Genomic DNA, 55,247 nt, shown 5'->3' on the forward strand with positions numbered 1-55,247 from the left:
GGGGGAGGCGGCGGGTCGAACGAGGCCATCTCCCAGCGCTGATACGCTGAGCGATGGCGGTTCGCGGAGGTGCTATCAGACATAAGCGTCTTCTGCCTTGCCGCCTAGAACGATCTGGCCGCTCTCGGCGAGGTTGCGCACGATCTGCAGGATGCGGCGCTGCTGCGCCTCGACTTCCGACACGCGCACCGGACCGCGCGCGTCGAGGTCTTCGGCGAGCAGTTCGGCCGCGCGCTGCGACATGTTCGAGAGGAACTTGGTGCGCAGCGCGGGCGGCGCACCCTTGAGCGAAATGATGAGCGATTCCGACTCGACTTCCTTGAGCAGCAGCTGGATCGCGCGGTCTTCGAGGTCGAGCAGGTTCTCGAACACGAACATCTGGTCGATGATCTTCTGCGCGAGTTCCGCGTCGTAGGCGCGCACGTTCTCGATGACGCCTTCTTCGTGCTGGCTCGCCATGAAGTTGAGGATTTCGGCCGCCGTGCGCACGCCGCCCATCGGGCTGCGCTTGAGGTTGTCGCTGCCCGAAAGGAGGTTCGTGAGCACGTCGTCGAGCTCTCGCAGCGCCTGCGGCTGGATGCCGTCGAGCGTCGCGATACGCAGCAGCACGTCGTTGCGCAGGCGCTCGGTGAAGCACGAGGCGATTTCCGAGGCCTGGTCGCGGTCGAGGTGCACGAGAATCGTCGCGATGATCTGCGGGTGCTCGTTCTTGATGAGCTCGGCCACCGACCCCGAATCCATCCACTTGAGGCCTTCGATACCGCTCGTGTCGCCGCCTTGCAGAATGCGGTCGATGATCGCGCCGGCCTTGTCTTCTCCGAGCGCCTTGTTGAGCACGCTGCGGATGTAGTCGTTCGAGTCGAGCGAGAAGGCGGTGTGCTGCTCGGCTTCCTTGACGAAGTCCTGCAGCACGACTTCGATCTCTTCGCGCTTGACGTTCTTGAGCGCCGCCATGGCGGTGCCGATTTTCTGCACTTCGCGCGGACCGAGGAACTTGAAGACCTCGGAGGCCTCCTGTTCGCCGATCGACATGAGCAGCAGCGCGCTCTTGGTTGCGCCTTCAGCGTTCATCGTTCACCCAGCTTTTCACGACGGTTGCGACGATCTTCGGATCCTGGCGCGCGATGTTGCGCGCGTATTCCAGGTTGCGTTCGAACTTGTTCTTCTCGCTTTCGAAGGCGAGCAGGGCGGCTTCGCTGTCCGCGCCTTCTTCGACTGCGCCTCCCGTGCCGGGGATGCGCACCGCTTCGGGGATGCCGTCGAGCATCAGCGGCTCGCCATCGGCCATGCCGGGCAGCGAGGGCGCAACCGGCTCGGGCGGCGGGAACGCGCGGCGCAGCGCCGGCTTCACCATCACGAAATAGAGGAACAGAGCCACTGCGCCAATGCCGAGCCACGTCGCAATCTGCTTGGCAAGGGCGAGGATGTCGGGTTGACGCCACCACGGCAGGTTCGCGTTCGGGTCGACTTCGGTCTGGAACGCGGCGTTCACCACGTTCACCGAGTCGCCGCGCTTGGCGTCGTAGCCCATGGCGTCCTTCACGAGCTGTTCGACCTGCGCGAGCTTCTGCGCGTCGAGCGGCTGCATGGTGGCGTGGCCCTTGGCGTCGACCTTCTGCTGATAGTTCACGATCACGGCCACCGACAGGCGCTTCACGTCGCCGGGCGCCTGTTGATAGTGGCGCACGGTCTTGTCGAGCTCGTAGTTCGTGGTGGTGTCGTGATGATCGGAGACCGGCACCGGTGCCGACGCGCCGTTCGCACCCGCCGGCGCGCTGATGGGCGCCGAGGCCGGCTGCGGCGGCTGGTTCGTGAGCGCGCCGGGCACGCCGCCCGCGCCGCTTTGCTGCATCTCCGTGGAGACGTTCTGCTGCTGGCTGCGGATCGCGGCGGCCTGCGGGTTGCCGTTCGGACCGTAGGCTTCGGAGGTCTGCTCGAGCTTCGAGAAGTCGAGGTCGGCGCTCACCTGCGAGCGCGCGTTGCCGGCGCCGAAGAGCGGGGCGAGGATCGCGTCGATGCGCGACTGGGTGTCGTGCTCGACCTGGCGCACGTACTTGAGCTGCGAGGCGTCGAGGCCCACGCCCGTGGCGCTCTGGGTGAGGAGGTTGCCGTCCTGGTCGACCACCGTCACGTTGCGCACCGGCAGGTCCGGCACGGCCGAAGCCACCATGTGCGTGATCGCGGCGACCTGGCCGTCGTCGAGAATGCGGCCCGGATACAGATTCACGAGCACCGAGGCGGAGGGCGCTTCGCGCTCGCGCACGAACACCGAAGGCTTCGGAATGGCCAGATGCACGCGTGCCGACTTCACGCTCGCGATCGACTGAATCGTTTGCTCGAGCTCGCCTTCGAGCGCGCGCTGGTAGTTCACCTGCTCGGCGAACTGGCTGATGCCGAACTTCTGGTTGTCCATCAGCTCGAAGCCGACCGAACCGTTCTTGGGCAGGCCCTGGGAGGCGAGGCGCAGGCGCATTTCGTTGACCTGCTCGGCCGGCACGAGAATGGCGCCGCCGGCGTCCGAGAACTTGTAGGGAACGTTTGCGGCCTGAAGCGCAGTAATAATGGCACCGCCGTCGCGGTCCGACAGGTTGCTGTACAGCACCTTGTAGTCGGGCGCGCGCGACCACAGCACGAGACCGGCGACTACGGCCACGAGCACCGCCACGGCAAAAATGAGCGGCGCGCGCGGGTTGCCGCGCACGTTGCGCAGCGACGAGAGCGAGCCGAGGCGTTGCGCAAAGCCGCCGCCGAGGTCTTCCGCGCCGCCCAGGCCTGCGCCCGCGCCGGCGCCGGGCGCGGCGCCCGCGCCTGGGGTGGCGAGGCCCATGCGGGCGTCAGGGTTGATCAAAGAATTGGCAGTCGAATCCATGCGACGGGTATCTCCGGAGGCTTCCAGGTCTCGCCTTGCATGGCGGAGACTTTCACGAGACGCATTATCCGGGGCCGCTGGCAAGCCGATTGCGCGAATAGAGCCGGGTTTTCCCCCTAGTTTCGGGGCTGCCGAATCGGACCCGCTGCTATGCTCTCCCCCAGATTCGGCGTCCTGTCAAAACGCCGTGCCGGCCGGGCCCGCGGGATTGCCGCGGAATCGCTGAAATTCCGGTCCTGGGGCGCGTCCCCGGAACACCCCGCATGTCCCCTTTTCGTGGAGCAAACATGACCGTGCCAGTATCCCCGCTCACGTCCGCCTTGGCCCAAATGCAGTCCATGGCGACACAGGCGGCCGGGGGCCCCACCGCAGCCGACGAAAAATCGGGCGCGGCCACGGCCGGCGGGTTCGCGGCGGCGCTCAAGTCGTCGCTCGACCAGATCAGCGACGCCCAGCAAAAGGCCGTTGGCGAGTCGCAGGCGTTCGAGCTGGGCGCGAACAACGTGTCGCTCAACGACGTGATGGTCGACATGCAGAAAGCCAACATCGGCTTCCAGTTCGGATTGCAGGTGCGCAACAAGCTGGTGGCCGCCTACACCGACATCATGCAGATTCAGGTCTGAGAGCCTTGGCTTCGTCAGCGCGCTAAAGCTTCCTCCCCTACGTTCCGATAACACGGCTAGAAGAGTCCGTCGCCTGCGCCTCGCGCCGCGCGCCGGACGACCGCATTCAAGCCAAACGTATCAAGGAGAAGCGCCGATGTTTTCCCCTGCCCAATCTGGAGCTAACGCCTATGCACGCGTGGGCGTCGAAACAGGGGTCATGGGTGCGAGCCCGCACAAGCTGATCGTGCTCCTGTACCAGGGGGCACGCCAAGCCATCGCGCAGGCACGTATGCATATGCAGGTCGGCAACGTCGGCCCGCGTTGCGAGGCGATCGCCAAGGCGATCCGGATTGTTGAGAGCGGACTTCAGCTCGCGTTGAATGTGGAGGCGGGCGGCGAGATCGCTCAACGCCTCAACACGCTGTACAGCTACATGACGCAGCGCCTGCTGGAAGCCAATATTAAACAGAGCGAGACCATGCTGGTCGAGGTCGATGGACTGCTGGCTACGCTCGAAGAAGCCTGGTTGGGGATAGCGCCGGAAGTGGCGAGGATGGCCGAACAGTCATCCGCGTCAGGCCCCGGCTCGTTGACGAGATGAGTTCAAAAGCAGACTACTTCGCCCGCTACGAAGCGATAGCGGCCGTGTCGGGGCAGATGCTCCATGCGGCGCGCGATTCGCACTGGAACGATCTGATCGGCTTGCAAGAGGAGTACCGGATCCTCGTCGATGCCTTGAAGGACGTCGAAGGCGTCATACGGCTCACGGTTGCCGAACGCACGCGCAAATACGAGCTGATCCGCCAGATCCTCGCCGACGACGCCGCCATTCGGGATCTCGCAAGCCCTTGCATGGCGCGGCTTTCGGCGCTCTTTTACGGCACCGTGCAGCCCGCGCGGGTCTTGCAGGAAATCTACGGAGCCCGCTAGCGCGGCGCGTGGCGTCTCGCGTGGCAACGGCGCGCAGCGCCCCATGAACCGGCAGGTCGGCGCTATGCGCAGATCCGGAACACCATGAACGGAATCGACACCGGAGCCGCCGCGCTCCTCGCGAGCCGCATCGCGGCGCTCACGCCGGTCGGCCCGCAGGGCGCCTCGGGCGCAGCGCAGACGAGCGTTTCCGCGCTCGCGACGGGCACGGCCGCCCTCGCCGACACCGCTGCCAACACCACCACGACGCAGGACTCCACGCAGACCGTGCTTTCGGCGGTTGCGCTGGCGCTCGACGCCATCATCCGCTCGGGCGGCGAAGCGACGCCCGCCGTGGTGGGCCGCGCGCCGCTCTGGGCCAATCCCGCGGCCGACGCGGCGCCCGGCGGCGCGAGCACCTTGCCGCTGCCGGGACTCGCCGGCGAGCAGCCACAGGCCGCGCAAGCCGCGTTGCTCGCGGACGTGGCGCTCGCAGCCCAGGGTCTTGCAGGCGAGGCGCTGGCCGCAGCGGCCGACGCCGGAACCGGCGCCAGCGCGAGCGCGCAAACAGCGTCATCGCAAGACCCGCAAGCCGGGCAAGCGACTCTAACCGCACAAACCGCACAGACTTCCGCCGCCGCACAGGCCGGCCCGGTCGCTGCGCTCGCCGCGTCGCTCGCGCAGACGGTGAGCACGAGCGGACTCTTCTACGAAGCTCACCTCGCGCAATGGCTGCGCGGCCAGCTCTCGCCCGCCGAACTCGCCGACGAGCCGCAGAACCGCCTGCTCGGCGCCCACGCCCAACTGCCGCTCGACTGGAGCCTCGACGCAGACGACATCGACGACGTGCAGTGGACCGAAACGTTCTCCGCCTCGCCGGGCGGCGCGCGCGGTGAGGCGGGCAATGCAACGAACGCCGCGAACGCGGTCAATGCCGCGCTGGCGCGGGCGTTCCCGGCGCTGGCGGACCTGCACGGCGAAGCGGCCACGGCCCAGGCCCACGTGCGCACGGCGCTCGGCGACACCCTGCTGCCCGCCATGCACGAGGCCGCCGCACAGGCCGCCGGCCCGTCGGTTCATCCTGCGGTGATTCCGCTCGTGCGCCAGCAGCTCGATCTGCTCGCGACCGGCGAGTTTCGCTGGAACGGCGAGGCCTGGCCGGGCGTGCGGGTGGACTGGAGCATCCAGCAAGACGATTACGATGCCCGCGACCCGCACTCGGGCGCAGCCGCTGTGGACGCCGACGACATTCCCTGGCGCACGCGCTTGACGCTTGCGCTGCCGAGGCTCGGCACCGTCGACGCGGAACTCACGCTCACGGGCTCGACGCTTGCCGTGCGCGTGCAGGCGAGCGCGGGCGGCGCGGCTCGCCTCACCGCGCAAAGCGAGTCGCTGCGCGGGCGGCTCGAAGCGCTCGGGCTCACGCTCGCGGGGCTTTCGATCCGCGAGATCGGCAGCGGCGCGGCGGCAAGCCCGGCCGAGGCCGCAAGAGCCGCAAGCGCCGCGAGCGCCTACGCCGCGCAAACCACATCCGCCGCATCCGCCGCTCAAGCCGCACAGGCTGGCGCCGAGGCGGATGCCGCCGCCACGCAGCCGGGCGCCGACGCCAACGATCACCGGAACCAAGACTGGGAGTTGTGATGAGCCGCACGCACCGCAGGAGCGCCGCCGCGCTCGCCTACGACGCCCCCGAAGGCGACGGCGCGCCGCGCGTGGTCGCGAAGGGCTACGGCCTCGTCGCGGAGATGATCGTGCAGCGCGCGAAGGAAGCGGGCCTCTACGTGCACGAAGCGCCGGAGATGGTCTCGCTGCTCATGCGCGTGGACCTCGACGCAAAGATCCCGCCGCAGCTCTATCAGGCGGTGGCCGAACTGCTTGCGTGGCTGCACCGCCTCGAAGCCGAAAACGACGCGAAAGCCAAAGAGGCCGCGCAGGCGCAGAGCGGCCAGGCGACCGGCGCAGCCGGCAGTGCCCCGCGCGACATCAGCGACGTTCGCAGGATAAGCGGCGCCCGCCCCGCGCTGCCGTTCAACCCTTCAACATCAACTTGATCAGCAAGGCGAAGCGCTTGCCGTAGGGCGGCGCGATGAGCCCGCGCGCGTTCAGGCGCGCCTGGGTGAAGACGGGCTTCATCTTCGAGAACGTGACGAAGCCTTCATAGCCGTGATACGCGCCCATGCCGCTTGCGCCGACGCCCCCAAACGGCAGTCCCTCGGCGGCGATGTGCATGAGCGTCTCGTTCACCGACATCCCGCCCGCCACCGTTTCGCGCGTCACGCGCTCGACCGTGCGCGGGTCGTCGGCGTAGAGGTAGAGCGAGAGCGGGCGAGGGCGCGCGTTCACGTAGCGCAACGCTTCGTCGAGCGTGTCGTAGGGCACGAGCGGCAAGAGCGGGCCGAAGATTTCCTCGTGCATGAGCGCCGTATGCCCACCGGCGTTCGTCACGATGACGGGTGCGAAGCGCCGCGTGCCGGCGTCGTGCGTGCCGAGCGGGTGCAGCTGCGCGCCGCTCGCCTGCGCTTCGTCGGCGAGGCGTTGCAGGCGCTCGAAGTGGCGCGCCGAGATGATCGACGTGTAGTCGCGGTTATTCGCGAAGTCCGGGTAGAGCTGCGCGAAGCGCGTGCGCGCGCGAGCGATGAACGCCTCCTCCTGGCCGCGCGGCAGCAGCACGTAGTCGGGCGCGATGCAGGTTTGCCCCGCGTTCAGCGTCTTGCCGAGCAGCAGGCTGTCGACGGCGTAGTTCAGCCGCGCCGCTTCGCCGATGATCACCGGCGACTTGCCGCCCAGTTCGAGCGTGACCGGCGTGAGGTTCGCGGCCGCCGCGCGCATGATCTCGTGCCCCACGCGCGTCGAGCCCGTGAAGAGCAGATGGTCGAACGGCAGCGCGCTGAAGGCGGCGCCAACCGACGCGTCGCCGTTGACGACCGCCACGTGGTCGCGCGCGAAAGTCTTGCCGATCAGCGCCTCGAAGAGCGCCGACGTGCGCGGCGTGAGCTCCGACATCTTGATCATGGCGCGGTTGCCCGCCGCGAGCGCGCAGACGAGCGGGCTTGCGGCGAGCAGCAGCGGGTAGTTCCACGGCACGACGATGCCCGTCACGCCAAGCGGCTGCGGCACCACCTTCGCGCGGCCCGGCAACAGCCATTTGCCCACCGGTCGGCGGCGCGGCTTCATCCAGCGCGCGCCGTGTTTGAGCGCCGCGTCGATCTCCTGCTTGAGGACGACGAATTCCGCGAGCGCGACCTCCGCCTTCGAGCGCTGGCCGAAGTCGGCGTTCATTGCCTCGGCGAGCGCGTCGCGGTTCGAGAACAGCACGTTGCGCAGTGCCTTGAGATTGCGTGCGCGTGCGTCCCAGGACGGGAATGGGTCGCGCAGAAAGGCTTCGCGTTGCACGGCGAGCAGGGCATCTAGCTTGGCGCGCGGGTCTTCTGGCGCATCGTGTGCATTGCGGGCGAAGTCTTCAGGCAGGTCCTGCTTCATGGTCGGTCCTCATGGGGTTCGCTGGCGTTACGGCGCGCGGGCGAACGGGAAAATCGGTTCATACAATCGGGTCGCACTCAGTGCGACGCAAACGCCCGCTCGACGATCGCGGCGTGATCGAAGCGCGCGGGCAGCGTGCCGAATACGCGGTCGCAGTCGGCGTCGTGTTCGTCGAGACGCGTGGCGATGAACGCTTCGGCTATTTCCGGCGGGCCTTCAGTTGACCCCTCTTGCAATAGCATGGCCTGCGCGATCAGCACGATTTGCTGCGCGATGCGCCGCGCGCTCGCCTCGCGCGTGCCCGGTGCGCCGTTGAGCAGCACCGAGAGGCGGTCGAGCGCGGCGTTGAGCACGGGGTGAGTCTGCGCATCGCGCCGCCATGAGAGAAAGAGCGCCTGGGCGGCGTCGGCCTCGCGCTCGAGCGCGCGCAGCACGTCGAGGCACATCACGTTGCCCGAGCCTTCCCAGATCGAGTTGACGGGCGCTTCGCGGTAGAAGCGCGCCATCGGCCCTTCCTCGACGTAGCCGTTGCCGCCCCACACCTCCATCGCCTCGCCCGTGAACGCGAGCGCGCGCTTGCAGACCCAGAACTTCGCCGCCGGCGTGACGATGCGCCGCCACGCGCGCGCTTCAAGCAATTTTTCGTCCGTATCGCCGGGTTTTGCGTCGGCGCTGTCCTCGAACGCGCGCGCAAGGCGCATGAAGAGCGCCGTCGCCGCTTCCGATTCGAGCGCGAGATCGGCCAGCACGTTCTGCATGAGCGGCTGCTCCGCGAGCACGCGGCCGAACGCGCTGCGGTGGCGCGCGTGGTGAATCGCCTGCACGAGCGCGGCGCGCATGAGCGCCGCGCTGCCGATCACGCAGTCGAGCCGCGTGTAGTTCGCCATCTCGATGATGGTCGGCACGCCCCGGCCTTCGTCGCCGATCATGACGCCGTACGCGTCGAAGAATTCGACTTCGCTGCTCGCGTTCGAGCGGTTGCCGAGCTTGTTCTTCAGGCGCTGCACGTTGACCGCGTTTTTGGAGCCGTCCGGCCGGTAGCGCGGGACGAAGAAGCAGGAGAGTCCGTCGTGCTCCGTGGTGCGCGCGAGCACGAGATGCGCGTCGCACTGCGGCGCCGAGAAAAACCACTTGTGCCCGGTAAGCAGATACGCCGCGCCGCGTCCCGTTTCGATGCCCGCTGGGCGCGCCTCGGTGCGGTTGCTGCGCACGTCCGAGCCGCCTTGCTTTTCCGTCATGCCCATCCCGATCATCATCGAGCGCTTTTGCGCGATCGGCAGGTCGCGCGCGTCGTGCTCGCGCGTGTAGAGCGGCGCGCGCAGCGTTTCGAACAGCGCCGGTTCGCGCTGCAGCACGGCAATGCTCGCAAACGTCATGGTGAGCGGGCACAACGACCCCGATTCGACTTGCGCGTGCAGGAAGTAGCCCGCGCAGCGCGCGGCCATCGCGCCCGGACGCGGGTCCGAGTACGGCAACGCGTGCAGCCCTTGCTCGCGTAGCAGTGCGAGCAGCTCGTCCCAGGCGGGGTGGAATTCGATCGCGTCGATACGCTCGCCACGCGGGCTGTGCGTGTGCAGTTCGGGCTCGTGGCGGTTGGCGAGGTCGGCGAGCGCGAGCGTTTCGGCTTTGCCGAGCGTCTCGCCGTGGCGCGTGAGCGTTTCGCGGTGCCAGTCTGCGCCTGCCCGCGCGAGGGCCTCGCCGAGCGCGGCGTCGGTGGTGAAGAGGTTGTAGCCTTCGAGCGGCGGCGCCTGGTTCGTGACTTCGTGGGTCGTGCCGGGGCGATGCGTGACTTCCGTCGTGTTCATCTGCTTGTCTCCGATGCAAGGCGTCCGATGCAAGCCTGCTGCTGCGGGCGCGGCCTGCTCCACGCGCGGCCATTCGTGGCCCGGCCGTTCGTGTTGTCTTCGTTGTCGTGACGGGGAGGCGTGCGCAGCGGCCGCTTCCCATGAAGCGTCCGTGAGGTGAGTGATTCTTGTGCGCTCCAGCGCTCCCTGTGTTGCCTTTGCCGCTTGCTGGAATCTTTCGGGTTTCAGCTCTGGCGGCTGAACCGCCTTCCATCATAGGCGGCGATCCGCCGTCAGGTTTAGAGGGGATGCTCTGACATAAAAGCTGACCTCGGAATCAGACGCTTCCTACAATGCGCCATTGAAGCCGAAAACGAACGAGCGTGCAAATAGCGCGCCAGTGCCTCGCAAGGGGCAGGGAGATCGGAGACGATGCAATACGATTACATCATCGTAGGCGGGGGCTCGGGCGGCGCGTCGCTGGCGGGCCGGCTGGCCGACCGTTGCCCGCAGGCGAGCATCGCGCTCGTCGAAGCCGGGCCGCACACGGCGCGCAATCCATTCGTCAACATGCCGCTCGGCGTCGCCGCGCTCGTCCCGTTTCGCACGAAAAACAACTACGCCTTTGAGACCGTGCCGCAGCCGGGACTCGCCGGCCGGCGCGGTTATCAGCCACGCGGCCGCGGCTTCGGCGGCTCGAGCAATATCAACGCGATGATCTACACGCGCGGCCATCCGCTCGACTACGACGAATGGGCGCAACTTGGCTGTACGGGCTGGGCGTGGCGCGACGTGCTGCCGTACTTTCTGCGCGCCGAGGACAATGAGCGCGGCGCGAGCGCCTGGCATGGCGCGGGCGGCCCGCTAGGCGTGGCCGATCTGCGCGAGCGCAATCCGGTGGCCGCGCGCTTCGTCGAGGCCGCGCGCGAGGCGGGCTTTCGCCTGAACGACGACTTCAATGGCGAGGACCAGGAGGGTGTCGGCTTCTATCAGGTGACGCAGCGCGGCGGCGAACGCTGCACGGTGGCGCGCGCCTATCTATACGGGCGCGAGCGGCCGAACCTGCATCTGATTCCCAACGCGACGGTCCTGCGCGTGACCTTCGACGGCACGCGCGCAAGCGGCGTGGAACTGGCGCGCGGCGCGGCGATCGAGACGCTGCAGGCGCGCGCCGAGGTGATTCTCGCGGCGGGCGCGTTCAACTCGCCGCAAGTGCTCATGTGCTCGGGCATCGGCCCCGCCGACGAACTGCGCGCGCTCGGCATCGCGGTGCGCCACGACGCGCCCGAGGTCGGACGCAACCTGATCGACCATATCGATTTCACCTTCAACAAGCGCGTGCATTCGAGCGACACCGTGGGCTACTCGCTGCGCGGCGCGGCGCGTATGACGGCGGGCTTCGTGCGTTATCTGCATGGGCGGCGCGGCATGCTCACGACCAATGTGGCGGAGGCTGGCGGCTTTCTGAAGAGCCGCCCTGAACTCGACCGGCCCGACCTGCAGTTGCACTTCTGCACGGCGCTCGTCGACGATCACAGCCGACGCCTGCATTGGGGCCACGGCTATTCGCTGCACGTGTGCGTGCTGCGTCCGGCGAGCCGCGGCACGGTCACGCTCGCAAGCGCCGACGCGCGCGTGGCGCCCGTGATCGACCCGCGCTTTCTCTCCGATCCGCGCGATCTCGAGGCGCTCATGCAGGGCGCACGCCTCGCGCGTCGCATACTCGACGCGCCCGCGCTCGCGCAGTTGGGCGGCCGCGAACTCTACACGCATGGCGGCGAGAACGACGCGCAGTTGCGCGAGACGATTGCTCAGCACGCCGACACGATCTATCACCCCGTCGCGACGTGCCGCATGGGCGGCGACGCCCACTCCGTCGTCGACGCGCAATTGCGCGTGCGCGGCGTGACGGGGCTGCGCATTGCCGACGCCTCGATCATGCCGACGCTCATCGGCGGCAACACGAATGCGCCGAGCGTGATGATCGGCGAGCGTGCGGCCGACTTCATCGCGCAAACGCATTGCGCACGCGATACAGCGCTTCTGCACGTCGACGTCTGACGCACGACTTCGCTTTCTCCTACTCGATTTGCCCTGCTCATCGCAGGCTTGCGGACGAGACGTGTACCGTCGTCTCGTTGCATCCGTAACATCGCACAACATCGCGAATAGTCCGAGTTTTCGGGGCTTTTCGTCAAACAATGTGCGGTTTGCCGCTTGCCCGCTTTTTCGAGATTTCGCACTCCCTATAATCGCGCTCGCATTTGGGCGTGTCAGGTGGCGCGTCCGCGAACTGGAGGGTCCGCCTCGATGAGCATCAATGTCTTTCAACTGCTGGAAACCGTTCTGAGCGACAACGTCGTCAAGACGATGGCAACGCGTTACGGGCTCACGCCCGACTTCACGCGCAAGGTCGCCGGCGTCGCCGCGCCGGCCATCATGGCCGCGATCATGCATCGCGGCGCCACGCCCGAAGGCGCGCGAGGCCTCTTTTCCACCATCATGTCGCCCGACGCCAATCCGCTGATCGGCAAGCAACTGCCCGATTTGCTCATGAGCACGGCGGGCTTGGGTCAGCTCGAAGCCACCGGCCGCGAATTGCTCCAGAAGGCGACCGGCGCGAATGTCGGTGCGCTCTCCGATGCGGTCGCCGCGCAAACGGGTGCGCCGCAGTCCACGGCCTTCTCGCTCGCCGGCGTGGTTGGCGCGGCCGTCATGGGGATTCTCAAGCAGCACTTCACGGCTTCCCAGGGCTTCGTCGGACAACTGCCGACGCTGCTTGGCCATCAGCTCCCGTCGGTCAACGCGAGCCTGAGCGACCATCTCGCGAGCGCCCTTGGCCTTGGCAGCGCTGCCGCGTTCGCGGGCTCGATCATGAGCCGCCTGAAGGATGTCTCCGCGCATCTCGATCATCCGCAGCCCGTGGTGCGCCCGGTGCCGCACGCCATGCCGCCGCAGACCGTGGCTGAGTCGACGCCGCCCATCGCCGCGGAAAAGCGCGACCATCGCTGGCTCTGGTGGCTGCTCGCCGCGCTCGCGCTGATCGTCGCGTTCTTCGCGCTGCGTTCGTGCCAGCGCGACGAAGCGGCGAAGCAGGAGGCCGCGCAGCCTGCGACGGCCAGCGCGGTTGCGCCGGGCGCGGAAGCCGCATCGGATGCGGCATCGCAAGCGGATAGCGCTTCAGCGCCCGCCGCCGCTTCTGCCACGGTCGCTTCCGGCGCCGTCGTTGCCGCAGCCGCGAGCGATGCCGCTCCGGCGCCGACCCAGGACGCGCATCTGTCGTTCACCGTCGACAAGTCAGGTGTGCCGACGATCACGGCGACGGTGGGCACCGAAGCCGAGAAGACGCAACTCATCGACGCCCTCACGAAGCAGTTCGGCGCAGGCAAGTTCACGGCCAACGTGAACGTCGACGCGGCGACGAAGCCCGCCGAGTGGCTCGCGCACCTCGACGGCCTGCTCCCGCTCATGGCGCTGCCCGGCGCGGAAGTGAAGATCGACGGCACGCACGTCGAGCTGAGCGGTGCGGCCGCCGACGCGAAGGCCGGCTGGCTCGACAAGCTCAAGGCGCTGTTCGGCTCGGGCTACGACATCGGCGTGTTCAACGTGCAGAAGGCCGTCGCTGATGCAACGCAGTCGTTCCGCGACGCCGTGAAGGGCCTGTTCGCGACCGACAGTTCGTGCGCGGGCGCCGATGTGGCGAAGGTGCTCAACCTGCAGGTGGTGAACTTCAAGACGGGCAGCTCGATCGTGCCGGCGTCGGCCGCCGACGATCTGCGCCAGTCGGCGCGCGCGCTCATCGCGTGCTCGAAGCGCGGCCAGCCGGTGGCGCTCGAAGTGGCGGGCTATTCGGACAACCTGGGCGACAAGGCGGCGAATCTCGCGCTTTCGAAGCAGCGCGCGCTCGCGGTGCGCACCTACCTCGCTTCGCAAGGCGTGTCGCTGAGCCGCCTCACGGCGCAAGGTTACGGCGACGCGAATCCGCTGGATAGCAACGACACCGAAAGCGGCCGCTTCCATAACCGCCGCATCGAGTTCGTCGCGAAGCAGTAAGGGCGCGACGCATTCCGGCAGGGATGCAAAAAGCCGTCCGGCGCGAGCCGGGCGGCTTTTTTATTGCGCGCCGCTTCAGCCAGCCTTCCCTGGCCGCTTCTCCATCCCCGGCGGATGCACGAAGTCATCGAGAAACGTGAAGGGCTTGCCGTACTCCGAGCGCGCCACGTCGAGCCAGGCCCGCGCCGCGTGCGAGAGATAGCCGCTGCGCTTCCAGCCGATCGCCATGTCCCAGGTGATCTGCGGCTCGCTCACCGGCAGGCACGTGAAGCGCTCGGCGTCGAGGCGGCGCACGTACGGCGCGGGCAGCAGCGCAATGCCCACGCCCGCGAGCACGAGCGCGGCCATCAGGTCCCAGTGGCCGCTGCGCCCCACCACCTGCGGCACGAAGCCGGCCGTGCGGCACGCGTTCAGCACCACGTCGTTGAGCGCGAGGCTTTCGCCGTAGAACACGAACGGCTCGCCGGCCAGCTCCGCGAGCGGCACGGCGAGCTTGTTGTCCCAGCGCGAGCCGCGCCGTGCGACGAGCCACAGCAACTCGTGCGAGATCGGCAAGACGTCGATGAGCGCGGGATCGACGGGCAGCAGCACGCCGCCCAGCTCCAGCTCGCCCGAGATCAATGCGGCTTCGATCGCCCGCGAGCCCTGCTCGAAAAGCTTCAGCTCGATCTTCGGATAGCGCTGGCGGAACGTGGCGATGGCGGGCGTGAAGAGCGAGCCGCCCATCGGCGGAATGCCGATGGTGAGTTCGCCGCGCCCGAGCGTGCCGAGATCGGCGAGTTCGGCCTGCAACTGCGCCTGCGCGGCAAGCACGTCCTGGCCGCGCTGGTAGACGATGCGCCCGGCGTCGGTGAGCACCATCTGGCGCGCGTCGCGCAGCAAGAGCTGTGTGCCGGTTTCGTCTTCGAGCGCCTTCACCATCTTGCTGATGGTCGGCTGCGTGACGTGCAGTTTTTCTGCCGCGGCGGTGAAGCTCTGTTGCTTCACCACCTCGATGAAATAGCGAAGTGCGCGCAGTTCCACGATCGGGACTCCACAAATGTGCAGGAAGCACGCTCAGCCGAGTGCCGAGTTGGTGCATTCCAATATGGAATGTAGCAGATGATTCTAAGTCATTATGTTTATGCTGCACCGCACCCTATACTGACTTCCATTCCAGTGTCACTTAGGGTTTGCCATGACTACACCGATCACGACCGCGAAAGTCTCCGAAAGCGCCGCGCGCAGCGTGGGCGGCGTGGCGGGCCTCGGGCGCCGCATCGGCCGCATTACCGTGCAATCGGCGCTGCTCGCCGGCGTCTGGTATGCCGCCGACGCCCTCACGCGCTTCACGCACCTGCCGGTGCCGGGCGGCGTGGTCGGCCTCGTGCTGCTGCTCGCGCTGCTCTTTTGCGGCGGCGTCACGCCGCGCTGGGTGAAGGCGGGCGCCGACTGGCTGCTCTCCGACATGCTGCTGTTTTTCATTCCGGCCGCCGTCGCAGCCGTGAAATACGGCGGCCTCTTTCGCGCCGACGGCTGGCGCCTCGCGCTCGTCGTGGTCGGCGGCACGCTGATGGTGATGGTGGCCGTGGCGTTTGCAGTCGAACAGGCCGCGAAGCTCGAGCGACGTCTTGAACTGCGTCGGGTCCGTCATACGCGCCACCTTGCGCGAGCTTGAAGCTGCAACGTACTGAATAGAAAGAGGGTGATTCCGTCATGAACACGTTTTATGCATCCCTGTTCGCCGACGACGCGGCGCGGCTGATCGCCGCCGGCTGCTTCATCCTCACCGTCGCGCTCTATTTCGCCTCGAAGGCGCTCTATGCGCGCTTTCGCTCGCCGTGGCTCACGCCGCTCGTCGCGGTGCCCGCGGTGCTCGGCGTGTTCGTGCTGGTGCTCCATATTCCGTATCCGGTCTACTTCCAGGATACGCGCTGGCTCATGTGGCTGCTCGGCCCGGCCACGGTGGCCTTCGCGGTGCCGATCTACGAATACCGTGATCTGCTCAAGCGCCACTGGATCTCGCTCACCGTGGGCGTGACGGTCGGCATCGTCGTGGCGGTGGGCGGCTCGCTCGCGCTGGCCAAGCTCCTGCATCTCTCGCCCGATCTGCAGCGCAGCCTGATGACGCGCTCGATCTCCACGCCGTTCGCGCTCGCCGTTTCGGACAAGATCCACGCGCCGCGCGACCTCACCGCGCTCTTCGTGATCGCCACGGGGGTGTGCGGCATGCTGTTCGGCGAGCTGGTGCTCGGCCTCGTGCCGCTGCGCACCCGGCTTGCGCGCGGCGCGCTCTTTGGCGCGGCGGCGCACGGCGTGGGCACGGCGAAGGCGCGCGAACTGGGCAGCGAAGAGGGCGTGGTGGCGAGCCTCACGATGATGATCGCGGGCGTGGTGATGGTGCTGCTCGCGCCTGCGCTGGGATTCCTGCCGGTTTGAAGTCTCGCGGGCGCGCTCGTGCCCGCTTTATTCCCCGCTGCTCGCACGCGCGAGCGCCATCCCAATTTGATACAATCTCGGCTCGCTTTCGAGGAGCGTTGCGACGGATTCTCTGTAATCCGCCAGGCTCGAAGGCGCTCAATACGGTTGATTCGAGGGCTCGATGCCGCGAATTCACCGCACTGAAACGGCGCTCACGTCTTTAATTTCTAGTCACTTTTAGAAAGGAGGGCGTGATGAACGCCGCAGTTCCGCAAGATCAAGCCAAAGATTTCATCGTCGCCGACATGTCGCTCGCAGCCTGGGGCCGCAAGGAACTCGACATCGCCGAGACCGAAATGCCGGGCCTCGTGCAAACCCGCGAAGAATACAAGGCGCAGCAGCCGCTCAAGGGCGCGCGCATCGCAGGTTCGCTGCACATGACGATCCAGACGGGCGTGCTGATCGAAACGCTGACGGCACTCGGCGCCGACGTGCGCTGGGCCTCGTGCAACATCTTCTCGACGCAAGACCACGCTGCCGCCGCTATCGCCGCGGGCGGCACGCCGGTGTTCGCATTCAAGGGCGAATCGCTCGACGAATACTGGGAGTTCTCGCACCGCATTTTCGAATGGCCGAACGGCGAGTTCGCCAATATGATCCTCGACGACGGCGGCGACGCAACGCTGCTGCTGATCCTCGGCTCGAAGGCTGAAAAGGACCGCTCGGTCATCGCCAAGCCGACGAACGAAGAAGAAGTCGCGCTGTACAAGTCGATCGCCGCGCACCTCGACGTCGATCCGACGTGGTACTCGAAGCGCCTCGCGCACATCAAGGGCGTGACCGAAGAAACCACGACGGGCGTGCACCGCCTGTACCAGATGGAGAAGGAAGGCCGTCTGCCGTTCCCGGCCATCAACGTCAACGACTCGGTCACGAAGTCGAAGTTCGACAACCTGTACGGCTGCCGCGAATCGCTCGTCGACGGCATCAAGCGCGCGACCGACGTGATGATCGCGGGCAAGATCGCAGTCGTGGCCGGTTACGGCGACGTGGGCAAGGGCTGCGCGCAATCGCTGCGCGGCCTGGGCGCCACGGTGTGGGTCACGGAAATCGATCCGATCTGCGCGCTGCAAGCCGCGATGGAAGGCTACCGCGTCGTGACGATGGAATACGCCGCCGACAAGGCCGACATCTTCGTGACGGCCACGGGCAACTACCATGTGATCAACCACGACCACATGAAGGCGATGCGCCACAACGCGATCGTCTGCAACATCGGCCACTTCGACTCGGAAATCGACGTCGCTTCCACGCGCCAGTACCAGTGGGACAACATCAAGCCGCAAGTCGACCACATCATCTTCCCGGACGGCAAGCGCGTGATCCTGCTGGCCGAAGGCCGCCTCGTGAACCTGGGCTGCGCCACGGGCCACCCGTCGTTCGTGATGTCGAATTCGTTCACGAACCAGACGCTCGCACAGATCGAACTGTTCGTCGAAGGCCAGAAGTACGAGAACAAGGTGTACGTGCTGCCGAAGCATCTGGACGAGAAGGTGGCGCGCCTGCACCTCGCGCGCATCGGCGCGAACCTCTCCGTGCTGTCGGACGACCAGGCTTCGTACATCGGCGTCGACAAGAACGGTCCGTTCAAGCCGAACCACTATCGCTACTAAAGCGATACATCGCGATACAACTCGGCTTGACGTTTTAAGCCGCGTTTAAGCGGTCAAGCGGATGCTGACCCCAATCCCTGCACGCGCAACCACGCGCTACGTGCAGGGACCGCGGGCGGCATCCGCCGCCGGCACCTGGCGATACAAAAGCAACGACGCAAAAGGAGTCCTTATGACCGTGCTGCTGACCTGGCTGATCAACGCGCTCGCGCTCCTGATCATCACCTGGCTCGTTCCGTCGATCCATATTCGCAGTTTCGGCACCGCGCTCATCGTCGCGATCGTGCTCGGCCTCATCAACGCCGTGCTGCGTCCGCTGCTGATCGTGCTCACGCTGCCCGTGACCATCCTCACGCTCGGCCTCTTCATCCTCGTGGTGAACGCGCTGTGCTTCTGGCTGGCGGCATCGCTGCTCAAGGGCTTCGAGGTGTCGGGCTTCTGGTCGGCATTTTTCGGCTCGATCCTGTACAGCATCGTGTCGTGGCTGCTCTCGGCGCTGATTTTCGGCAACCGCAGCCTCGGCTGACGCGGGCTCGGGCCGCTCGCATGCGCGGCCCGGCCTCAATGGCCTCATCAACATGAAACCGATCGAACTCTCATTCGAATTTTTCCCGCCGAAGACGCCGGACGGTCTGGAAAAGCTGCGCGCCACGCGCGCCGAACTTGCCACGCTCAAGCCGAAGTTCTTCTCGGTGACGTTTGGCGCGGGCGGCTCGACGCAACAGGGCACGCTCGACACCGTCGTCGATATCGCGAAGGCAGGCATCGAGGCGGCGCCGCACCTCTCGTGCATCGGCTCCTCGAAAGAGAGCCTGCGCGCGATTCTCGGCGAGTACCGCTCGCACGGCATCCGCCATATCGTGGCGCTGCGCGGCGACCTGCCCTCGGGCATGGGCGCGGTGGGCGAGCTGCGCTATGCGTCGGAGCTCGTCGCCTTCATCCGCGAGGAAACCGGCGACGCGTTCCATATCGAAGTGGCCGCGTATCCCGAATATCACCCGCAGGCGCGCTCGCCGCGTCATGACCTCGAAGCGTTCGCGCAAAAGGTGAAAGCGGGCGCCAATTCGGCGATCACGCAGTACTTCTTCAACGCGGACGCCTATTTCCGTTTTGTGGAAGACGCGAAGAAGCTGGGCGTGGATATTCCCATCGTGCCGGGCATCATGCCGATCACGAACTACTCGCAGCTCATGCGCTTTTCGGAGATGTGCGGCGCCGAAGTGCCGCGCTGGGTCGCGAAGCGCCTGGAAAGCTTTGGCGACGATCGCGATTCCATTCGCGCGTTCGGACTCGACGTGGTGACGGACCTGTGCCGCCGTCTCGTCGATGCTGGCGTGCCGGGTATCCACTTCTATACGCTCAACGCGGCGACGGCGACCAGGACGATCTGCGAGCGGCTTGGGTTCTAACGCACCCACTCGCGACTCGCCAGACGGCGACAAACCGCGCGGTTCCCGGACTTCCGGGCCGCGCGGTTTTTTTTGGGGGGGAGCGATCCTGCTGACGTGCGTCAGGATGCGCTGGCACGCCCCGAAGCGGGCGTCGATTCGGCGCGCTATTGTCGTGTTCCGGCGCAATAAAAAGGGGCAAAGCTACGCTGCACCGCACCATGCGGCAACAAGTGATCCTGTCAACCCGGCGTTTTCCACAGGCGACGGGACATTTTGGCTGGCTTGTGACTGTGGCACGTGCCAAGTAAGATCGCGCTACGCTGGCGCAAGCCAGCATTGAACTGGAGGAAACATGAAAGAAAACAAACTGTTGCGCGCTGCCCGATTGACGTCTCTCGTGGCGCTCGCAGCGGCATCGATTGCCGGGGCCCCGCTCGCGCACGCCGCGCAAAGCATTCCGAACAAGACGCTCGTCTACTGCTCGGAAGGCAGCCCCGCAGGCTTCGACCCGGCCCAGTACACCACGGGCACCGACTTCACCGCGAACACGTTCACGGTCTACAACCGCCTCGTCGAATTCGAGCGCGGCGGCACCAAGGTCGAACCGGGTCTCGCAGAGTCGTGGGACGTTTCCCCTGACGGCAAGACCTACACGTTCCATCTGCGCCATGGCGTGAAGTTCCAGACCACGTCGTTCTTCAAGCCCTCGCGCGAATTCAACGCCGACGACGTCGTGTTCTCGTTCGATCGCATGCTCAATCCGAACAACGCGTTCCGCAAGGCGTACCCGGTGTCGTTCCCGTACTTCACCGACATGGGCCTCGACAAGCTGATCGCGAAGGTCGAAAAGGTCGATCCGTACACGGTCAAGTTCACGCTGAACGAGCCGAACGCGCCGTTCATCCAGAACATGGCGATGGAATTCGCCTCGATCCTCTCGGCTGAATACGCAGATCAGCTGATGAAGGCCGGCAAGGCCGCCGACATGAACCAGTACCCGGTCGGCACGGGTCCGTTCATCTTCAAGAGCTACACGAAGGACGCGACCATCCGTTTCGACGGCAATCCTGACTACTGGAAGCCGGGCGCGGTGAAGCTCTCCAAGCTGATCTTCTCGATCACGCCGGATGCGAGCGTGCGCGTGCAGAAGATCAAGCGCGACGAATGCCAGGTGATGAGCTATCCGCGTCCCGCCGACATCGCGCCGCTGAAGGCCGAGGCGAACATCGCGATGCCGTCGCAGCCGGGCTTCAACCTGGGCTATCTGTCGTACAACGTCACGCACAAGCCGCTCGACAACGTGGACGTGCGCCACGCGCTCGACATGGCGATCAACAAGAAGGCGATCATCGACTCCGTGTACCAGGGCGCGGGCCAGCTCGCCACCAACCCGATGCCGCCGACGCAATGGTCCTACGTCAAGAACCTGCCGGCCAATGCATACGACCCGGAGAAGGCCAAGGCGCTGCTCGCCAAGGCCGGCGTGTCGAACGGTTTCGAGATCACGCTGTGGGCCATGCCCGTTCAGCGCGCCTACAATCCGAACGCACGTCTGATGGCCGAAATGATCCAGGCCGACTGGGCCAAGATCGGCGTGAAGGCGAAGATCGTCACGTATGAATGGGGCGAGTACATCAAGCGCGCGCACGCAGGCGAGGACGACTCGATGCTGATCGGCTGGACGGGCGACAACGGCGACCCCGACAACTGGCTCGGCACGCTGCTCGGCTGCGAGGCCGTGAACGGCAACAACTTCGGCAAGTGGTGCTACAAGCCGTTCGACGACCTGGTCCAGAAGGGCCGCCAGACGTCGGATGTTGCGCAGCGCACCAAGTTCTACCAGGAAGCGCAGCAGATCTTCGCGAAGCAACTGCCGTTCTCGCCGATCGCTCACTCGACCGTCTATCAGCCGGTGAGCAAGAAGGTGACCGACATGCGCATCGAACCGCTCGGCTACGCGCGCTTCGACGGCGTGGGCATGCAGTAATGTTTATCGGGTAGTTTTCGCCCGGCTTTCACTTGATCGGAAAGCGGGCGAAATATGGTCCGGCGACCGGGGTCACGAGCCCCTGTCGCCGGTTGCGTTTCATTTCAAGCTTTTGGGGGAACACCACATGTTCCGCTTCGTATTGCGCCGCATCGGCATGGTCATACCCACGTTCATCGGTATCACCATCCTTGCGTTCGCACTCATCCACCTGATTCCGGGCGACCCTATCGAAGTGATGATGGGTGAGCGCGGCGTCGATCCGCAAATGCACGCCGAGGCGATGCACCGTCTGGGGCTCGACGAGCCTCTGCCGATGCAGTACTTCCACTACGTCTGGCACGCTGTGCACGGCAATCTCGGCACCTCGATCATCACCAACACGAGCGTGATGGGCGAGTTTCTCGCGCGCTTTCCCGCCACCGTCGAACTGTCGATCTGCGCGCTCATTTTCGCGCTCGCGATCGGCTTGCCCGCTGGCGTGTTCGCGGCACTGCGGCGCGGCACCGTCGTCGATCACGGCGTCATGGGCACCGCGCTCACCGGCTACTCCATGCCGATCTTCTGGTGGGGGCTCATCCTCATCATGGTGTTCTCGTCGAAACTCGGCTGGACGCCTGTGTCGGGCCGCATCGCGGTGGAATTCGACATTCCGCACGTGACCGGCTTCATGCTGATCGACTCGCTCATGCCCGGCACCGACGAAGGCGCGTTCAGGTCGGTTCTGAGCCACCTGATCCTGCCGGCCATCGTGCTCGGCACGATTCCGCTCGCCGTGGTCGCGCGCATGACGCGTTCTTCCATGCTCGAAGTGCTGCGCGAGGACTACATCCGCACCGCACGCGCCAAGGGTCTTTCGCCCCTGCGCGTGATCGTCGTGCATGCGCTGCGCAACGCGCTCATTCCCGTGGTGACCGTGATCGGCCTGCAGGTCGGCACGCTGCTCGCGGGCGCGGTGCTGACCGAAACGCTGTTCTCCTGGCCCGGCATCGGCAAATGGCTGATCGACGCGATCAGCCGGCGCGACTACCCGGTGGTGCAAGGCGGCATTCTCATGATCGCGACGCTCGTGATCGTCGTGAACCTGTTCGTCGATCTGCTGTACGGCGTGCTCAACCCGCGCATTCGACATACGAGGTAAGCGAGCCATGACAATGCACACCCCACAACACAATCGCCGACACCAGGAGGCATGATGGCTGACATTCAGAACACCGTGCCTCGCGCCGTCACGCCGCCTTCGGGCCGCGCGCTCGTGCTGCGCGAATTCTGGGCGAACTTCTCGCGCAACAAGGGCGCCGTGGGCGCCGGGATCATCGTGCTCGCGCTGATCGTCATCGCGATCTTCGCGCCGCTCATCGCGCCGCACAGCCCCATCGAGCAATACCGCGACAACGTGAAGATCCCGCCCGCCTGGCTCGACGGCGGCAACTGGAAGTTCATTCTCGGCACCGACGAAGCGGGCCGCGACATCCTCTCGCGTCTGATGTACGGCGCGCGGCTGTCGCTGTGGATCGGCTGCGTCTCGGTCGTGCTCGCGCTGATTCCGGGCATCGTGCTCGGGCTTGTGGCCGCGTTCTTCGAGAAGTGGGCCGACACGCCGATCATGCGTCTCATGGACGTGCTGCTCGCGCTGCCTTCGCTGCTGCTGGCCGTGGCCGTGGTCGCGATCATCGGCCCGGGGCTCACGAACACGATGCTCGCGATTGCGATCGTCGCGCTGCCCGGTTACGTGCGTCTCACGCGCGGTTCGGCTTTGGGCGAACTGCACAAGGAGTACGTGACCGCTTCGCGCGTGGCCGGTGCCGGCACGCTTCGCTTGATGTTCTCGCAGGTGCTGCCCAACTGCACGGCGCCGCTCATCGTGCAGGCAACGCTCGGCTTTTCCTCGGCGATTCTCGACGCCGCCGCGCTCGGCTTCCTCGGCCTCGGCGTGCAGCCGCCGCGTGCGGAGTGGGGCGCGATGCTCGCCTCGGCGCGCGACTATATCGACAGCGCATGGTGGATCGTCACGATGCCGGGTCTGTCCATCCTCATTTCGGTGCTCGCGATCAACCTGCTCGGCGACGGGCTGCGCGACGCACTCGATCCCAAGCTCAAGCGGATGGCCTGATCATGACTCAAGACCTTTTGACCATCCGCAATCTGGCGGTGAACTTCAACGGCCTGCCCGCCGTTGACCGCGTGAATCTGTCCGTCGCGCCGGGTGAAGTCCTCGGCATCGTCGGCGAATCGGGCTCGGGCAAGAGCGTGACGATGATGGCGCTCATGGGCCTGATCGACGCGCCGGGCAAGGTAAGCGCCGACTCGATCACGTTCGATGGCCGCGATCTCCTCAACGCCACCGGCAAAGAGCGTCGCCGCATCGTGGGCAAGGACATCGCCATGGTGTTCCAGGACGCGCTCACGAGCCTGAATCCGAGCTATACCGTCGGCTATCAGATCAAGGAAGTGCTCAAGCTGCACGAAGGCCTGCGCGGCTCGGCGCTCCATGCGCGCGCACTGGAACTGCTCGACCAGGTTGGCATTCCCGACGCGAAGAACCGTATCGACAACTTCCCGCACCAGATGTCGGGCGGCATGAACCAGCGCGTGATGATCGCGATGGCCGTGGCCTGCAACCCGAAGCTCCTGATCGCCGACGAGCCCACCACGGCGCTCGACGTGACGATCCAGGCGCAGATCATGGAACTGCTCGTGCGCCTGCAGAAAGACCGCGGCATGGCGCTCGTGCTGATTTCGCACGATCTGGCCGTGGTTTCGGAAGTCGCGCAGCGCGTGGCCGTGATGTACGCGGGCGAGATCATCGAGACCAACCGCGTGCCGGACATCTTTTCGCGTCCGCATCATCCGTACACGGAAGCGCTGCTCGCTGCGATCCCCGAGCACAACAAGGGAGCGATGCGTCTTGCCGCGCTGCCCGGCATGGTGCCCGGCCGCGACGACCGGCCGAGCGGCTGCCTCTTCGCGCCGCGCTGCAAGTACGTGGTGGACGACTGCATGAAGGCGCGGCCCGCGCTCGACGCGGTGACCGATGAAAGCGGCTATGCGCAAGTGCGCTGCATCAAGCCGCTGAACGCGATGGTGACTCAATCCAACGGAGGCGCGCGATGAACGCAGTCCAGCAACACGCGGCTCATGAGGACCACAAGGACGATAAGGTTCTGGTCGCGGAAGATCTCAAGAAGCATTACTCCGTCAAGCGCGGCATGTTCGGCACGGGCACCGTGAAGGCGCTCAACGGCGTGTCGTTCTCGCTCACGCGCGGGCGCACGCTCGCCGTGGTGGGCGAGTCCGGCTGCGGCAAATCGACGCTCGCGCGCCAGCTCACGATGATCGAGCCGCCCTCCGCGGGCAAGCTGACCATCGACGGCGAAGACGTTGCGCACGCAAACGCCGCGAAGATCGCCGCGCTGCGCCGGCGCGTGCAGATGGTGTTTCAGAACCCGTTCGCCTCGCTCAACCCGCGCAAGACCGTGGAGCAGACGCTCGGCGAGCCGCTCGCCATCAACACGCGGCTCACGGCGAGCGAGCGCGCGGACCGCATCGCGCACATGATGCGCATCGTCGGTTTGCGGCCCGAGCACGCCAAGCGCTATCCGCATATGTTCTCGGGCGGCCAGCGCCAGCGCGTGGCGATCGCGCGCGCCATGATCCTCGACCCGCAGATCGTCGTGGCCGACGAGCCGGTTTCCGCGCTCGACGTCTCGATCCAGGCGCAGATTCTCAATCTGTTCATGGACCTGCAGGAGCAGTTCCGCACGAGCTACGTGTTCATTTCGCACAACCTTGCCGTGGTCGAGCACATTGCCGACGACGTGATGGTGATGTATCTGGGCGGCGTGGCGGAGCTGGGCGACAAGGACACGGTGATCTCGCGGCCGCGCCATCCGTACACGCGCTCGCTGCTTTCGGCTACGCCCGCGATCTTCGAAGCGGACCGTCGCGTGAAGATCAAGCTCGAGGGCGAATTGCCTTCGCCGCTGAACCCGCCGTCTGGTTGCACGTTCCACCAACGTTGTCCATACGCGATCGACAGGTGTCGTAAGGAAGTTCCTGCACTTCGCGAAGTGGACGGCCGTCAGGTATCCTGCCATCGTGCAGAGGAGGTGGGGGAAGAGGATGGGCGGCCCATGCCGGCCTGAAGCGACGGCGGCGCGTCGTTTTATTGATGCGCGCCGCCAGTTACATGGCGGCCGTCGTGCCGCCTTTTTCACTGTTTTCCCCACCGTTTTCTCCGCCGCCCTTTCAATCATTCCGGCTGCCGCTTTTGCCGTGGTCGCCGGGCTGTGTACGGCTGGTCGTGTGACTTTCGGTGTGGTTTTTGGTGTGGCATTGGTTGTGGCGTTCCGTGCGGCGTTGAAGATGGCGTCGAGCGGGGCGTTGCGCGCGGCGCTCGTCCTGGCGCTCGCGTTCGGCGCGCTCGCGCTTGCGCTCGCGCCGGGCGTGGCGTTCGCGGGGGGCGTCGTTGCCAACACGCCCGGGGTGCACCCAGCGGTGCCCATGCCGCCGGGTTCCACTCGCGGTTCGAACGGCGGCATTCCCGGTTTTCACGCTGCGCCCGCCGTGCCGAGCTACGCCTCGGGCACGACGGCTGGCGGTCCGGTGCGCACGCAACCCGCGCGCATGCCGTTCTACGTCGCCTCGCGCGGCAATCTCACGATCTATCTGCTCGGCACGCTCCACGTGGGCGACCCCGCCGACTATCCGCCTGGCCAGCCGTTTCGCCCGCCGGTTCTCGCGGCGCTCGCCGCGTCGCCCATTCTCGCGCTCGAGCTTTCCCCCGACGATCTGCTCGTTTCCCAGGACGACGTCTCGAAATACGGCGTGTGCAAGCGGCCCTGTCTGCCGGGTCTCCTGCCCGACCCGCTCTGGCAGAAGCTGGAGGCGCGCATGCGCGGCAATCCGGAGGCGCTGGCCGAAATCCGCAAGATGCGGCCGTGGCTCGCGTCGCTGCTCGTGGAAACCTACGATTCGCTGAGCGCCGGCCTGCAGACCGAGTACGGCACCGAAGCGCAGTTGCAGAACGTGTTCCTGCGCTGGAAGGGCCGCCGTATCGTCGGGCTGGAGACGCTCTCCGAGCAGATGCGCGCCTTCACGAACCTGAGCCTCGCGCAGCAGCGCGAGATGCTCGCACAGGATCTCGCGCAAACGCCGGCGCAAAACGTGGCCGACGTGCAGACGCTGCTGCATCTGTGGCGCGTGGGCGACGCCGACGCGATCGCCGCATGGGAATCGGCGCGCACCGAAAAGCTCTCGCACGACGCGCGGGTGGCGGCGTCGGTCGACAACCGCATCGTCTACGAGCGCAACCGGCGCTTCGTTTCGCGCATGCAGCAGTACGTGGCGCCCAACAAACCGCTCTTCGTGGCCGTCGGCGCGCTGCACCTGGGCGGCCCGAAAGGCGTGCTCCAGTTGCTGCGCCAGCGTGGGTTCAACGTCGATCCGGCCTGAGCGCAGGTGTGAGCGCCTTTGCGCTCGATCAAGAGCGCGGCCATTTAGTCAATGTTCGATATCGGTGGTTGGCACGCACGCCTGGCATGCTGTTTTCTGCCGTTGAGGTTGCCGCCATGTTCCCTCCGTCCGCCGATCAGGCGAGCGCGCCCTGCGTGAGCGTCGTCACGCCCACCTGGAACCGTGAAATGTTTTTGCCGCTCGCGTATCGCGCATTCGCGTCGCAGCGCGCGCCTGGGTTCGGACTCGAATGGATCGTGATCGACGACAGCGACGCGCCCAGCGCCTTCATGGCGAGCCTGAACGACGAGCGCGTGGTGTATCGCCATTTGCGCACGCTTCATCACGGCCGCACTTTCGCGCGGTGAGCGCATCGCGCTTGTCACCGACGACGTGGGCGTGTGCCTGCACGTGCTGCACGCCCACAACACGTCGAAGTGCTTCCCGCAGTATTTGCTGCCCGAGGCGCTTGTCGAGCGGCAGTTTCCGCACTTTTGCGAGGCGCTCGACGCCGCTTCGCTGCGCGTTCGCTGAACAAAAAAAGCCGGCTTTTCGCCGGCTTTTTCTCCACTACGCGCGTTCGCTTCGTCAAAACCCGAACACATTCAGCAGCACGATATTGGCCGCGAGAATGCCGAGCGCCGTGGGCACCTGCACGCGTATCACCGCGTTCTTGTCGGGCAGTTCGAGCAGCGCAGCGGGCACCATGTTGAAGTTCGCGGCCATCGGCGTCATGAGCGTGCCGCAGTAGCCCGAGAACATGCCGATGGCGGCCATCATCGCCGGATTGACGTGGAACACGCCCACCAGCACCGGCACGCCCACGCCGCCCGTCATCACCGGAAATGCTGCGAAGCCGTTGCCCATGATGATCGTGAAGAGCGCCATGCCCACGCAGTAGACCACGACGGCGACGAAGCGCACATCCATGTTGATGTACGACGTCGTGACGTGCGCGACGGCCTTGCCCACGCCCGCGTCCGAGAACACGAGGCCGAGCATGCCGAGCATCTGCGGCAGGACGGCGGCCCACGAGAGCGCGTCGACGAGGCGGCGCGTTTCCTTCATTGACTGGCCGACGCTGTCGCGCGTAATGATGCAGGCAATGACGAGCGCGATCACGCAGCCAATGCCGAAGCCGATCAGCGTGACGTTCTTCGGGTCGATGAGCGGCGTGCCGCCAAATACGAGATGGCCGGCCGCGAGCGTGAGCACGACGGTGACGACAGGAATGGTGAGCGCAGGCACGAAAAGCTTGTTGCCCAGACGCTTCGCGCTGGCGATACGCGTTTCGAGCGCGAGCACCTTGGGTTTGGCAGCGGTCACGCCGCCCAGACCCGCGATCAGCGCCATGGCGAGCACGAGCACGCCGACGACTTCGGCGGGCAGGCGGTCGCCAACCAGGAAAATGAGTGCATAGAGCAGCCAGAAGCCGCCCGCCGTGAAGCGGCGCGGATGCTCGCGATCCATCACGATCATGCCGCCCACGACGAGCAGCACGATGCCGAGCAGCCAGAAGAGCCAGTTGAGGGAGAGCGTCATGCTTCGTCTCCCTGGCCTGCCTGCGCTTTCGCACTCACCGCTTTCGCGCCGCCCAGTTCGCGTTCGAGCTTGCGATCGAGCAGCCAGAGCCGCGTGCCGTGAATCAGGAAGGCGCAGATCGCCGTCGGAATGCCCCACAGCGCCACATGGATCGGCTCGACCGAAACGCCCGCTTCCTTGAGCAGCGTGACCATCAGCACGATCGCGCCGAACGCGACGAAAATGTCCTCGCCGAAGAAGAGGCCCACGTTGTCGGTCGCGGCGGAGTAGGCGCGCAGCTTGTAACGCACGGCGTCGGAGAGCTTGCCGAAGCGGTTTTCAGTGGCGCCCTCGGCCATCGGCGCGATGAGCGGACGCACCATCTGCGGATGGCCGCCGAGGCCCGTCAAGCCGACGGCGGCGGTCAGCTCGCGCACGAGCAGATAGACGATGAGCAGACGCCCGGCGGTGGCGGCCTTGATGCTGCCGATCCAGATCTGCGCGCGCTCGCGCAGGCCGTGGCGCTCCAGCAGCCCGATCACGGCGAGCGGCAGCAGGATGATGAGCGGGATGTTGCGGGTCTTGATGAAGCCGGTGCCGATGGCGGCGAGAATCTTCGCCACCGGAAAGCCCCCGGCGAAACCGGTGACGACGGCCGCCGCGGCGACGATCAGCATCGGATTGAACCGCAATAAGAAGCCGGCGATGATGACGGCCACGCCGATCAGCGGCCATAAGTTGACGGTGCTCTGCATGTGGATCTCCAAACGTATTGGCTTGTCGTTGATTGCCGCGCATAGCGGCGTTGACTTCGCGGCTCTGATGGCCGTTCGTACAACTACGAACCTGCTGGGTACAACTACGCTTGGCAAGCTTGCGCTGCCGGGGGATTGCCTTGCGAAAACCTTTGGTGATACAGAGCGCGCAGCCCTCGCCGCGCGCTTTGAAGCCTGGGGACGTCAGACTTCGCCGGCGCCCGCCGCGCGCACGCCGATACCCGCGTCGTCGAGCGCTGTGCGGATGCGCCGCGCGAACGCCAGCGCGTGCGGGCCGTCGCCGTGCAGGCAAATGGTCTGCGCGTTGAGCGGCACCCAGGCGCCGTCCACGGCCTGCACGCGCTGCTCGCGGATCATCGCGAGCGTGCGCGTGAGCACCGTGTCTTCGTCGTCGAGCAGCGCGCCTGGCTCGCTGCGCGGCACGAGCGAGCCGTCCGCGCGATAACCGCGGTCGGCGAACACTTCTTCGATGGCCACGAGTCCCGCCTCGCGCGCCGCGGTCACAAGGCCGCTGCCCGCGAGCGCGAACACCGTCACCGACGGATCGAAGTCGTGCACGGCGGAGACAATCGCCTCGGCGATCTGCGGGTCGCGCGCGGCCTGGTTGTAGAGCGCGCCGTGCGGCTTAACGTGGGCGATGCGGCCGCCTTCGGCCTGGGCGATCGCGGAGAGCGCACCGAGCTGGTAGAGCACGCCCGCGTAGATTTCCTCGGGCGGCAGGTTCATCTCCTTGCGGCCGAAGTTCTCAGGGTCGTTGAAGCTCGGATGCGCGCCGATCGACACGCCTTTTTCCACGGCCCAGCGCACGCATTCGCGCATGGCATTGGCGCCGCCCGCGTGCCAGCCGCACGCGATGTTGGCCGAACTCACGAGGTCGAGCAGCGCTTCGTCGGAGCCGCAGCCTTCGCCGAGATCGGCGTTCAGATCGATGGTGGTCATGATGTATTCCTCTTACTGCTCGTCTTACCGATAGTGCTTTGAATATCACGCGTTCGCGGCTGCGCTTGAAACCCCATTCGCGCGGCGGCTCGCATAGCGCTCGTCGTGCATGGCGATCGCGGCGTCGATCTGCCGCAAATACGCCCGTTCTTCTTCCAGCGCCGCGCGCGCGACAGCCGGCGTCGCTTCCACGAAACGCACGCCGCCCGTCAGCCGTACCTGGGCGAGCTTCCACAAGTCGGCGCGAATCACGGAGCCGATCTTCGGGTAGCCGCCCGTGGTCTGGGCGTCGGCCATCAACACGATGGGCTGGCCGCTCGGCGGCACCTGGATCGTGCCGGGCAGCACGGCGTGCGAGAGCAGGTCCGCGCTGTTCGTGCGCGCGAGCGGTGTGCCCGTGAGCCGAAAGCCCATGCGGTTGCTGTTGGGGGTGATCTGCCATTCGTCGGACCACAATGCGCGCTGCGCCTCGTCCGTGAAGCTGTCGTACTCGGGGCCGCGCAGCACGCGCACGGGCGCCGCCCACGCCACGCCGTCCGGATGGCGGCCGCGCCGGTGGTGCGGCTCGTCGGCCAGCGCGAAGCCGCACCACACCGGCGCCTTCACGCCGAAGGCCGGCGCGCCCGGATCGAGCGCGGCGCGCTCGCGGCCCGGCGCGAACGAGGCGCCCGTGGCGAGCCGGTCGCCGTCTTTGAGCGCGCGGCCAGCGAGGCCGCCGAAGCCCGCCGCAAGGTCGGTGCTGCGCGAGCCGAGCATGGGCAGCACGTCGATGCCGCCCGCCACGCACACATACGCGCGCATGCCGCGCTTCGCGCCGTTCAGCACGAGTTCTTCGCCCGCGGCCACGGGCAGGCTCCACCACGACCAGACCGGGCGGCCGCCGAGCGTGGCGCCGAAGTCGGTGCCGGTGATGGCGACGCGCGTAGCGCGCGCAAAGCGCAGCGCAACGGGCCCGAAGGTGATTTCGATGCCCGCCGCGTCGGGCCGGTTGCCGACGAGGCGGTTGCCCACTTCGAGCGCGAGCGTGTCGAGCGCGCCGCCGGTGGCGACGCCCAGATGCCGGTAGCCGGGGCGGCCGAGATCCTGGACCGTGGTGAGCAGGCCCGCGCGTAGGACTTCGATCATGCGTGGAGCTCCGCGATGGTGAAACGCACGCGGTCGCCTGGCATGAGCAGCGTGGGCGGATTGTGCGCGGGGTCGAAGAGCTTCGCGGCGGTGCGGCCGATCAGTTGCCAGCCGCCGGGCGACGCAGCCGGATAAATGCCCGTCTGCTCCCCGCCGATGCCTACCGACCCGGCGGGGACGGCGAGGCGCGGCTCGCGGCGGCGCGGCGTGTGTAGCAGGGGTTCGAGGCCGCCGAGATAGGCGAAGCCGGGTTGAAAGCCGAGAAAGAACACCGTGTAGACGCCCGCGGCGTGGCGCGCGGCGACGTCCGCGGCAGCGAGTGCGCAGTGCTGCGCGACTGCTTCGAGGTCGGGACCGTCGTCGCCGCCGTAGACCACCGGTATCTCGACCTCGCGGCCTGCCTCGCTTGCGTCTTCAGCGTCGCGCCATGCGTCCCGGAGCGCGCCGGCGAGCGCTGCGGCGTCGGCCGTGAGTGGATCGAAGGTGATCGTCAGGTTGTTCATGCCAGGCACCACTTCGCGCACCGGCGTCCAGCCGCGCGCGAGCGCGGCCACAGCCCAGACGCGGCGCTGGACCTCGAGCGTGGCGGGCGGCGGCGCTTCGCAGACAAGCGCTTCGTCACCGAGAGGAAAAATGCGAGGGTCAGAATTCGGCATATTGGATCGATCAGGGACGGGTTCGACCGGTCGTCATTTGGCGCACGAGGACGGCCGGTGCCGTTCCTTCCTAGCGTACATTGTCGATAAATTATCTACAAATTATCAATAAGCGTTTTCGCCAGGCGCACGGGAAACGCGCTGCAATTACACTCACGCCACGCCGCTTTGTCTCTTCGACCACCGACTACCGGGTTATCTGCCATGTCGCGCCAGCCGACCAAGATCGTTTCGTCCGAACATCTCGTCTCCGAGTCGAGCGCCGAGCTTTCCGAGTTCGAGTACGCGCTCATCATGGCGAGCAACGCGTTCAACCGCTGGATGGTGCGCTGCATGTCGGCGGCGGGCGTGAAGGACATGACGCCGATCGAGGTGTCGCTGCTCCATCACGTCGGCCATCGCGAGCGGCGCAAGAAACTCGCGGATATCTGCTTCGTGCTCAACATCGAGGACACGCACGTGGCCACGTATGCGTTGAAGAAGCTTGTCTCCAGAGGGTATGTAAAAAGCGAAAAGACCGGCAAGGAAGTCTTTTTTTCGGTCACGCCGGAAGGGCACGACCTGTGCCTGCGCTACCGCGACGTACGCGAAAGCTGCCTCATCGCGACGCTCAAGGAAAGCGGCCTCACCAACCAGCAGATCGGCGACGCCGCGCAACTCATGCGCAATGCGTCGGGGCTCTATGACACGGCCGCGCGCGCGGCGGCTTCGCTTTGAGCGACGCTGTGAATCACTAAGGCGCGTTCAGCGCTCGCGTGAACGTTGGCAAAGGTGCGTGGCGGCTTCGGTCACCACAGCGTCGAGCGGCAGATCGTGCGCCTCGCGCGCGAGCACGCCGTCGTCGATGCGGCACGCTTCATACGCAATGCCAACGGTAACGGGCAACGCCCCGCCCGGCCACGCGGCCAGCGTGCGGTCGTAGTAGCCGCCGCCGTAGCCGAGGCGATAGCCGTCGCGATCGAAACCCACGCAGGGCACGAGAAGGAGATCGGGCACGATCACTTCCTGCGACTGCGGCTCGAGGATTCCGTGATGGCCTTCGCGCATCGGTGCGTCCGGCGTCCAGGCGTGGAACACGAGCGGCGTATGGCGCTCGGGAATGGCGGGCAGGGCGGCGCGGCGTAATGTATCGGCGGCATCGGCTGCGAGCCAGGCGGTGATCCACGCGCGTGCATCGAACTCGCCGCGCAAGGGCCAATAGAACCCGATCGAACGCGGCGAAAATTGCGCGACGAGCGCATCGAGACGAGCCGTCAGCGCGAGACCGATTGCCACGTCGGAAGCCGCCTCAATTCGCCGAGGAAGCAGCCTTGCACGCCAGTCCTTTTTGGATTCCGTGTGAGGGTTGCGTGCTATGCTTGGGTTCACCTCGCGCTCCAGAAATAACGATGTCCAAACGCCTTGTCCGAGTATATCGCGTGGTCGGTCTCGCACTGACTGCAGCGGCACTCGTAGCATGCAGCACGGCGGACGCCGTGCGCCCCGTCGCACTGCCCGTAGGCGCAGTCCTTTCCAACGACGACCAGACTTTCATCCAGCTTCGCGAAGCCGCGCGCAACAACGATCCCGCGCGCGCCGCGCAACTCGCTGCGATGATTCCCGATTACCCGGCGCCGTCGTATCTCGAATACTTCCAGCTCAAGCCGCAGTTGTTCGATTCGCAAGGCCACGCGCGCATCGACGCGCCCGATGCGCCGGTGCTGTCGTTCCTGCAGCGCTATGACGGCCAGGCGATCGCCGACCGCATGCGCAACGACTATCTGACCGTGCTGGGCGCGCGCCACGACTGGGCGAATTTCGACCAGCAATACTCGCGCTTCGTGCTCAACGACGACACGCAGGTGAAGTGCTACGCGCTGGAGTCGCGTGCGTCGCGCGGCGAGAACGTCGCGAACGACGCGCGCGCGCTGCTCGTCGAGCCGCGCTATTACGGCGACGGCTGCGTCGATCTCATCACCGCGCTCGCCATCAAAGGCCAGTTCTCGAGCGACGACGTGTGGCAGCAGATCCGCCTCGCGTACGAGCAGAATCAGACATCGACCGGCGCGAAGCTGCTCGACGGCCTTTCGCAGCGCCCCGACCCGACCGCGTTCAGCCAGGCCGTGAGCACGCCGCCGCTCACGCTCGCGCAAGGTGTCACCGGCGATCCGCAATCGCACCAGCTCGCGCTGCTCGCCATCACCGTGATGGCGGCCAACGATCCGGCGATGGCCGCGGCCACCTTCGCCACCGTCGCGCCGCAGCTCACTTCGCCTGAGCGCGCGATCGGCTGGGGCACGATCGGCTATCAAGGCGCATTGAAGCGCCTGCCCGCCACGCTCGGCTGGTATCGCCTCTCGGTCAACGCGCCGCTCTCGACCCCGGCTTACGAATGGCGTACGCGCGCCGCGCTGCTGGGCGGCGACTGGACGATGGTGCGCTGGTCGATCGAGCAGATGCCAGCCGCGCTGCGTGCGCAACCGTCGTGGGTCTACTGGCACGCGCGCGCGCTCAAACAGGCGGGCGAAACGGGCGCGGCGAACCAGGAATTCGCGTCGATCTCGCAGGGCTACAACTTCTACGGCCAGCTCGCCACCGAAGAACTCGGCCAGAAGATCACCATCCCGCCGAAGACCGCCGTGAGCGACGCCGAAATCGCGCAGGCCGCGCAAACGCCGGGCTTCGCACTCGCGCAGCGCTTCTATGCGCTGAACCTGCGGCTCGAAGGCAATCGTGAGTGGAACTGGCCGCTGCGCGGTATGAGCGACCGGCAGTTGCTCGCCGTCGCCGAGTACGCGAAACGCATCCAGCTGCTCGACCGCACCGTCAACACGGCCGACCGCACGCAGACCGAGCACGACTTCTCGCTGCGTTATCTCGCGCCGTTCCGCGACGTAGTGGAGCGCGACGCGCAGACCAACGGCCTCGACGTCGAATGGGCCTACGGCCTTATCCGCCAGGAATCGCGTTTCATTCTCAACGCGAAGTCGGGCGTGGGCGCGAGCGGCCTCATGCAGATCATGCCGGCCACGGCGCAGATGGTCGCGAAGAAGATCGGCCTCGGCCCGCTCTCGCGCGATCAACTCAACGATCTCAACACGAATATCCTGCTCGGAACGAACTATTTGTCGATGATCTACAATCAGTTCGACGGCTCCGCCGTGCTCGCCACCGCGGGCTACAACGCCGGGCCGGGCCGCCCGCGCGCGTGGCGCCAGACTTTGCAGGGCGGCGTCGAAGGCGCCATCTTCGCGGAAACCATTCCGTTCCAGGAAACCCGCGATTACGTGAAAAACGTGTTGTCGAACACGGTCTACTATGCGGCGCTGTTCGAGGGCCGTCCGCAATCGCTGAAGGCGCGTCTCGGCTATATCTCGCCGTAAGCGCCGGACTGTCACGCCGCGCCGCTTCCCTTCATACGGAAACGCGCGGCATGACGGCACGCTGCGTGCTCCACCTTTGGGTTGGCGCGCTGCGGGACGAACCGGACCTCGTACGCGGCGGCGCCGTCTGCCCGAGGAGGTCGAAGATGAGACATCAAGCCATTGCGGTCATCGGCGGTTCGGGATTCATCGGCAGCCATCTCGTCAACGCGCTCGTCGAGGCGGGCAAGGACGTGCGCGTCGCCACCCGCCGCCGCTACAACGCCCGCCATCTCACCCTGCTGCCCGTCGACGTGATCGAGGCCGATGTGTCCGATCCGGTCGCGCTCGCGGCGTTCGTCGAAAACGCGGATGCCGTCATCAATCTCGTCGGCACACTCAATGGCGGGCGCGGCGATCCCTACGGGCCGGGCTTCGCGAAGCTGCATGTCGATTTACCCACGAAGATCGTCGCCGCCTGTGAAGGCAAGGGCGTGCATCGCCTCATTCATATGAGTTCGCTCGGCGCCGATCCGCGCGGGCCAAGCATGTATCTGCGCTCGAAGGGCGACGGCGAGAAAGCCGTGCACGCGGCCACGGCGCTCGCCACGACGATTTTCCGGCCTTCGGTCGTGTTCGGTCCCGAAGACACGTTCCTCAACCGCTTCGCGCTGCTGCAGCGGCTCTTTCCGATGATTCCGCTCGCCATGCCCGACGCGAAGTTCCAGCCGGTGTTCGTGGGCGATGTGTCGAAGGCGATCGTCAACGTGCTCGATCTCGACGCCGCGAGCGGGCACACTTACGAACTCGGCGGCCCGACGGTCTACACGCTCGAACAGTTGCTGCAGTATTGCGGCGAAGCGGTGGGCCGCCACGCGCGAATCGTGCGGCTGCCCGACGCGTTCGGGCGCCTGCAGGCGTTGTCGTTCGAGATGGCGCCCGGCGTGCCGGTGCTCACGCGCGATAATCTCGATTCGATGAAGGTGGACAGCGTGCTCACGGGACCGCTCGCGCCCGAGCTCGATATCGAGCCCGCGAGCATCGAGACGATCGCGCCGCTCTATCTCGCCGACGCCTCGCTGCGCTCGCGGCTGAACATCTTTCGCGCCAGTGCCGGTCGCTAGCCGAAAGGCGGACTACCAGCAGGCGCTTTTTCAACTCACTACGGTCATGTGAACAATGAAGCTCGTAATCGGAGACAAGAACTATTCGTCGTGGTCGATGCGTCCGTGGGTGCTGCTCAAGCACTTCGGCATTGCATTCGAGGAAGTGCTGATCGAGCTCGACGAGCCGGGCACCAAGTCCTCGATCCTTGCGTTTTCGGCCTCGGGCAAGGTGCCGTGCCTCGTCTCCGACGACGGCTTTTCCGTATGGGATTCGCTCGCGATTGCCGAGACGCTCGCCGAGCGCTTCCCACAGCATGCGCTGTGGCCGCGCGACGCGAACGCACGCGCCCGCGCGCGCAGCGTGAGCGCCGAGATGCATTCGGGGTTCGGCGAAGTGCGCAACCACATGCCGATGAATATCCGCAAAGTGAAGCCTGGCGCCGGGGCCACGCCCGGCGCGCTCGCCGACGTCGCGCGCATCGACGCGCTCTGGCGCGAGTGCCTGGCCGCGAGCGGCGGCCCGTTCCTGTTCGGCGAATTCACCATTGCCGACGCAATGTATGCGCCGGTCGTCATGCGCTTCAATAGCTACCAGCCGAAGCTCTCGCCCGAAGCGGCGGCGTACGCGCAGCGCGTGAGCGCACTGCCCGCGGTGGCCGAGTGGGTGGAAGCCGCGCGCCGCGAAACACACATCGTCGCCGACGACGAACGCGACGACGAATGAAGATCTATGTCGTAGGCGGGGCGATCCGCGACGAGATGCTCGGGTTGCCCGTGCGCGACCGCGACTATGTCGTGGTGGGCGCGACGCCCGAGCAGATGGCCGCGCAGGGTTATCGTCCGGTGGGCAAGGACTTTCCGGTCTTTCTGCATCCCGAGACACATGAGGAATACGCGCTTGCGCGCACCGAGCGCAAGACGGCGGCGGGCTATCACGGCTTCCAGTTCTTCTACGCGCCCGACGTGACGCTCGAAGAAGACCTCGCGCGGCGCGATCTCACGATCAACGCAATGGCGCGCGAAGTGCAGCCCGGCGGCGTGCTCACGGGCGAGGTCGTCGATCCGTTCGGCGGCGCGCGCGATCTCGAAGCGCGCGTGTTTCGCCACGTGAGTGAGGCGTTTCTCGAAGACCCCGTGCGCATTCTTCGCATCGCACGTTTCGCCGCGCGTTTCGCCGATTTCACCGTCGCGCCCGAAACGCTCGAACTCATGCGCGAGATGGTCGCATCGGGCGAAGTCGATGCGCTCGTGCCCGAACGCGTGTGGCAGGAAATCGCTCGCGGTCTCATGGAAGCGAAGCCTTCGCGCATGTTCGAGGTGCTGCGCGATTGCGGCGCGCTCGCGCGCGTGCTGCCCGAAGTCGACGTGCTGTGGGGCGTGCCGCAGCGCGCCGACTATCACCCGGAAATTGACACGGGCGTGCACGTGATGATGGTGATCGACCATGCGGCTGCGCAGGGCTACACGCTGCCTGTGCGGTTCGCCGCGCTCACGCACGATCTCGGCAAGGGCACGACGCCTGAGGACGTGCTGCCGCGTCACATTGGCCACGAAGGGCGCAGCGTCGATCTGCTCAAACCGCTGTGCGACCGGCTGCGCGTGCCCAACGACTGCCGCGAGCTGGCGGTGCTGGTTGCGCGCGAGCACGGCAACGTGCATCGCGTGATGGAGATGGGGGCGGCTGCGCTCGTGCGCATGCTCGAGCGTTGCGACGCGTTGCGCAAGCCGGCGCGATTCGCCGAGGCGCTGCAGTCCTGCGAGGCGGATTTGCGCGGGCGGCTGAACTGGGAGAACGCGCCTTATCCGCAGGCCGAGCGTCTGCGCGTGGCGCTCGTGGCCGCGCGCGGCGTGGATGCGGGGGCGATTGCGCGCTCGATCGAACGCGGCGGCGCCGAGAAAATCAAGGAAGCGGTGCACCAGGCGCGCGTGGCGGCGGTGGAAGGCGCGCTCGCGACGGCTTAAGCGGCTCGGGCGCGCTCGCTCAAAGCACGCGCACGAGAAACGAGAGCGCCATCGAAAGCACGAGCGTCGACATGAACGGCAGCGGATACTCGCGGCCGAAAATGCGCAGCGTGATGTCACCCGGCAGCCGGCCGATGCCGAGCTTCTTGAGCCACGGCTGCGCGCTGGAGAGAATCGCGACAGCGATGAAGGTGGTGAGAAACCAGCGGATCATGGTCGCGTGGGCGTGAGTGTCAAATGAGCGTCAGAGAGTGTGGCTGCGGTCGCCGCGCGCGAATGCCGCGATGGTCTCGTCGATGCCGCGCGAAAACGCGATCACCTTGAACAGCTCGCCCATCTCCGCTTCGGAAACGAGCTTCTGCACCGCATTCGCGGCGGGCAGGAAGCGCTGCGCGTCGCGCGGATCGATCTCGCTGAGCACTTCGGTAATGCCCGCGTTCATCAGAAAGCGCGCCTGCGTGGTGTAGCCGAGCAGGTCCGCACCCGCTTCGACGCCCGCTTCGGCGATGCCTGTGAATTCCACGTGGGCGGTGATGTCCTGCAAACCGGGATAGAGGAACGGGTCGCCATGCGCGCGGTGCCGGTAGTGGCACATCAGCGTGCCTTGCTCGCGCTGCGCATGGTAGTACTCGTGGCGCGGAAATCCGTAGTCGATGAAGAACGCCGCGCCGCGCTGGAGCATCGCGCAAATCGTGCGCGTGAACGCGAGCGCGGCTTCGTGCGTTTCGGTCACGTAGTCTTCGCTGCCTTCCACGCCCGCGAGCGCGCTCTCGGGCCAGTTCGCATCGCGTCCCGAGTTCGCGGGCTGATCGGCGAAGACGAGGGCGCCGTCGCCGTTCACGCTTACGCCGCGCTCGTGCCATACGGCGTCCTTGCGCGCGAAGAGGCGCACCGGCATGGCGTCGAGCACCTCGTTGCCGATCACGACGCCTTCGAACTGCGCGGGCAGCGCATCGAGCCACGTCACGCGATCGATGAGTGCGGGCGCGAATTCAGCAATCGTCTCGCGCTGGCGCTCGCGCAATTCGCCCGAAAGATCGACGATTGCGTAGGAATCGAATGGAACGCCTGCGGCGTCGAGTGCGAGCATCACGCCTGCCGCGAGGCGGCCGGTGCCCGCGCCGAATTCCATCAGGCGGCGCGTGCCGCTGGCGGCGAGCGCTTCGCCCACCGCACGCGCGAGCGTCGCGGCAAAAAGCGGCGAAAGCTCGGGCGCGGTCACGAAGTCGCTTCCGTCTGCGGCCAGGAGGCCGAACTTGCGCGCGCCGCCACTGTAGTAACCGAGTCCCGGCGCGTAGAGCGCGCGCTCCATGTAGCGGTCGAACGGGAGCCAACCGCCCGCCGATGCGATCTCGGCGCGCAGCGTGGCCGCGAGCGCCTCGGACTGCGCGAGCGCGATCGGCTCGGGAACAGGTAAACTATCGGGTTCGTGAGCTTTCGGATTCATCCCGGCATTGTAAATGAGCGCAACTCCCGGCATCCGCCCGGCTGACGCCGACATGAGCGCATCTGGCGAACGATCGCGCCCCGATTCTGGCGCCCACGCGCCCGTCGTGCTGGTGACGGGCGGGGCGCGCCGCATTGGCCGCGAGCTGTCGCTCGGCTTTGCGGCGCGCGGCTGGGACGTCGCGGTGCACTATGGCGAGTCGCGCGAGGCCGCCGACGAAGTCGTCGCGCAAATCGCGGCGCTGGGCCGCAGGGCCGTGGCGCTGCACGCCGACCTCGGCAACGAAGCCCAGGTGGCGCGGCTCGTGCCGGATTGCACGGCGGCGCTCGGCCGGCCTGCGTGCGTGCTCAACAATGCCTCGCGTTTCGACGAGGACACCGCGCAGGATGTGGGCTACACGAAGCTGCTGCAGCTCATGGCGATCAACGTGGGTGCGCCGCTCGTGCTCGCGCGCATGCTGTACGAGGCGACGCCCGAGGCAGCCGTGGACGACGAGACGCTGCGCACCTGCGTGATCAACGTGCTCGACCAGAAGCTGTACAACATGAACCCCGACTATCTGTCGTACACGCTGACGAAGGCCGCGCTGCAGAACGCCACTGTCGCGCTCGCCCAGGCGCTCGCGCCAAAGGTGCGCGTGGTGGGGCTCGCGCCTGGCCTCACGCTGCAGTCGGGCGACCAGACGCCGGAAAGCTTCGCCGCCGCGCATCAGGTCACGCCGCTCAAGCGCGCGTCGCGGCCCGCGGATCTCGTGGAAGCCGCGCTGTATCTGGCGAAGGCAGCAGGCGTGACCGGCACGACGCTCGTCGTGGACGGCGGCCAGCACCTCGTGCCGCTGCCGCGCGATGTGATGTTTTTGACGGGCGGCTGAAGCCTCGATCACGCACGTAGGTTGCAACAAAATTTGCAACTAAATGCACAAACCGCCGCGCGCAAAACTGCGAACCCGCGGTGCTGACGAAGACAAAGGAACGCAAGCCGCCGCGCACGAGCGGTTTTGCAGACCGGCTGAACGACCCGCCGGGCGCGCCGCGCCGGCATACGTGCGAAAGAACGCACGCTTTTATCGACTGGAACCTACATGTCCACCGTTTTGCTTCACCCCCGGCTCGCCGATTGCCGCCGGCTTTTCCTGCGCGACTATGAAGTGCACATCAACATCGGCGTGCATGACTTCGAGAAGCGCGGCGAGCAGCGCGTCGTCATCAACGTCGATCTGTTCGTGCCGCTCGCAACGACCACGCCGCACGAAGACAAGCTGCGCGAAGTCGTCGACTACGACTTCATGCGCTCGACCGTGGCCGAACGCGTGGGTAAGGGCCATATCCATCTGCAGGAGACGCTCTGCGACGATCTCGCCGCGGCGCTCCTTTCGCACGAACTCGTGCGCGCGGTGCGTGTCTCGACCGAGAAGCCCGACGTTTATCCGGACTGCGACGCGGTGGGCGTCGAAGTCTTTCGCATCAAAGAGGACTGATTCATGAACGCCCCCGAAACGCTACCCGTCGGCGAGGAAGCCGCGACCGAAGAGACGGGCCGCCAGGCGCTCACGCGCCGCGAGCAGAAGGAAGCCTACGAGAACAACAAGCTGTTCAAGCGCATCGTGCGTCAGGTCGGCCAGGCGATCGGCGACTACAACATGATCGAGAACGGCGACAAGGTCATGGTCTGCCTGTCGGGCGGCAAGGACAGCTACGCGATGCTCGACGTGCTGCTGCGCCTGCGCGAGCGCGCGCCGATCCACTTCGACATCGTGGCCGTGAACCTCGACCAGAAGCAGCCGGGTTTTCCGGAGCACGTGCTGCCCGAGTATCTCGACAAGGTTGGCGTGCCGTACCACATCGAGAATCAGGACACGTACAGCATCGTCAAGCGCCTCGTGCCCGAGGGCAAGACGACGTGCTCGCTGTGCTCGCGCCTGCGCCGCGGCATTCTGTACCGAGTGGCGGGCGAACTGGGCGCGACCAAGATCGCGCTCGGCCATCATCGCGACGACATCCTTCAAACGCTGCTGCTGAACCTGTTCTATGGCGGCAAGCTCAAGGGCATGCCGCCCAAGCTGCAATCGGACGACGGCAAGAACGTCGTGATCCGGCCGCTTGCCTACGTGAAGGAAACCGATCTCGAGAAGTACGCGGTGCTGCGCGAATTCCCGATCATCCCGTGCAACCTGTGTGGCAGCCAGCCGAACCTGAAGCGCGCGGAGATGAAGGCGCTGATCCGCGAATGGGACAAGCGCTTCCCGGGCCGCGTGGAGAACATGTTCAACGCGCTCGGCAACGTCGTGCCTTCGCACCTCATGGACGCGAACCTGTTCAACTTCGCGGGCCTGCGCGCGACGGGCGTGGCAGATCCGGCCGGCGACATCGCATTCGACGAAGAGCCGTGCTCGACCGAGCCGGCGCCCGCGGAAGGCACGGCGATCAAGTTCACGCCGTTCGACGATCTCTAAGCCGGCTCTGCGATTTTCTCAAACGCTCCGACCCCGCATCGGAGCGTTTTTGTTATCTGAGCAAGACGGCCCGAAAAGACGTTGTAAAAGAGTGTTTATCGGGGCACGAGAGCCCGGCCGGCCGGCGTGTCCGGGATACCCCGCATGCTAAAATCGGCCGCTTCATTCCTCTTCCAGTCACCGATGCAATGAACATCGTGATCCTCGCGGCAGGCATGGGCAAACGCATGCACTCCGCGCTGCCGAAAGTGCTCCATCCGCTCGCCGGCAAGCCGCTTCTCTCGCACGTCATCGATACTGCCCGCACGCTTTCGCCCACCCGGCTCGTCGTCGTGGTCGGCCATGGTGGCGAGGCCGTGCGCGAGGCCGTTGGCGCGCCCGACGTCCAGTTCGCCGTCCAGGCGCAGCAGCTCGGCACGGGCCACGCGCTCGCGCAGGCGCTGCCGCTGCTCGACGCGAACGTGCCCACGCTCGTGCTCTACGGCGACGTGCCGCTCACGCGCGCTTCGACGCTCAAGCGTCTCATCGAGACCGCTGGCCCGAACGGCTACGGCATCCTCACCGTTACGCTCGACGACCCGACCGGTTACGGCCGCATCGTGCGCGACGCGGCGGGGAAGGTCGAGCGCATCGTCGAGCAGAAGGACGCCAACGAAGCACAGCGCAAGATCGCCGAGATCAACACCGGCATCGTCGTGACGCCCACCGCGCCGCTGGCGGGCTGGCTCGCCGCGTTGAAGAACGACAACGCGCAGGGCGAGTATTACCTCACCGACGTCGTGGAAGCCGCGATCGCCTCCGGTCATCCGGCCGTGACCGCGCAGCCCGACGACGAATGGGAAACGCTCGGCGTGAACAGCAAGCAGCAGCTCGCCGAACTCGAACGCGTGCATCAGCGCAATGTGGCCGAGGCGCTGCTCGTGGCGGGCGTGACGCTCGCGGACCCGGCGCGCATCGACGTGCGCGGCTCGCTTAACTGCGGGCGCGACGTGTTCATCGACGTGAACTGCGTATTCGAAGGCGAGGTGACGCTGGCGGACAACGTGAGCGTGGGCCCGAACTGCGTGATTCGCAGTGCGTCGATCGGCGCGGGCACGCGCGTGGACGCCTACACGCACATCGAAAACGCGGCGGTCGGCGCGAACGCGGTGCTCGGACCGTATGCGCGACTGCGCCCAGGCGCCAGGCTCGCCGACGACGTGCACGTGGGCAACTTCGTCGAAGTGAAGAACGCGAACATCGGCGTGGGCTCGAAAGCGAACCACCTGAGCTACGTGGGCGACGCGGATGTCGGCGCGGGCGTGAACATCGGCGCGGGCACCATCACCTGCAATTACGATGGCGCGAACAAGCATCGCACGATCATCGAAGACAACGTGTTCGTGGGTTCGGATACGCAGCTCGTCGCTCCCGTGCGCGTGGGCCGCGGCGTGACCATCGCGGCGGGCACGACGGTGTGGAAGGACGTGCCCGAAGCGACGCTCGTGCTCAACGAGAAAACGCAGATCGCGAAAACCGGCTACGTTCGGCCGGTGAAGAACAAGAAGTGAACGGTTGAAACACAGGTCGCCGCGCGGCAAACATCGCGCGGCGACCACGCCTCTCATTGCAAAGGATCGAATCCATGTGCGGCATCGTCGGCGCGGTTGCGCAACGTAACATCGTTCCCGTCCTGATCGAAGGACTGCGGCGCCTCGAATATCGCGGCTACGACTCGTGCGGCGTCGCCGTCGTGACGGCCGACGGCCCGCAGCGCGTGCGCAGCGTCGCGCGCGTGGCCGAACTCGACGAGCAGGTGCGCGAGACGCACTTCGAAGGCGTGACCGGCATTGCGCATACGCGCTGGGCCACCCACGGCGCGCCCACGGTGAACAACGCGCACCCGATCTTCTCGCGCGACACGCTCGCGATCGTGCACAACGGCATCATCGAGAACTACGAATCGCTGCGCGAAATGCTGCGCGCGAAGGGCTACGAATTCGTTTCGCAGACCGACACCGAAGTCATCGCCCACCTGATCCACAGCCTGTATCAAGGCGACCTGTTCGCCGCCGTGCGTGAGGCCGTGCAGCAACTCGCGGGCGCTTACGCGATCGGCGTGGTGCACAAGAGCCAGCCGCATACGGTGGTCGGCGCGCGCGCCGGTTCGCCGCTCGTGGTGGGCTATGGCAAGGGTGAGAACTTCATCGCGTCGGACGGCCTCGCCATTGCGGGCAGCGCCGAGCACATCAGCTATCTGGAAGAAGGCGATGTGTGCGAGATCACGCTGGAAGGCGTGCGCATTGCCGATCGCGCGGGCAACATCGTGACGCGCGAAGTGCGCGACGTGCAGGCCTACGGCGCCTACGGCGGCGCGGTCGATCTCGGCCCGTATCGCCACTACATGCAGAAGGAAATCTTCGAGCAGCCGCGCGCGATCTCCGACACGATTCCCGCCACCGACGCCTTCACGCCCGAACTCTTCGGCGAGAACGCGCTCGAGGTGTTCAAGGGCATCGACAGCATCCTGATTCTTGCGTGCGGCACGAGCTACTACGCGGGCCTGACGGCGAAGTACTGGCTCGAGTCGGTCGCAAAGATCCGCACCGATGTCGAGATCGCGAGCGAATATCGTTATCGCGAGTCGGTGCCGAATCCGCGCGCGCTCGTTGTGACCATCTCGCAGTCGGGCGAAACCGCCGACACGCTCGCCGCGCTCAAGCACGCGCAGTCGCTCGGCATGGCGCACACGCTCGCGGTGTGCAACGTGGCGACGAGCGCGATGGTGCGCCTCACCGAACTCAAGTTCCTCACGCACGCGGGGCGTGAGATTGGCGTGGCGTCGACGAAGGCGTTCACCACGCAGCTCGTCGGCCTGTTCATTCTCGCGGTCACGCTCGGCAAGCTGCGCGGGCATGTGAATGCCGAGCAGGAAACCGCGCACCTGAAGCTGCTGCGCCACCTGCCGGCCGCGCTGAACGGCGTGCTCGCGCTGGAGCCGCAGATCATCGCGTGGTCGGAGGAATTCGCGCGCAAGGAAAACGCGCTCTTCCTCGGGCGCGGGCTGCACTACCCGATCGCGCTCGAAGGCGCGCTCAAGCTCAAGGAAATCTCGTACATCCACGCCGAAGCGTATCCGGCGGGCGAACTCAAGCACGGGCCGCTTGCGCTCGTGACCGAGGCGATGCCCGTGGTGACGGTGGCGCCCAACGACGCACTGCTCGAAAAGCTCAAGTCGAACATGCAGGAAGTGCGCGCGCGTGGCGGCCAGTTGTACGTGTTCGCCGATGCCGATACGCACATCGCGAGCGAAGACGGCATCCACGTGATCCGCATGCCGGAGCACTACGGGCTGCTTTCGCCGATCCTGCACGTCGTGCCGCTGCAAATGCTCGCGTATCACACGGCCTGCGCGCGCGGCACCGATGTGGACAAGCCGCGCAATCTCGCGAAGTCGGTGACGGTGGAGTGAGGTTGTTCGCGCGCTGATCGCGCCGGTTGAAAAAGGGGATGCCATTGCGGCATCCCCTTTTTGTTTGTTCAATCGCGGCAGGAGGCATTGAGAGGCCGCTCAGGCGGCTGCCGCGGTTCGCGGCGTAGGCTGGGCTGGCCAAAGGCGCTGCGTCGCTCCAGAGGGCGCGCAGTGCGCTCGCTGGGACCGTGGGCCTGTCCGCGCCATTGCGAACCTCAGCCGAAACGACGCTGTAAGGTCATAATGTCGCCGTTCGATCAAGGAGGCAAAAGTGGCAAACGTGGCGCAATCCCGGCAACCGGGGCACTCCGGCAGACTACCCCGCCTGTTCGTGTTTTCCGGTGCCGGCCTTTCCGCGGAGAGCGGCATTTCGACGTTCCGCACCGGCGACGGCATCTGGTCCCACGCGAGCATCGACGAAGTCTGCAATTACCTCACGTGGCGCCGCAACCGGCCCGCGGTCTTCCGCTTCTACAACCAGCGCATCGCCGAATGCGGCGACGCGCGCCCGAACGCCGCCCACCAGTTGCTCGCGAAGTGGCAGGACGACTGGGGCACCGAGCGCGTGCATCTCGTCACGCAGAACATCGACGACATGCTCGAGCAGGCCGGCGCGCGCCAGGTCACGCATCTGCACGGCGACATGATTTCGCTTCTGTGCACTGACTGCGACTATCGCTTTCCCGCCTCCGGCCGGGCGCTCGATCCGCAAGCGGCCTGTCCGTCGTGCGGGCAGGTGGAGGGCGTGAAGCCCGGCGTGGTGTTCTTCAACGAGGCCGCGCCCGAGTACGAGACGCTCTGGCGCATTCAGCGCGACATGACGCCGGACGATCTCTTCATCGCCGTGGGCACGGCGTTCGAGGTGATCCCGCCTGAGCGGCTTCTCCCCCCCGAGCGTTGCGGGCATTACGCGCGCAATTTCCTCGTCGATCCGGCGCCGCGCCGCACGGAATGCTTCGGCGTCGTAGAGGCCAAGCCCGCGACCGTCGGTTTGCTCGATCTCGAATCGACCATCGAGCGGATGATGGCGGGCGACTAGGCTTGCCGTCATGAACATTGCGAAGCAGATCGTCGGCTATCTGAAGTCGCGCTCGCTCGTGCTCGCGAGCATCGAAACCGGTACGGCCGGCGCGATCGGTGCGATGCTGGCCGATCAGCGCGGCGCCCGCGGTTGTCTCGATCTCGTTAGCGTGGCGCATTCGGAAGCGGCGCTTGCGACGCTGGCCGGCGTGAGTGCGCAGACGATCGAACACAATGGACTCGTGAGCGTTGCGATTGCGCGTGAAGCCGCCGAAGGCGCGCTTGCGCGCAGCGCAGGTCGCGCGAGCGTTGCGTTGGCTAGCATCGGCTGGCTTGCCAACGAAGAGGACGAGCCAGGTGCAGTCGTGACGCATTGCCTGGCTTGGGCGTGCATCGAAGACGGCCGCGTGCATAGCGCGGGCGAGACGCTGAGTTTTTCCGGCAGACGCAGCGAGATCCGCAGATCGATCGCGCGGCGTGCGTTGCTCGGCTTGCCGCGATACGTCGATAGCGTTCTCACGCGCGATTAAACACAGAGAACATAGAGCGCAATGTCTTTGCGCGAATGCGCAGCACGCGAGCGCAGCGAGCGTCGCGCGTTTTCCCATTGTCTTTTCAGTATTTATATTTATAAGTAGTAGCAGTTAACAAGTCCTGGCATTAACTGTGGACAACAGGAAAATTGCCTGACGGCTCATACCGATGCAAAACGGATAGCCATGCGGACAATACCTGTACGCGTTGCGAGCTCCTGGGATAACTTTTCAGGCCGCAACGCCTGGTGCGTAGTTATCAAGAAGTCGTCCACAGTTCGTTCGCCAGGTCGTCCCCAGGTTGTCCAGAGGTAGACGTGGATAACCTGGTTCTGCGCGGCGTCATTGCGCGTTATCCACAAGACAAAAAAATGGCGTCGCTAACGAGTGACGCCATTCATCGAAAAAGTGCAGAGCGCGATACCCGCGCCGAAAAATCCTGGCGCGCATTACGCTTTTTCGTCTTTACGCCATTTACGCTTTACGCCGTTTCGGCCGGTTGGGTAGCCGCGCTTTGCCGGGCGCGTACGCGAGCTTGCCAGGCCGGCAGCAGCTGGCAGGCGAGCAAGCCGGCGAGCATGAGCACGCAGCCGGCGAGTGCGCGCGGCGTGAGCGTTTCGCCGAGTGCGGCCCAGCCCGCGAGTGCGGCGAACACGCCTTCCATGCTGAAGATCACGGCGGCGTGCGCGGGCGCGGCGTCACGCTGCGCGACGACCTGCAGCGTATAACCGATGCCCACCGAAAGCGCGCCGCCATAGAGGATGGTGGGCGCGGCACGCACGATGTCGGCGGCGCGCAGCGGTTCGCAAACGAGCCCGATCGCGAGGCACACCACGCCGCAGGCGACGAACTGCACGATCGAAAGCGCGAGCGGATCGTGGCGCGGCGCGTAGTGGCCCACGAGCATGACCTGGATCGAGATCACGAGCGCGCAGCCGAGCTGGTACCAGTCGCCGTACATCACCGAAAAGTGCTCGTTGATGCTGAGGAAGTAGAGGCCCATCGCCGCGAGCGCGGCGCCGACCCATGTGCCGATGCCTGTGCGATGGCGCAGCAGCACGCCGAGCATCGGCACGATCACGACATAGAGCGAGCTGATGAAGCCGGCGTTGGCGATCTTCGTGTAGCCGAGCCCGATCTGCTGAAGCGAGATGGCGACGGCCAGCACGAGGCCAAGCACGGTGCCCGAGCGCAGCAGCGCGCCGTTGAACAGCGCTGCCGCCGCGCTGCCGCTGCCCGCAGCGGAGCGCCGGCCGGCGCTGCGGCGTGCAAGCAAAAAGACGGAGACGACGGCCGCGCCCAGCAGGAAGCGCAGACCGGTGAACAGGAACGGGCCGATGGCGTCGAGGCTCAGGCGCTGGGCGACGAAGGCCGAGCCCCAGATGAGGGCGGCGATCAGCATCAGCAGGTTGGCGCGCAGGTGGCGGCGGGTGGCGGATTGCAAGCGGAGATCTCTTTTTGCGGGAAACGGGCGCGACGGCGTTTTCGATGGTCGGCGCGGTTGGCACGTTCGGCGCGCGTGGCGCGCAGTGCCCTGTTGCGCTAGGGGCAGGTTGCCCCTTTTCGCGATTGCATCTGAATCGGGTGTAAATCTGGCCCGAATTTACTTGGGGCACGCCGATTCAGCGTATTACGTGAAAAAACCACGAACTTCAGGAAAACGAACGCGTAAATGGCGATCGTATCCGAATTGAAAGGGAATTGTCTCCCGGAAAATACACCCGGCCATTAGCGGATGACAAACGCCCTACGCTGCGTAATACTGCTTCGCGCGAAACGCCCGCCCAGATCGGCAAGCGGATCGTTTCGCTGTTTCACGCTGTTCAAATTCACAACGTGCCGGTCATTCATTGTCAGGTTTGGGGAACAACAGATGAAAAAGATTCTCGCCTCGCTCATCGCAGCATCGTTCGCACTGGTTACGGCTCAGGCATTCGCACAAGACGCATCGGCTCCGGCTGCGACCGCACCGGCAGCTAGCGCACCGGCAAAGGCCAAGAAGCACCACAAGGAACTCAAGCACCACGGCAAGCGTGCCGCTGTGTCGGAAGGCGCATCGGCCGCCGGTACGGCAGACAAGGGCCAGGCTAACTAAAGCGCCCTTCAGCCATAAAAAAAGCCAGAGCATCTGCTCTGGCTTTTTTTATGCGCGCGCGCCGCGGGTAGGCGTTCAGGACGCGTCGCGCGCGAGTCCAGCTTCCAGCAATTCCGTGAGCAGGCCGCTCACGCCGCCGGGGTGACCCTCGGCGCGCGCTTTCAGCTTCTCGACGAGATCGGCGTTGAGCTTGCACGCGAACGGCACGAGCCCTTGCGCCTGGTCCAGCTTGCGCTGTTCGCGACGGTCCAGCGCCGGCTGCACTGCGCCCTTGCCAAAGCGCTCGGGTCCGCTCTTGTGCGTCGCTTGCATCAGTTTCAGCGCCTTGTTCTTCTCAAGGTCGGTTTTCTTCATGGCCATATGTCGTGCTCCGGTGTTGGGCGGTGGCGCGCATTGTACGCAAACGCCTGCGTGAGTCCATCGCGGCTACGTGCGGATACCCGTGAATACCACTACGCGTCGCCGTCGCGATCCGGCCCCTCATGGCCGTTGTGCCGCTCATGCAGGTTGTGTGACGTGTGCACTTCGTCGGCGGGGCGCGTGAGGCCGTCGATCAGCGTGCGCATGCGCTGCCAGTGCGAGCCTTCCCAGAACACCCGCTGGCAGACGTCGCAGGTCACGAAGCGCGTCTGCCGGTCGTAGACGCCAGCGGGCACGCGCTCGCGCACCGCGGCGCGCTCGATCGGCCGCAGCGGCGCGTTGCACATGAGGCAGAGCCGGAACGGCCGCGCGCTCGCCGCGAGGTCGAGACGCTCGAAAATCTCGTGGACCTGAACGCGCGGCTTGAGCGCGCGCACGTAGCAGCCGTGCGTGATGGTGCGGCGCTTGAGCAGCTCGCGGTCGCGCGTGAGCACGATGCGGTGCTCGGCGGCGGCGAGCGCCTCGATCTCGTCGTCGGGGAAGTGGTTGTCGTAGAGCGTATCGAAACCGGCCAGCCGCAGGAGTTGCGCGAGGCCTCCAAGATGCGCGTCGGCGACGAAGCGCAGTTCGCGCAGCGGCGCGTCGCGCACGCGCAGCAGCGGCCGGATGTCGAGCGCCTCGAACTTCGGGTAGACGGCCACGCGGTCACCGTCCGCAAGCGGATGGTCGAAACCCACCGATTCGCCATTCACGAGAATCAACTCGACTTCCGTATGCGGCACGCCGAGCGCTTCGATCATGTGTTTCGCCGTGGCGTTGCGCGCGCAGGCGCAACTGAACGCACGCCGGCGCAGCGGCCGCGCAAGAAAGTCGTTCAGCTCCTCGTAAAAGCGGAAGGTGGCGGTGACCATGTGAAGCAGTATCGCACCGCCTGTCAGAGCGCGTACGGGCGTTCGCGCAGCGCGCGAGCGTGCCTGCAGGGCGGCCCGTCTTGTGCTGTACTGCACCTTTCCTCCGGGTTTCCCCTCGTTTATTGGAAGGAGCAGGCGATGGACATCGGTTTTATCGGTCTTGGTGAAATGGGCGGCGCGATGGTCGGCAATCTGCTGAAGGCCGGTCACACGGTGCGCGTTTGGAACCGCACGGCTGCGAAAGCGCAGGCGCTCGCCAACGCGGGCGCGCGCATCGTCGGTACGCCGGGCGAGGCCTTTGCCGGCGACGCCGCGATCTCGATGCTCGCCGACGACGCCGCGCTGCGCGAGGTCATCGACGCAACGCTGCTCGACCATGCGCCACAAGGCCTCGTGCACGTGAACATGGCGACCATTTCCGTCGAACTGGCGCAAGCACTGGCGCGCGAGCATGCCGGACGCGGCCTGCACTATGTGGCGGCCCCGGTGCTCGGGCGTCCGGACGCCGCGCAGGCGGCGAAACTCACGATCATGGCGGCAGGAGCGGCTGAGGCGATCGACCGCGTGCAGCCGCTTTTCGACGTGATTGGCCAGAAAACATGGCGTGTCGGCGCCGTGCCGCAGCAGGCGAACGTGATGAAACTCGCCGCGAACTTCATGCTGGCTTCGGCCGTCGAGTCGCTTGGCGAGGCGGCAGCGCTGCTCGACGGCTACGGCGTTGCGATGCGTGACTTCCTCGACGTCGTGACGGGCGGCCCGTTTCCGGGCCCGGTGTATGCAGGCTACGGCGGCATGATCGCGGAGCGCCGCTACGAGCCGGCGCTCTTCAAGGCACGTCTCGGCCTGAAGGACGTACGGCTCGCGCTGGCCGCCGCCGACGCCGCCGCGACACCCATGCCGCTCGCAAGCGTGCTGCGCGACAGTCTGCTCGAGGCCGTGGCGCACGGCGACGGCGAGCGCGATTTCGCCGTGCTCGGCAAGGTGGCCGCACGGCGTGCCGGCCGCGGCTGAGCGTCGTTGTGAGATGACGGGGCGCAATGAGGCGCGGCGAACGTTCGCAGGCGTTTTGCGATCAAAATCTTCAGACAACCGCGCGGTGACGCACAAAGACCCGGATGGCGGCTGAGCACAATGTGGCGCATCTCGATGGACAGCGGCCGGGGTTGCCGCGCTGCCCGCGATGTGGGGACGGGGAACCGATGACGATGACAGGCACGTACCAGATCAAGAGGGGAGATCTGACTGCGAGGCCACTTCAGGGTAGGAGAACGGCGGATGGAGACGCGCATCCTGATCGCCGATAACGACGAGAAGTCGCTAAGCGGCCTCAGCACCTTGCTGACAGATCTTGGCTACGGCGTGTCTGTGGCCCGCACGCTCGACGAAGCGATCGATCTTGCCGCGCGCGGCGCGCCAGACGTGGCGATCGTGGCGCTTTCGCTCGTGCAGGACGAGCCAGCAACGATCGTGCGGCAATTGCGCGCGGTCGGCGGCGAGCGCGCTGCGCTTTTGATCGCGCTCGCCGGATGGGGCGAATCGCGCCATCGCGACGAGGCGCTAGCGGCGGGCTTCGACGTGCATCTCGTGCGGCCAGTAGGGCTCGATCAGTTGATGTTCATCCTGTCGATGACAGGACAATAATGAACGTGTTGTTGTGGCGCAACATTCAGGGTGCGCACTACTTTACATGTTGCATTGCATCACGCTAGTCGATATACTGCTTCTTGTCTCCTCCATGTCTCCTCTGATATGGATTCAGCCCGCCAAACATTGGCGGGCTTTTTTTCGTCTGCAGGTTTTGCATCGGTGCAAAGCACGGGCGTAGGGGCGTAAAAAAACCGGCTCAACGAGCCGGTTTTTTTGTTTGCGCTGCGAACCGCGGTGTTTCAGGCATTCAGGCCGGTATTCTCGGCCGCGCCAATGGCGAGATTCATGCACTGGATCGCCGCGCCCGAGGCGCCCTTGCCCAGGTTGTCGAGGCGCGCAACGGTGACGAACTGCTCGTCGTTGCCGAACACGAACAGGTCGACGCGGTTCGTGTCGTTGTTCGCCTGAACGTCGAACATGCCGGCGTCGAGGTTGTCATCGGCGTTGAAGGGCGCCACGCGTACGAATTGCTCGCCCGCGTAGTACTCGGCGAAGAGCGCCTGCACGTCTTGCGGCTTCGCGCCGCGCGCGAGCTGCTTCGGCGAAAAATAGGTCGTGACCGCGAGGCCCTTGTAGAACGGACCGACGATCGGCGTGAACACCGGCGCCGACTTCAGTCCGCCGTGCACCGCCATTTCCGGCAGATGCTTGTGCGTGAGGCCGAGCGCGTACGGGCGCGGGCTCGCGAGCTTCGCATTGCCGCCGGCTTCGTACTCCGCAATCATTTTCTTGCCGCCGCCGCTGTAGCCCGTGAGCGAGTAGCTGTGTGCGGCGAAATCCGGCGCGACGAGGCCGGCTTCGACGAGCGGGCGCATGGCGAGGATGAACGCCGAAGCGTGGCAGCCGGGCACCGCGATGCGCTTCGATTTGCGCACCTTGTCGCGCTGCGCCTTGGTCAATTCGGGCAGGCCGTAGGCCCAGTCGGCCTGCGTGCGGAACGCCGTGCTCGCGTCGATCAGCACCGTGCGGTCGTTTTCGACGAGCGAGGCCGACTCGCGCGAGGCGACGTCGGGCAGGCACAGGAACGTCACGTCCGAAGCGTTGATGAGACGGCGGCGTTCCTCGACGTCCTTGCGCTTCGCGTCGTCGATACGCAGGATCTCGACGTCGGTGCGCGGCGACAGGTATTCAAAAATCTTCAGGCCGGTCGTGCCTTCCTGTCCGTCGACAAAAACTTTCGTGCTCATCTCAGTCTCTCTGAACGCGGGGATTGCGGGGCGCCATCACCTTGGGCGGCGCTGGAACGGTATTTTAAGACGTCATGCGGACGCACGTGTGAACACGTCTGGAAAAAATCGGGGGCTTACCCGCAAGCCAAGGCTCAGGCGCTCGCCGCGCGGCCGGCCAGCCAGCGGTCGGTGACGGCGGCAACGCGCACGCCGAAGGCACGAGATCATCTTAAGCACTTCCGCGTTGCAGCATCCGTCGCACGGCGCATCGGTCGCGAGCTGCGCCGGCCTGTTTGGGTCAGCGCCCGTATGTCACAGTCAATTGCGCGCTTCCAAGCGTCGAACCGCTGATCTCGCGATCGAACAGCGCCGCGGGGCGGCCTTGCGCGAGCGGGAGCGTCTCGATGTTCAGCGCATAGACGGTGACGACGTAGCGATGGGGGTTGCCCGGCGGCGGGCACGGTCCTCCGTAGCCCTCGATGTTGAAGTCGTTGCGCGCCTCGATCGCGCCGAGCTTGCGCAGCGCGCCCGAAGCGCTGGCGTTCTCCGGCAGGCTCTTCACGTTTGCCGGAATATTTGCGACGGCCCAGTGCCACCAGCCGCGTCCTGGCGCGTCGCGATCGAAGATCGTAATGGCAAAGCTGCGCGTAGCTGCAGGAGCATTGCGCCAGGTCAAGCTTGGTGATTGGTTCGGCCCATTGCAGCCAGCATCGTTGAAGACCTGACGCGGGCCGACTTTTCCGCCGTCACTGAAATCGGCGCTCGTTACCGTGAATTTTTCGCCCGCGCAGGCTAGATTGGCTGTCAGCACGACACTCGCGATTGCGAGGCCCGCACATACGGCTGCACGGCGCGCGCAACCTGGCTGAAAGTCATAGGGAGTACGCATCAGCGAGTTCTCCTGTATGTTTGTGAAATTCGGGCCACGTAGTCCTGAAGGAAAGTTTTGAATTGTTCCCTAGTCCGAATTTGATCCAATATAGCGGTATAAACGAGCGAGCTTTCGCCTGCGCGCGTACAGAATGCGCAGGAGGATTCCGCTATAGTCATATATTCTCCTGCACGGGCTCGTGGAGCCATCGGACGCCAGAAACAAGAAGCGAAATATGGACTGGCCGCGCGCCGGAGAGATAAGCAGGTTTGCCTACACGGAGGGGTAATGCAGCAACCAATCAGGGTCGTAGTCGCCGACGATCATCCGGTGATCTTGTTTGGTGCGGAACATGCACTGCTCAACTTTCCCGGGATCCAGGTCGTTGGTCGCGCCCGCCAGTCCACGGAACTCGTCAAGGCGTTGCAAACGGTTCCCTGCGACGTGCTTGTCACGGACCTGGCCATGCCGGGCGGCCAGTACGGCGACGGATTGCCGCTCATCGGCTACCTGCGGCGCAACTTCCCGAACGTTCCCATCGTTGTCCTCACGATGCTCGAAAATGCCGCGCTGCTCAAACGCCTCGGCGAGCTCGGTGTGATCGCGGTCGTGCACAAATCCGACGACCTGAGCCACATCGGCCTCGCGGTGCAGCACGTGAGCCGCAATCTCGAGTACATGAGCCCACAGGTGAAGATTGCGCTCGATCAATTGCGCATCAACAGCGGCGGAAGAACCGACGAAGTGATTCTCTCAAAGCGAGAACTCGAAGTCGTGCGGCTCTTTGTTTCAGGCATGACGATTAAAGAAATATCCGAGAAACTTAGCCGGAGTATTAAGACCATTAGTACTCAAAAGAATACGGCAATGCGCAAGCTCGGACTCGATCGCGACTCCGAACTTTTCCAGTATGCGCAGAGCAATGGTTTGCTCAATCTCTCTTCGCATGCGCGCGATGTGCCTGAAGACGGCAGCGAGGCAAAAGCGGCGCATTGATCCTGCCGCTCTCGCGCAACCACCCTGCAACGGCCAGAAAAAAAGGCCATCTGCCCAGGAGGCAGATGGCCTTTTTGCTATGCGCTCGCGCTTGTGCGGCGTGTGCGCTTACTGCGGTGCCGACGTTGCGCCGCCGTGCGCAGCCGACCATTCAGCCGGCGCGTGCAGGAATTTCTCGACTTCGTCGAGCGTCTTCGTTTCGAAGTAGCCCGATTCCTTGGCGACGCGCAGCACGTCCCACCACGTGGCGAGCGCGTGCAGGTC

Annotated in this window: 55 protein-coding genes, 1 pseudogene and 1 riboswitch (1 of these 57 running past the window's edge); of the genes and pseudogenes, 36 read left to right on the forward strand and 20 right to left on the reverse strand. The window is 65.8% G+C overall.

Annotated elements, in window-relative coordinates; translation table 11 throughout:
• From VSR72_RS37660 to fliF, 3 genes and pseudogenes are all read right to left on the reverse strand, one after another.
• A pseudogene (locus VSR72_RS37660) lies at positions 1–83 on the reverse strand (flagellar assembly protein FliH); the annotation flags it as partial.
• A complete protein-coding gene (gene fliG, locus VSR72_RS37665) occupies positions 76–1,071 on the reverse strand; it encodes a flagellar motor switch protein FliG (protein WP_342957303.1) in 996 nt (331 codons plus the stop codon). The pseudogene VSR72_RS37660 and the gene fliG, both read right to left, overlap by 8 nt.
• The gene (gene fliF / locus VSR72_RS37670; protein WP_342957304.1) at positions 1,061–2,869 is read right to left on the reverse strand and encodes a flagellar basal-body MS-ring/collar protein FliF; all 1,809 of its coding nucleotides are present in this window, start codon (positions 2,867–2,869) and stop codon (positions 1,061–1,063) included. The genes fliG and fliF overlap by 11 nt, the downstream gene beginning before the upstream one ends.
• Positions 2,870–3,156: 287 nt before the next feature.
• Here fliF and fliE point away from each other — a divergent pair, with 287 nt between their 5' ends.
• From fliE to VSR72_RS37695, 5 genes are all read left to right on the forward strand, one after another.
• Complete coding sequence (gene fliE, locus VSR72_RS37675; protein WP_069264308.1) at positions 3,157–3,492, forward strand: flagellar hook-basal body complex protein FliE; 336 nt, start codon at positions 3,157–3,159, stop codon at positions 3,490–3,492.
• Between the two features lie 136 nt (positions 3,493–3,628).
• Positions 3,629–4,075 (forward strand): flagellar export chaperone FliS, encoded by a 447-nt coding sequence (fliS, locus tag VSR72_RS37680; protein WP_342957305.1) that lies wholly within the window; start codon positions 3,629–3,631, stop codon positions 4,073–4,075.
• Positions 4,072–4,404, forward strand: a complete 333-nt coding sequence (locus VSR72_RS37685; RefSeq protein ID WP_342957306.1) for a flagellar protein FliT — start codon at positions 4,072–4,074, stop codon at positions 4,402–4,404. The genes fliS and VSR72_RS37685 overlap by 4 nt, the downstream gene beginning before the upstream one ends.
• An 84-nt stretch (positions 4,405–4,488) precedes the next feature.
• Positions 4,489–6,024: a flagellar hook-length control protein FliK gene (locus VSR72_RS37690; protein ID WP_342957307.1), complete on the forward strand. Its 1,536-nt coding sequence runs from the start codon at positions 4,489–4,491 to the stop codon at positions 6,022–6,024.
• The gene (locus VSR72_RS37695; RefSeq protein WP_342957308.1) at positions 6,024–6,434 is read left to right on the forward strand and encodes an EscU/YscU/HrcU family type III secretion system export apparatus switch protein; all 411 of its coding nucleotides are present in this window, start codon (positions 6,024–6,026) and stop codon (positions 6,432–6,434) included. The genes VSR72_RS37690 and VSR72_RS37695 overlap by 1 nt, the downstream gene beginning before the upstream one ends.
• Here the strand turns inward: VSR72_RS37695 and VSR72_RS37700 are convergent.
• On the reverse strand, positions 6,412–7,863 hold the full coding sequence (locus tag VSR72_RS37700) for a coniferyl aldehyde dehydrogenase (RefSeq protein ID WP_342957309.1): 1,452 nt from the start codon (positions 7,861–7,863) through the stop codon (positions 6,412–6,414). The genes VSR72_RS37695 and VSR72_RS37700 overlap by 23 nt on opposite strands.
• Before the next feature lie 77 nt (positions 7,864–7,940).
• Entirely contained in the window at positions 7,941–9,668 is a 1,728-nt protein-coding gene (locus VSR72_RS37705; protein WP_342957310.1) for an isovaleryl-CoA dehydrogenase, read from the reverse strand.
• Between the two features lie 411 nt (positions 9,669–10,079).
• On the opposite strand from VSR72_RS37705, the gene VSR72_RS37710 reads away from it, so the two are divergent.
• Together VSR72_RS37710 and VSR72_RS37715 are read left to right on the forward strand one after the other, a co-directional pair.
• A complete protein-coding gene (locus VSR72_RS37710; RefSeq protein ID WP_342957311.1) occupies positions 10,080–11,708 on the forward strand; it encodes a GMC family oxidoreductase N-terminal domain-containing protein in 1,629 nt (542 codons plus the stop codon).
• Between the two features lie 249 nt (positions 11,709–11,957).
• Positions 11,958–13,700 carry an OmpA family protein gene (locus tag VSR72_RS37715; RefSeq protein WP_342957312.1) on the forward strand — a complete coding sequence of 581 codons (1,743 nt, stop codon included), beginning with the start codon at positions 11,958–11,960 and terminating at the stop codon, positions 13,698–13,700.
• 75 nt (positions 13,701–13,775) lie between these two features.
• On the opposite strand, the gene VSR72_RS37720 is transcribed toward VSR72_RS37715, so the two are convergent.
• A complete protein-coding gene (locus tag VSR72_RS37720) occupies positions 13,776–14,723 on the reverse strand; it encodes a LysR substrate-binding domain-containing protein (protein ID WP_342957313.1) in 948 nt (315 codons plus the stop codon).
• Positions 14,724–14,877: 154 nt separating this feature from the next.
• On the opposite strand from VSR72_RS37720, the gene VSR72_RS37725 reads away from it, so the two are divergent.
• The 13 genes from VSR72_RS37725 (at position 14,878) to VSR72_RS37785 (ending at position 27,139) form a co-directional block, all read left to right on the forward strand.
• A complete protein-coding gene (locus VSR72_RS37725) occupies positions 14,878–15,357 on the forward strand; it encodes a CidA/LrgA family protein (protein WP_342957314.1) in 480 nt (159 codons plus the stop codon).
• Between the two features lie 38 nt (positions 15,358–15,395).
• A complete protein-coding gene (locus VSR72_RS37730; RefSeq protein WP_158758851.1) occupies positions 15,396–16,118 on the forward strand; it encodes an LrgB family protein in 723 nt (240 codons plus the stop codon).
• 84 nt (positions 16,119–16,202) lie between these two features.
• A riboswitch (S-adenosyl-L-homocysteine riboswitch) is annotated at positions 16,203–16,321 on the forward strand.
• 33 nt (positions 16,322–16,354) lie between these two features.
• Positions 16,355–17,773, forward strand: coding sequence for an adenosylhomocysteinase (gene ahcY, locus VSR72_RS37735; protein ID WP_342957315.1), 1,419 nt, complete (start codon positions 16,355–16,357; stop codon positions 17,771–17,773).
• A gap of 172 nt (positions 17,774–17,945) precedes the next feature.
• Complete coding sequence (locus VSR72_RS37740; protein WP_028203399.1) at positions 17,946–18,299, forward strand: phage holin family protein; 354 nt, start codon at positions 17,946–17,948, stop codon at positions 18,297–18,299.
• 52 nt (positions 18,300–18,351) lie between these two features.
• On the forward strand, positions 18,352–19,182 hold the full coding sequence (metF, locus tag VSR72_RS37745) for a methylenetetrahydrofolate reductase [NAD(P)H] (protein WP_342957316.1): 831 nt from the start codon (positions 18,352–18,354) through the stop codon (positions 19,180–19,182).
• A 334-nt stretch (positions 19,183–19,516) separates the two neighbouring features.
• On the forward strand, positions 19,517–21,151 hold the full coding sequence (locus tag VSR72_RS37750) for an ABC transporter substrate-binding protein (protein ID WP_342957317.1): 1,635 nt from the start codon (positions 19,517–19,519) through the stop codon (positions 21,149–21,151).
• Between the two features lie 127 nt (positions 21,152–21,278).
• Positions 21,279–22,292, forward strand: a complete 1,014-nt coding sequence (locus tag VSR72_RS37755; RefSeq protein ID WP_342957318.1) for an ABC transporter permease subunit — start codon at positions 21,279–21,281, stop codon at positions 22,290–22,292.
• A 54-nt stretch (positions 22,293–22,346) separates the two neighbouring features.
• Positions 22,347–23,264 carry an ABC transporter permease subunit gene (locus VSR72_RS37760; protein ID WP_342957362.1) on the forward strand — a complete coding sequence of 306 codons (918 nt, stop codon included), beginning with the start codon at positions 22,347–22,349 and terminating at the stop codon, positions 23,262–23,264.
• Between the two features lie 2 nt (positions 23,265–23,266).
• Positions 23,267–24,265, forward strand: a complete 999-nt coding sequence (locus tag VSR72_RS37765; protein ID WP_342957319.1) for an ABC transporter ATP-binding protein — start codon at positions 23,267–23,269, stop codon at positions 24,263–24,265.
• Positions 24,262–25,296 (forward strand): peptide ABC transporter ATP-binding protein, encoded by a 1,035-nt coding sequence (locus VSR72_RS37770; RefSeq protein WP_342957320.1) that lies wholly within the window; start codon positions 24,262–24,264, stop codon positions 25,294–25,296. Before VSR72_RS37765 ends, VSR72_RS37770 begins: the two co-directional genes overlap by 4 nt.
• Before the next feature lie 196 nt (positions 25,297–25,492).
• Positions 25,493–26,605, forward strand: a complete 1,113-nt coding sequence (locus VSR72_RS37775; protein WP_342957363.1) for a TraB/GumN family protein — start codon at positions 25,493–25,495, stop codon at positions 26,603–26,605.
• Between the two features lie 116 nt (positions 26,606–26,721).
• Positions 26,722–26,973 carry a glycosyltransferase gene (locus VSR72_RS37780; protein ID WP_342957321.1) on the forward strand — a complete coding sequence of 84 codons (252 nt, stop codon included), beginning with the start codon at positions 26,722–26,724 and terminating at the stop codon, positions 26,971–26,973.
• Between the two features lie 31 nt (positions 26,974–27,004).
• The gene (locus VSR72_RS37785) at positions 27,005–27,139 is read left to right on the forward strand and encodes a hypothetical protein (protein WP_342957322.1); all 135 of its coding nucleotides are present in this window, start codon (positions 27,005–27,007) and stop codon (positions 27,137–27,139) included.
• Between the two features lie 54 nt (positions 27,140–27,193).
• Here the strand turns inward: VSR72_RS37785 and VSR72_RS37790 are convergent, their stop codons facing one another.
• From VSR72_RS37790 to pxpB, 5 genes are all read right to left on the reverse strand, one after another.
• Positions 27,194–28,147 (reverse strand): DUF979 domain-containing protein, encoded by a 954-nt coding sequence (locus VSR72_RS37790; RefSeq protein WP_342957323.1) that lies wholly within the window; start codon positions 28,145–28,147, stop codon positions 27,194–27,196.
• Positions 28,144–28,881, reverse strand: coding sequence for a DUF969 domain-containing protein (locus VSR72_RS37795; RefSeq protein WP_342957324.1), 738 nt, complete (start codon positions 28,879–28,881; stop codon positions 28,144–28,146). The genes VSR72_RS37790 and VSR72_RS37795 overlap by 4 nt, the downstream gene beginning before the upstream one ends.
• Before the next feature lie 204 nt (positions 28,882–29,085).
• Positions 29,086–29,841 carry a 5-oxoprolinase subunit PxpA gene (gene pxpA, locus VSR72_RS37800; protein ID WP_342957325.1) on the reverse strand — a complete coding sequence of 252 codons (756 nt, stop codon included), beginning with the start codon at positions 29,839–29,841 and terminating at the stop codon, positions 29,086–29,088.
• Between the two features lie 45 nt (positions 29,842–29,886).
• On the reverse strand, positions 29,887–30,966 hold the full coding sequence (locus VSR72_RS37805; protein ID WP_342957326.1) for a biotin-dependent carboxyltransferase family protein: 1,080 nt from the start codon (positions 30,964–30,966) through the stop codon (positions 29,887–29,889).
• On the reverse strand, positions 30,963–31,622 hold the full coding sequence (pxpB, locus tag VSR72_RS37810) for a 5-oxoprolinase subunit PxpB (RefSeq protein ID WP_342957327.1): 660 nt from the start codon (positions 31,620–31,622) through the stop codon (positions 30,963–30,965). The genes VSR72_RS37805 and pxpB overlap by 4 nt, the downstream gene beginning before the upstream one ends.
• 204 nt (positions 31,623–31,826) lie before the next feature.
• On the opposite strand from pxpB, the gene VSR72_RS37815 reads away from it, so the two are divergent.
• Positions 31,827–32,339: a winged helix DNA-binding protein gene (locus tag VSR72_RS37815; RefSeq protein WP_112169842.1), complete on the forward strand. Its 513-nt coding sequence runs from the start codon at positions 31,827–31,829 to the stop codon at positions 32,337–32,339.
• A 27-nt stretch (positions 32,340–32,366) separates the two neighbouring features.
• Here the strand turns inward: VSR72_RS37815 and VSR72_RS37820 are convergent, their stop codons facing one another.
• Entirely contained in the window at positions 32,367–33,002 is a 636-nt protein-coding gene (locus tag VSR72_RS37820) for a 5-formyltetrahydrofolate cyclo-ligase (protein ID WP_342957364.1), read from the reverse strand.
• 8 nt (positions 33,003–33,010) lie between these two features.
• Here VSR72_RS37820 and VSR72_RS37825 point away from each other — a divergent pair, with 8 nt between their 5' ends.
• From VSR72_RS37825 to VSR72_RS37840, 4 genes are all read left to right on the forward strand, one after another.
• Complete coding sequence (locus VSR72_RS37825) at positions 33,011–34,984, forward strand: transglycosylase SLT domain-containing protein (RefSeq protein ID WP_342957328.1); 1,974 nt, start codon at positions 33,011–33,013, stop codon at positions 34,982–34,984.
• Positions 34,985–35,130: 146 nt separating this feature from the next.
• Entirely contained in the window at positions 35,131–36,087 is a 957-nt protein-coding gene (locus VSR72_RS37830) for a complex I NDUFA9 subunit family protein (protein WP_342957329.1), read from the forward strand.
• 55 nt (positions 36,088–36,142) lie between these two features.
• Positions 36,143–36,793 carry a glutathione S-transferase family protein gene (locus VSR72_RS37835; RefSeq protein ID WP_342957330.1) on the forward strand — a complete coding sequence of 217 codons (651 nt, stop codon included), beginning with the start codon at positions 36,143–36,145 and terminating at the stop codon, positions 36,791–36,793.
• Positions 36,790–38,031 (forward strand): multifunctional CCA addition/repair protein, encoded by a 1,242-nt coding sequence (locus tag VSR72_RS37840; protein ID WP_342957331.1) that lies wholly within the window; start codon positions 36,790–36,792, stop codon positions 38,029–38,031. Before VSR72_RS37835 ends, VSR72_RS37840 begins: the two co-directional genes overlap by 4 nt.
• A 19-nt stretch (positions 38,032–38,050) precedes the next feature.
• On the opposite strand, the gene VSR72_RS37845 is transcribed toward VSR72_RS37840, so the two are convergent.
• Together VSR72_RS37845 and VSR72_RS37850 are read right to left on the reverse strand one after the other, a co-directional pair.
• Positions 38,051–38,245 carry a DUF2905 domain-containing protein gene (locus tag VSR72_RS37845; protein WP_321915292.1) on the reverse strand — a complete coding sequence of 65 codons (195 nt, stop codon included), beginning with the start codon at positions 38,243–38,245 and terminating at the stop codon, positions 38,051–38,053.
• A 30-nt stretch (positions 38,246–38,275) separates the two neighbouring features.
• Entirely contained in the window at positions 38,276–39,478 is a 1,203-nt protein-coding gene (locus tag VSR72_RS37850) for an SAM-dependent methyltransferase (protein WP_342957332.1), read from the reverse strand.
• 52 nt (positions 39,479–39,530) lie between these two features.
• Here VSR72_RS37850 and VSR72_RS37855 point away from each other — a divergent pair, with 52 nt between their 5' ends.
• The 7 genes from VSR72_RS37855 to VSR72_RS37885 all read left to right on the forward strand — a co-directional run bounded on the left by VSR72_RS37855 (position 39,531) and on the right by VSR72_RS37885 (position 46,931).
• On the forward strand, positions 39,531–40,349 hold the full coding sequence (locus tag VSR72_RS37855; RefSeq protein ID WP_342957365.1) for an SDR family oxidoreductase: 819 nt from the start codon (positions 39,531–39,533) through the stop codon (positions 40,347–40,349).
• 210 nt (positions 40,350–40,559) lie between these two features.
• Positions 40,560–40,955: a dihydroneopterin aldolase gene (locus tag VSR72_RS37860; protein ID WP_342957333.1), complete on the forward strand. Its 396-nt coding sequence runs from the start codon at positions 40,560–40,562 to the stop codon at positions 40,953–40,955.
• A gap of 3 nt (positions 40,956–40,958) precedes the next feature.
• A complete protein-coding gene (gene ttcA, locus VSR72_RS37865; RefSeq protein ID WP_342957334.1) occupies positions 40,959–41,930 on the forward strand; it encodes a tRNA 2-thiocytidine(32) synthetase TtcA in 972 nt (323 codons plus the stop codon).
• A 188-nt stretch (positions 41,931–42,118) separates the two neighbouring features.
• The gene (gene glmU / locus VSR72_RS37870) at positions 42,119–43,480 is read left to right on the forward strand and encodes a bifunctional UDP-N-acetylglucosamine diphosphorylase/glucosamine-1-phosphate N-acetyltransferase GlmU (RefSeq protein ID WP_342957335.1); all 1,362 of its coding nucleotides are present in this window, start codon (positions 42,119–42,121) and stop codon (positions 43,478–43,480) included.
• A 74-nt stretch (positions 43,481–43,554) separates the two neighbouring features.
• Complete coding sequence (glmS, locus tag VSR72_RS37875; RefSeq protein ID WP_342957336.1) at positions 43,555–45,381, forward strand: glutamine--fructose-6-phosphate transaminase (isomerizing); 1,827 nt, start codon at positions 43,555–43,557, stop codon at positions 45,379–45,381.
• Between the two features lie 271 nt (positions 45,382–45,652).
• Positions 45,653–46,420 carry a Sir2 family NAD-dependent protein deacetylase gene (locus tag VSR72_RS37880; RefSeq protein WP_342957337.1) on the forward strand — a complete coding sequence of 256 codons (768 nt, stop codon included), beginning with the start codon at positions 45,653–45,655 and terminating at the stop codon, positions 46,418–46,420.
• Positions 46,421–46,430: 10 nt separating this feature from the next.
• Positions 46,431–46,931 carry a CinA family protein gene (locus VSR72_RS37885; RefSeq protein ID WP_342957338.1) on the forward strand — a complete coding sequence of 167 codons (501 nt, stop codon included), beginning with the start codon at positions 46,431–46,433 and terminating at the stop codon, positions 46,929–46,931.
• A 484-nt stretch (positions 46,932–47,415) separates the two neighbouring features.
• Here VSR72_RS37885 and VSR72_RS37890 read toward each other — a convergent pair whose 3' ends face one another.
• Entirely contained in the window at positions 47,416–48,378 is a 963-nt protein-coding gene (locus VSR72_RS37890; RefSeq protein WP_342957339.1) for a DMT family transporter, read from the reverse strand.
• A gap of 429 nt (positions 48,379–48,807) precedes the next feature.
• On the opposite strand from VSR72_RS37890, the gene VSR72_RS37895 reads away from it, so the two are divergent.
• Entirely contained in the window at positions 48,808–49,029 is a 222-nt protein-coding gene (locus tag VSR72_RS37895; protein WP_342957340.1) for a hypothetical protein, read from the forward strand.
• A gap of 75 nt (positions 49,030–49,104) precedes the next feature.
• On the opposite strand, the gene VSR72_RS37900 is transcribed toward VSR72_RS37895, so the two are convergent.
• Positions 49,105–49,389: a hypothetical protein gene (locus VSR72_RS37900; protein ID WP_342957341.1), complete on the reverse strand. Its 285-nt coding sequence runs from the start codon at positions 49,387–49,389 to the stop codon at positions 49,105–49,107.
• Positions 49,390–49,481: 92 nt separating this feature from the next.
• Positions 49,482–50,300 carry a Mut7-C RNAse domain-containing protein gene (locus VSR72_RS37905; protein WP_342957342.1) on the reverse strand — a complete coding sequence of 273 codons (819 nt, stop codon included), beginning with the start codon at positions 50,298–50,300 and terminating at the stop codon, positions 49,482–49,484.
• A gap of 138 nt (positions 50,301–50,438) precedes the next feature.
• Between VSR72_RS37905 and VSR72_RS37910 the strand changes: the two genes are divergently transcribed.
• A complete protein-coding gene (locus tag VSR72_RS37910) occupies positions 50,439–51,311 on the forward strand; it encodes an NAD(P)-dependent oxidoreductase (RefSeq protein WP_342957343.1) in 873 nt (290 codons plus the stop codon).
• A 264-nt stretch (positions 51,312–51,575) separates the two neighbouring features.
• Entirely contained in the window at positions 51,576–51,941 is a 366-nt protein-coding gene (locus VSR72_RS37915; protein WP_342957344.1) for a response regulator, read from the forward strand.
• Between the two features lie 245 nt (positions 51,942–52,186).
• Here VSR72_RS37915 and argC read toward each other — a convergent pair whose 3' ends face one another.
• Together argC and VSR72_RS37925 are read right to left on the reverse strand one after the other, a co-directional pair.
• Positions 52,187–53,134, reverse strand: a complete 948-nt coding sequence (gene argC, locus VSR72_RS37920; protein ID WP_342957345.1) for an N-acetyl-gamma-glutamyl-phosphate reductase — start codon at positions 53,132–53,134, stop codon at positions 52,187–52,189.
• A 280-nt stretch (positions 53,135–53,414) separates the two neighbouring features.
• On the reverse strand, positions 53,415–54,005 hold the full coding sequence (locus VSR72_RS37925; RefSeq protein ID WP_342957346.1) for a YbhB/YbcL family Raf kinase inhibitor-like protein: 591 nt from the start codon (positions 54,003–54,005) through the stop codon (positions 53,415–53,417).
• 270 nt (positions 54,006–54,275) lie between these two features.
• Here VSR72_RS37925 and VSR72_RS37930 point away from each other — a divergent pair, with 270 nt between their 5' ends.
• Positions 54,276–54,983, forward strand: coding sequence for a response regulator transcription factor (locus tag VSR72_RS37930; RefSeq protein WP_342957347.1), 708 nt, complete (start codon positions 54,276–54,278; stop codon positions 54,981–54,983).
• 108 nt (positions 54,984–55,091) lie between these two features.
• Here the strand turns inward: VSR72_RS37930 and VSR72_RS37935 are convergent, their stop codons facing one another.
• Positions 55,092–55,247, reverse strand: partial view of an orotate phosphoribosyltransferase gene (locus tag VSR72_RS37935; RefSeq protein ID WP_028203433.1) — the 3' end only. Its footprint extends 531 nt past the window's final position; only the last 156 of its 687 coding nucleotides appear in the window; its start codon lies beyond the right edge, outside the window — the gene reads right to left on this strand; its stop codon occupies positions 55,092–55,094.

Source organism: Paraburkholderia sp. JHI869, assembly GCF_038900775.1.
Taxonomy (GTDB): domain Bacteria; phylum Pseudomonadota; class Gammaproteobacteria; order Burkholderiales; family Burkholderiaceae; genus Paraburkholderia.

Coding starts and splice junctions, on each gene's coding strand:
- fliG (WP_342957303.1), bottom strand. CDS start 1,071: ATGAACGCTGAAGGCGCAACCAAGAGCGCGCTGCTGCTCATGTCGATC.
- fliF (WP_342957304.1), bottom strand. CDS start 2,869: ATGGATTCGACTGCCAATTCTTTGATCAACCCTGACGCCCGCATGGGC.
- fliE (WP_069264308.1), top strand. CDS start 3,157: ATGACCGTGCCAGTATCCCCGCTCACGTCCGCCTTGGCCCAAATGCAG.
- fliS (WP_342957305.1), top strand. CDS start 3,629: ATGTTTTCCCCTGCCCAATCTGGAGCTAACGCCTATGCACGCGTGGGC.
- VSR72_RS37685 (WP_342957306.1), top strand. CDS start 4,072: ATGAGTTCAAAAGCAGACTACTTCGCCCGCTACGAAGCGATAGCGGCC.
- VSR72_RS37690 (WP_342957307.1), top strand. CDS start 4,489: ATGAACGGAATCGACACCGGAGCCGCCGCGCTCCTCGCGAGCCGCATC.
- VSR72_RS37695 (WP_342957308.1), top strand. CDS start 6,024: ATGAGCCGCACGCACCGCAGGAGCGCCGCCGCGCTCGCCTACGACGCC.
- VSR72_RS37700 (WP_342957309.1), bottom strand. CDS start 7,863: ATGAAGCAGGACCTGCCTGAAGACTTCGCCCGCAATGCACACGATGCG.
- VSR72_RS37705 (WP_342957310.1), bottom strand. CDS start 9,668: ATGAACACGACGGAAGTCACGCATCGCCCCGGCACGACCCACGAAGTC.
- VSR72_RS37710 (WP_342957311.1), top strand. CDS start 10,080: ATGCAATACGATTACATCATCGTAGGCGGGGGCTCGGGCGGCGCGTCG.
- VSR72_RS37715 (WP_342957312.1), top strand. CDS start 11,958: ATGAGCATCAATGTCTTTCAACTGCTGGAAACCGTTCTGAGCGACAAC.
- VSR72_RS37725 (WP_342957314.1), top strand. CDS start 14,878: ATGACTACACCGATCACGACCGCGAAAGTCTCCGAAAGCGCCGCGCGC.
- VSR72_RS37730 (WP_158758851.1), top strand. CDS start 15,396: ATGAACACGTTTTATGCATCCCTGTTCGCCGACGACGCGGCGCGGCTG.
- ahcY (WP_342957315.1), top strand. CDS start 16,355: ATGAACGCCGCAGTTCCGCAAGATCAAGCCAAAGATTTCATCGTCGCC.
- VSR72_RS37740 (WP_028203399.1), top strand. CDS start 17,946: ATGACCGTGCTGCTGACCTGGCTGATCAACGCGCTCGCGCTCCTGATC.
- metF (WP_342957316.1), top strand. CDS start 18,352: ATGAAACCGATCGAACTCTCATTCGAATTTTTCCCGCCGAAGACGCCG.
- VSR72_RS37750 (WP_342957317.1), top strand. CDS start 19,517: ATGAAAGAAAACAAACTGTTGCGCGCTGCCCGATTGACGTCTCTCGTG.
- VSR72_RS37755 (WP_342957318.1), top strand. CDS start 21,279: ATGTTCCGCTTCGTATTGCGCCGCATCGGCATGGTCATACCCACGTTC.
- VSR72_RS37760 (WP_342957362.1), top strand. CDS start 22,347: ATGGCTGACATTCAGAACACCGTGCCTCGCGCCGTCACGCCGCCTTCG.
- VSR72_RS37765 (WP_342957319.1), top strand. CDS start 23,267: ATGACTCAAGACCTTTTGACCATCCGCAATCTGGCGGTGAACTTCAAC.
- VSR72_RS37770 (WP_342957320.1), top strand. CDS start 24,262: ATGAACGCAGTCCAGCAACACGCGGCTCATGAGGACCACAAGGACGAT.
- VSR72_RS37780 (WP_342957321.1), top strand. CDS start 26,722: ATGTTCCCTCCGTCCGCCGATCAGGCGAGCGCGCCCTGCGTGAGCGTC.
- VSR72_RS37790 (WP_342957323.1), bottom strand. CDS start 28,147: ATGACGCTCTCCCTCAACTGGCTCTTCTGGCTGCTCGGCATCGTGCTG.
- VSR72_RS37795 (WP_342957324.1), bottom strand. CDS start 28,881: ATGCAGAGCACCGTCAACTTATGGCCGCTGATCGGCGTGGCCGTCATC.
- pxpA (WP_342957325.1), bottom strand. CDS start 29,841: ATGACCACCATCGATCTGAACGCCGATCTCGGCGAAGGCTGCGGCTCC.
- VSR72_RS37805 (WP_342957326.1), bottom strand. CDS start 30,966: ATGATCGAAGTCCTACGCGCGGGCCTGCTCACCACGGTCCAGGATCTC.
- pxpB (WP_342957327.1), bottom strand. CDS start 31,622: ATGCCGAATTCTGACCCTCGCATTTTTCCTCTCGGTGACGAAGCGCTT.
- VSR72_RS37815 (WP_112169842.1), top strand. CDS start 31,827: ATGTCGCGCCAGCCGACCAAGATCGTTTCGTCCGAACATCTCGTCTCC.
- VSR72_RS37825 (WP_342957328.1), top strand. CDS start 33,011: ATGTCCAAACGCCTTGTCCGAGTATATCGCGTGGTCGGTCTCGCACTG.
- VSR72_RS37830 (WP_342957329.1), top strand. CDS start 35,131: ATGAGACATCAAGCCATTGCGGTCATCGGCGGTTCGGGATTCATCGGC.
- VSR72_RS37835 (WP_342957330.1), top strand. CDS start 36,143: ATGAAGCTCGTAATCGGAGACAAGAACTATTCGTCGTGGTCGATGCGT.
- VSR72_RS37840 (WP_342957331.1), top strand. CDS start 36,790: ATGAAGATCTATGTCGTAGGCGGGGCGATCCGCGACGAGATGCTCGGG.
- VSR72_RS37845 (WP_321915292.1), bottom strand. CDS start 38,245: ATGATCCGCTGGTTTCTCACCACCTTCATCGCTGTCGCGATTCTCTCC.
- VSR72_RS37850 (WP_342957332.1), bottom strand. CDS start 39,478: ATGAATCCGAAAGCTCACGAACCCGATAGTTTACCTGTTCCCGAGCCG.
- VSR72_RS37855 (WP_342957365.1), top strand. CDS start 39,531: ATGAGCGCATCTGGCGAACGATCGCGCCCCGATTCTGGCGCCCACGCG.
- VSR72_RS37860 (WP_342957333.1), top strand. CDS start 40,560: ATGTCCACCGTTTTGCTTCACCCCCGGCTCGCCGATTGCCGCCGGCTT.
- ttcA (WP_342957334.1), top strand. CDS start 40,959: ATGAACGCCCCCGAAACGCTACCCGTCGGCGAGGAAGCCGCGACCGAA.
- glmU (WP_342957335.1), top strand. CDS start 42,119: ATGAACATCGTGATCCTCGCGGCAGGCATGGGCAAACGCATGCACTCC.
- glmS (WP_342957336.1), top strand. CDS start 43,555: ATGTGCGGCATCGTCGGCGCGGTTGCGCAACGTAACATCGTTCCCGTC.
- VSR72_RS37885 (WP_342957338.1), top strand. CDS start 46,431: ATGAACATTGCGAAGCAGATCGTCGGCTATCTGAAGTCGCGCTCGCTC.
- VSR72_RS37895 (WP_342957340.1), top strand. CDS start 48,808: ATGAAAAAGATTCTCGCCTCGCTCATCGCAGCATCGTTCGCACTGGTT.
- VSR72_RS37900 (WP_342957341.1), bottom strand. CDS start 49,389: ATGGCCATGAAGAAAACCGACCTTGAGAAGAACAAGGCGCTGAAACTG.
- VSR72_RS37905 (WP_342957342.1), bottom strand. CDS start 50,300: ATGGTCACCGCCACCTTCCGCTTTTACGAGGAGCTGAACGACTTTCTT.
- VSR72_RS37910 (WP_342957343.1), top strand. CDS start 50,439: ATGGACATCGGTTTTATCGGTCTTGGTGAAATGGGCGGCGCGATGGTC.
- VSR72_RS37915 (WP_342957344.1), top strand. CDS start 51,576: ATGGAGACGCGCATCCTGATCGCCGATAACGACGAGAAGTCGCTAAGC.
- argC (WP_342957345.1), bottom strand. CDS start 53,134: ATGAGCACGAAAGTTTTTGTCGACGGACAGGAAGGCACGACCGGCCTG.
- VSR72_RS37925 (WP_342957346.1), bottom strand. CDS start 54,005: ATGCGTACTCCCTATGACTTTCAGCCAGGTTGCGCGCGCCGTGCAGCC.
- VSR72_RS37930 (WP_342957347.1), top strand. CDS start 54,276: ATGCAGCAACCAATCAGGGTCGTAGTCGCCGACGATCATCCGGTGATC.